Source organism: Bradyrhizobium septentrionale (assembly GCF_011516645.4).
GTDB classification, from domain to species: Bacteria; Pseudomonadota; Alphaproteobacteria; order Rhizobiales; family Xanthobacteraceae; genus Bradyrhizobium; species Bradyrhizobium septentrionale.
The window spans coordinates 7,055,697-7,111,663 of the sequence record NZ_CP088285.1 but is presented as its reverse complement, the minus strand read 5'-3'; the positions used below and the strand labels follow the sequence as shown (position 1 = coordinate 7,111,663).

Sequence of the window (55,967 nt, the reverse complement as noted above, 5' to 3'; positions counted from 1 at the left end):
AACGGCCGGGAGATGGATCGCTACCTTGCCGGGCATTCGCTTGATCTCGTCGTGCTCGATCTGATGCTGCCGGGAGAAGATGGGCTGACGCTGTGCCGCCGCCTGCGCGGCGATTCGACGATCCCGATCATCATGCTCACGGCGAAAGGCGAGGACCTCGACCGGATCCTCGGGCTCGAGATGGGAGCCGACGATTATCTCGCCAAGCCATTCAATCCGCGCGAGCTGCTGGCGCGGATCAACGCCGTGCTGCGCCGTCAGGCCCAGGCCGATCTTGCCGGGCGCTCCGGCCAGAGCTCGACCCGGCTGCGCTTCCAGGACTGGACCATCGAATTGCGCGTGCGCGAGCTGCGCGATCCCGAGGGCGCCCAGGTGCCGCTGACGAGCGCGGAATTCGATCTGCTGCAAGCCTTTTGCGAGCGGCCCGGCCGTATCCTGACGCGGGATGGCCTGCTGACCATGACGCGCAGCCGGCCAGCCAGTCCGTTCGGACGCAGCATCGACGTCCTGGTCAGCCGGCTGCGTCGCAAGCTCGATACGAACGAAGGATCATCCGTGATCCGGACAGTGCGGACCGGCGGATACATCTTCACACCGCATGTGGAAGACGCATGAGCTGGACCCGCAGGATTGCCGCGCTTTTCAGTTTCCGGCGGATCAGCGGCCAGATCGCGGCGCTGATCCTGCTTTCGCTGGTGTTGATCCACGCGCTGATCGGGCTGTATTTCACCAGCCAGAAGCCGCGATCGTTTGCGGACCGGCCGATCCATCAGTTCCAGCTGATTGCCAAGCTTCTGGCTGTGACCCCTGCGGCCAATCGCGCAACGCTGTTGCAGGCGGCCGATCGGGCCTTTCCGCGGCTGCACTTCACATTGCGCGCTGACCCGGGCTCGTCCGACGATGCCTCGTCCAATGCGCCAGCCGTCGACGATGTCGATGAGTTTTCCGCGAAGACCGCACCGGCGGCGGTTCGGTTGCCGGACGGCGCCCTGTTCGAGGCAACGATCGGCCCGTCGAAAATGCCGCCCTTCATTGGCGTATTCTGGCTGAGTACGTTCCTGTTCCTGTTCGTCAGCGTCACGCTGCTCGGCGTGTGGGCCGGGCGCGCGCTCAGCGCTCCGCTGTCCGCGTTCGCCCGTGCCGCCGAGAATTTCAGCATCAGCCAGGCGGCTGCACCGCTTCCCGAGACGGGCCCGGAGGAAATCCGCGCCGCGGCGGTCGCGCTCAATCAGATGCGCGAACGCATCACGAGCCTGATGAACGACCGCACGCGCATGCTCGCCGCGATCAGCCACGATTTGCGCACACCCATCACCCGGCTGCGGCTCAGATCAGAATACATCGAGAACGACGCCCACCGCGCGGAAACCCTTCACGACCTCGACCAGATGCAGGCGATGCTGGAATCCGTGCTGTCGTTCCTGAGCGGCGGCAGCGCGGCGAAGCCAACCCTCGTCAACGTGGCCGCCCTGTTGCAAACGATCAGCGAGCAATTCTCCGATTGCGGCCATGTCGTGCGCTACCAGGGCCCGAACAGAACGTCGCTGATGATCCGCTCAGGCGAGATCAGCCGCGCCGTGACTAACCTGGTCGAGAATGCCCTGCGCTTCGGAAGCGAGGTGGAGATCCGGCTGACCACGTCCAGCGACCGGGCCACCATCGACGTCGCGGACGACGGTCCGGGGATTCCCGAACACCGCCGCGCCGAAATGCTAAAGCCCTTCGTCCGCGGCGACGAGGCGCGCACCATGGATGAGAAAAGCGGGTTCGGACTTGGCCTTTCGATCGCCGACGCCGTGGTCCGTGGGCATGGCGGCGGGCTGTCGCTGCACAACAATGTCCCGCACGGCCTTCTCGTCCGCATTGTGCTGCCAGCCGCCCCGCGCCAGGAACCGGATCGCGGCGGGTCGCATTCGTCGCGCCGGCCGCTTCACGAGGACGCCCTTGGATAGGCCGGGCGTCAGGATTTCTTGCCCCTGCCTGCCGGTCGCTTCTGGTCCGTTCCGGTATTCTTGAGCTCGTCCTGGGTGACGCGGCAGTCGCCGTTCTTGTCGTTCTGCAGAATGAACTCGTTCGGCTTGCCGACGAACTCGGTGCGCGTGATCTTGCCGTCCTGGTTCTCGTCGAAATAGCCGAAATCCGCGTCGGCGAGCGCGCTGCCGGTCCTGCGAACGCCCTCGAACTCCGCAGGCGTGAGATTGCCGTCGTGGTTGCGGTCGGCACGATCGAACAGCCGTCCGAGATAGGCCTTCCACTCGTCGCAGGTATAAACGCCATCACGATTGGCGTCCCATATCTCGGCCGTGCTCGCCGGCGGACGATCTCCGCCCGCCTCGCGACGATGCTCCTGATCTGATGGAGCCGGTTGCGCGGATGCAGCGGAGATGGCCGCGCAGAGCAGGCTCATTGTGGCAATCATCCCGCAGATCGATGACGATCTTCCGCGCAAACTGATTCCTCCTCCGCATCATCACAACGCGGGGCGGAGTTGCCGGTTGGGCCGTGGCGAAAATGCGGAACGACGCGGTGCGGATACAGCGCGTTACAATTTAGCCCGGCAGGATCACCCCTTCTTCGGATCGCCGCGCGTGTTGTGCAGCAGATTGTCGCGCAGTCTGACGACGCTCTTCTGCACGACGGGAAACTCGTCGCCGAGCCCGGTTGCCTCGATCAGCGAGAAGTTGATGTCCTTGTCGAGCAGGCGCCTTCCCGCCGGCGTCAGGCTGACCCGCACCTGCCGCTCGTCGGCGGGATCGCGGACGCGGCTGATATAGCCGCTCTGCTCCAGCTTCTTGAGGATCGGCGTCAGCGTGTTGGATTCCAGAAACAGCTTCTCGCCGAGCGCGCTGACGGTCTGCTCGTCGGCCTCCGCCAGGGCCACCATGGCAATGTATTGGGTGTAGGTCAGGCCGACCGCGTCCAGCAGCGGCTTGTAGGCGCGGCCGAAGGCCAGATTGGCCGAATAGACCGCAAAGCACAGAAAATTCGAGAGTTTTCGGCCTTTGGTGTCGGCCTTGGCGGGGCGGGTCACGGGCGTCTCCGGAGTTCGTGGAGTCCGGACCAATATAAATCGTATCCGATTAAATCGGAAGTGCTTGACACCGCCGGACGCGAGGTCTATTTCAACACGCATCCGATTAGATCGTATACGATCTATCTACATCCAAAAGGAGCTCGCCATGACCGCCAATGCCAAGGTTCTCGTCACCGGAAAGACCCACGTCACTGCCGGGGCGAACGGCGCCGCCCGCTCGCGCGACGGCTTCCTCGACGTCAAGCTGCCGCAGCCGCACCCCGCCGCCGAAAACCTGTTCGCGGCCGCCTGGTCGGCCTGCTACATCGGCGCGCTCCAGCTCGCCGCCGGACAACGCAAGGTCAAGCTCGCGAGCGAGCCCGAGGTCGACGCCGAGATCGATCTGAACCAGGCCGGTAGCGCCTTCTTCCTGAGCGCGCGCCTCAACGTTCACGTTCCCGGTGTCGAGCGCGAGGTTGCGCAACAGCTGATCGAAGCTGCGCACGGCATCTGCCCCTACTCCAAGGCGGTCCACGGCAACATCGACGTCACGACCACGCTCGTCTGAAACGCGCGCATGACGACCTCCGACGCGGGCCGGCCGCTTGCCGGCTCGGCGGTCGGACGACGAAGCACAGGAGTTCAAAATGACCAGCAGACTGATGAAGGCGACGCGCATCTTCGCAAGAGCGGCCCTGATCGCCGGAAGTTTCCTGACGATCCCGACCGCGCAGGCCCAGCAACCGGCCGGCATCGCGCGAACCGACCTGCAGCGCCACGACCTCAGCGCGCCCGGACGTGAAGCCGTCCAGGTGCGTGTCGACATCGCGCCCGGCAAGGCATTCGGCCGGCACACCCATCCCGGAGAAGAAATCATCTATGTGCTCGCCGGCACGTTCGAATACGAGGTCGACGGCAGACCGCCGGCAACGCTGAAGGCCGGCGACGTGCTGTTCATCCCCGCCGGTACGATCCATGCGGCGAAGAACGTCGGCAATGTCACCGCCAGCGAGCTTGCGACCTATATCGTCGAGAAGGACAAGCCGCTGCTCTCTCTCGTGAAATGAATCCTGCCGCCTGCCCGCCGCTATCCCGGGGCGGGCGCGGCGACATCTCCTTCACTTGGTGCATTGAACCTCGGCCTGCCGCACCGGCCGCGCGTTGAAGATCAGCAGACTGGTCGCGGCCATGATCCAGACGCCGACGCCGCCATACAGCATCACCCAGCCGAAGCCGCTGGCGAGCGCCTGATGCACGACCGGGCCGGTCAGCTCGGGCGACGCTGCAACGTCACCAGCCGCGATCCGCTCGGCGATGACGCGCAGTTGCGCGCCATCCAGCGCCGGCAGCACCGCCTTCAGATGCGCCAGCACCCCGCTCGCCAGGATGAAACCCATCAGCGCGATGTTGACCGCGAGCGAGACCATCCGCGCGCTCATGTCGATCCCGGAGGCCATGCCGGCGCGGTCGCTCGACACCGAGCCGGTCGTGGTGTTGGTGACCGGCGTGTTGGTGATGCCGAGGCCAATTCCGGCGATCAGGCAGCCCGGCAGCATCGTCAGCCAGTCGGGCTGCGCAGCGGCGCTGCCGAACTTCATCAGGATGAATCCCGCGCCGATGATGAACAGCCCCGCTGGGATGATCAGGCCCGGCCGATAGCGCAAGGACAGGCGCTCGGCGAAGGGCGGCATCACCAATGTCGGCAGCGTATAGGCGAGCAACGCGAGACCGGCGGACACGCTGTCATAGCCGAGGCCGGCGTGAAACCAGATCGGCAGATAGATCATGAACGGCCAGTAGCTGAGGTTCATCGCGGCCGAGCCGATGATCGAGCCGGAGAACGCCGGGATCCGGAATACCGAGAAGTCGAACATCGGCCGCCGGCTGACTTTTTCGACAACGAGGAACGCGACGAAGCTCGCAACGGAGACGCCGAGGATCGCCAGCCCCTTCGTGCCTAGGAAGCCGAGATCGGGCCCCTGCGTGATGTAGAAGGCGAGGCAGAACACGGCGAGCGACATCGTCACGATGCCGGCGACGTCGAGGCCGCTCGCCTTCGGATCCCTGGATTCACGGACGCCGCCGATCGTGAGCACGAACGCCACGGCCGCGAACAGCACGTGGACAAGGAACACCCACTCCCAGCTCAGCACCGCCGCAACGGCGCCACCGATGATCGGCCCGAAACCGAGACCGATGCCGACGATCACGCCCCACCAGCCCCAGGCGACCGCGCGCACCCGGCCGCCCTGGAATTCATGCGACAGCACCGCGATCTGACAGATCAACAGCGCCCCGCCGCTCAGGCCCTGCAGAAACCTGGCGACGATCAGCATTTCTACGCTCTGCGCGACGCCGCAGATCAGCGAGGTGATGCCGAACGCCGCGATCGCGACCAGGAAGATGCGCTTGCGCCCATAGCGGTCCGCCACCGTCCCGATCGCCATCAGCACTGTGGTGACCGCGATCGTGTAGGCGTTCATGATCCACTGCAGTGCCTTGAAGTCGGCATGCAGCACCTGTTCCAGCGTTGGCAGGATCGCGGGGATGCTGGAGATTTCCAATCCGAACATCAGGCAGGCTAGACATACGGCTGACAGCACGACAGCGCCGCGGCGGCTCAGTTCAGTGGACATGATCAGGCCTTTTGTTGTGGCGAGCCAACGGCATACCGCACGCTGTTGCCAGGGTGCTGGCAGCAGCGTCGGTCGATTGACTCACGATGTATTGAGGCAGCAGCGGCAGGAATCGGGTGGCCGCGGCGCTTCAGAGCGCAAAGCTAGTCACGACTTGAGGATTGGTGAATTGGATGACTAGATATTTCAGAGACAACAATTCCGGATGACTGACATGACCACGCTTGACGTCGACGCCGTGAAGACCTTCGTGACCATCGCCGAGCTTAAGAGCTTTACGCGCGCCGCCGAAGCGCTCGGCACGACGCAGGGTGCGATCAGCGTGAAGCTGAAGCGGCTGGAGCGCCAGGTCGGCCACAGGTTGATCGAGCGGACACCGCGGCTGGTGCGCCTGTCGGCACTGGGCGCGGAATTCCTCGCGCCCGCACGCGAACTGCTCGCCGCGCATGATCGCGCCGTCGCGGGACTGTCGCCCGCGCGCCGCCGCCGCTTCTCGCTCGGCATCGCCACCCATGTCGGAGGCGCTGAGGTCCCGACCTTGCTGGCGCGGCTGCATGCGCACGATCCGGCGCTCACCATCGAGGTCCGGCTCGACGATTCCCGCGACCTGCTCGACGCCTTCGACCGCGGCCAGATCGACGCCGCGATCATCCGCCGCGAGGACGACCGCCGCGACGGCGAGATGCTGGCGACGGATCACTACGGCTGGTTCGCCACGCCGGACTTTGTCCATCGCACCGGCGAGCCGCTGCGGCTGGCCGCCTCCTCGCCAAGCTGCGGCGTGCTCAACATCGCGACGCGGGCGCTGGCGGCGGCGGGCATTCCGTGGACGGAGACCTTTCTGGGCTGCGGATCTTTTGCGGTCGCCGACGCGGTCGCCGCCGGCCTCGCCACATCGGTGTTCTCGTGCCGGCTTGCACCGGCTGGCACAATCGAGGTCAGCCGCCGGTTCGGCCTGCCTGCCCTTCCGCCGTCCGAGATCGTGCTGCTGTCAGCGTTATCGGATGCAAGATCCCGCGTCGTGCTGAAGACGCTCGTCGGTGCCTTTCGCGAGCATCATCGGCTGCCTGCAGATCGCGCAGCCGAGGAAATCCGTGCCATCACGGAAGCTGCCGGGTCCTGAACCATATGCCGACTAGCGTCGCGCGCTGTCGGCGCGCTTGCCCTCGAACAGCGCACGCTCCGACGCGAGCGCCTTGGCCAGAAAATCGAGGGTGGCGCGGATCCGCGCCGTGCGCTTGAGATCGTCATGCGTCAACAGCCACAGCGCCGATCGCGGCTCGGCAAGCGTCTTCGGAGTTACGCGGCGCAGCGCGGGCGCGAGATCGCCGACATAGCAGGGCAGCAAGGCGAGCCCCATTCCGGCGATGGCCGCGTCGCGCAGCGCCGGAAGTGCATCGACCCGGCAGGCGATCCGCGTTGAACGCAAGTTGTGGCGCATCCAGCCGGCGATCACGGTTCCCGCCAGCACGTCGTCGAGCCCGATCCAGTCGTGTGCAGACAGATCCTTGTCGTCGCGCCGGGCGAGATAGGCCCGCGATCCGTAGACCGCATGCGCAATATCGGCCACGCGCCGCCCCACCAGCAGCTCGGATGGCGCGGGCGTCGGCCGGATCGCGATCTCGGCCTCGCGGCGCGTCAGGTTCGCCATCGTGTTCGAGATGGCGATCTCGGGCTGAATCTCCGGATGCACGGCACGCATCGCCGGCAGATGCCGCATCAGCACCGCACCGAGCGTATCCGTCGTCGTGATCCGGACCGGGCCCGACGGCCTGAGGTCCTGTCCCGCCAGCTTGCGCTCGAGCGCGAGCACCTCGTCCTCGAGCCGGGCCGCCGATGCCGCGGCGGTCTCGCCGGCCGGCGTCGGCGCATAGCCGTCGCGGAAGCGTTCGAACAACCGCGTTCCGATCGAATCCTCGATCGTGCCGAGGCGGCGAAACACCGTGGAATGCGTGACCCCGAGCCTGCGCGCCGCGCCCGAGAGACTGCCCTCCCGCGCAATTGCGAGGACGAGACGAAGGTCATTCCAATCGAGCGGACTGTGCATTTTTGCAAACTCAATTCGCGTCTGTGGATAATACCTTACCACAGATGGACAGGTCATCTTCCCGAAAGATCGGCGGCGCGTGCCTTGCGAAGCGCGCCGAGTGAAGGAGCGGCAGGTGACAAGCGAGACCACCGAGACGTTGCAATTGCACGACACGCGGACAGCGACAGCCGACCCGCGGCGATGGCTGGCCCTGCCCGTGCTGCTGACCGGCGCCTTCCTGCCGATCCTCGACTTCAACGTCGTCAATCTCGCGCTGCCAGCTATTCGCGACAATCTCGGCGCCACCGCAAGCGAGGTCCAGTTCGTCATCTCGGCCTATGCGGCGACCTACGCGGTGTTCCTGATCACCGGCGGCCGGCTCGGCGATCTCTTCGGACGTCGGCGCATGTTCCTGACCGGTGTCGCCGGCTTCACGATCGCGTCGGTGCTGTGCGGCATCGCGTGGTCGCCCACGGTGCTTGTCGCCGGACGGATCCTGCAGGGCCTCACCGCGACCGTGATGGCCCCGCAGGTGCTTGCCTCGATCCGCGTGCTGTTTCCGGCAGCCGAACAGGGCCGCGCGCTCGGCCTCTACGGCGCGACCTTCGGCCTTGCCAACATCTGCGGCCAGGTGCTGGGCGGTGTTCTGGTATCGGCCCATCCGTTCGGACTGGCCTGGCAGGCGATCTTCCTCATCAACGTGCCGATCGGCCTCGTCGCGTTCGTCGGCGGTGTGCTGTACCTCGCCGACTCCCGCGCGGAGCACGCACAGCGGCTCGACATCGGCGGCGTCATCCTGCTGTCGCTCACGCTCGGCCTTTTGGTCTATCCGCTGATCGAGGGACGTGAACTTGGCTGGCCGGCGTGGATCATCGCGATGCTGCTGGCCTCACCATTGATGCTCGCCGCCTTCGTCCGCTTCGAGGCGCGGCTCCAAGCCCGTGGCGGCGACCCGCTGGTCGCGCTGCATCTGCTGCGCAACAGCGATTTCGTCATAGGCCTGGTGATGGCGCTCGCGTTCTACATGCTGTCGTCGTTCTACCTGACCTTTGCGGTCTACCTGCAAAGCGGCTTGCATCAGTCGCCGCTGGCGGCCGGTATCGCCACCCTGCCCTTTGCCACCGGCTTCTTCGTGAGCTCGCTCGCGTCGCCGCTGGTGATGCAATGGCTCGGCGCGCGCACGCTGACGCTGGGCTTTGCGTTGCAGGTGACCGGCTTTGGTATCGTCATGCTGTCGGTCGGCGGCGCGCTGCCGCAAAGCCTCGCCTTCGGCCTGATCTGCGGCGGGCTCGGCTTCGGCACCGTGATGCCCGCGGTCATCAAGGCCGTGATCGGCAGCATCGATCCGCGCCATGCCGGGCTGGCATCGGGCATGATGATCTCGACCTTTCAGATCGGCGCCGCGCTCGGCGTCGCTTTGATCGGCGGCGTCTTCTACGGCCTGCTCGGGCCGCAGCCGCAGGCCGAGGACTACGCACACGCCTTCACGATCGCGCTCGGCTGCAATGTCGCGCTGCTGGCGGTCGGCGGCTGGCTCTCGCTGTGGCTGCCGCGCGAGCCGGCGGCGGGTTGAGCTATTGCTTCGCGTCCTCAAGACGCGACGGAAACAGCAACTTCAGCATGACGGCAGCGAGCAATGTCATCACGGCAAGGCTGGCGGAGAGATAAAGCGCGGCCGCATCGCCGAGCCGGTCGATCACGATCGCATAGGCCAGCGGCGCCGCCGCGGGCAGGATGAAGCTCGGAACAATCAGCCGGCCGACCAACGTGCCATAGCTGCGATGATCGAACAGGATCAGCGGCAGCGTTCCCCGGGTGATGGTCAGAATGCCGTTGCAGGCGCCGTACAGCAGCGCGAAGGCGATCCCCATCTCCTTCGACGACCCGCTGAACAGGCCGGCGATGAAGGAGAGCGGCATGATCAGGCAGGCAGCCATGTTGAGCGCGAGCGGATCGATCCGTCCGCCAAACAGCACTTCGCAGAGACGCGCGGCGGATTGCCCAATTCCCCGGAACGTTGCGATCCACACCGCCACGGTGACGGTGAGCCCGAGGCCGGAGAGCACCGCGATCATGTGCGCGGACATGCCGGCATTCAGGAAATTGGCGCCGGTCATGATCACGGCGTAAAGCCCGCCTGCCGCCGCAAGCTGCCGGCGACCGAGGGCGCGCGGTTGCTTGGGCATCACCGAACTGGAGCTCGGGACGCCGACAAACCGCTGGTTCGGAATCAGCAGATGCAGCGGGATCGTCAGCAGCGCAAGGCCGGCATAGGCCAGCACCGCAACGCGCCAGCCGAAATATTCCGACAGCGTATGGCCGAGCGGCCAGAATACCGTCGCCGCCAGGCCACCAAGCAGGGTGATGCCGGACATCGCGCGGCGTGCCTCCGGTCCGCCGATCCGGGCCAACGCCGCGAACGCCGCATCGTACAGCGTCAGCCGCATGCCGAGACCAAGAACGATCCAGGATACGAAATAGGTGCTGATCTGATGCGAGACAGCGAGACCGGCACAGCCGAGCGCGTTGATCGCGGCGCCCGCGACCATGACCTCGCGGCCGCCGCGGCCGTCCACCCACCGGCCCGCGAGCGGCGACGTCACGCCCATCACCAACAGCGCAGCGGCAAATCCGCCGTAGACGATGTCGCGGCTCCAGCCGAGATCTGCGGCGATCTGCTCGCCGAAGCCGCCGATCAGGTAATAGGTCGCCCCCCACGATATCAGTTGTGCAAGCCCGAGGGCAGCCACGACCCGGCGTTCGATCACCGGGCCGTCTCCCGCTCCGATGGAAGCACGGATGCGCCCGGCCCCAGCTGCCGCTGCATCAGCACGGTGTCGACCCATTGGCCGAGCTTGAAGCCCACCGATGTCAGGGTGCCCACCGGCTGAAAGCCCATGCGACGGTGCAGCGCGATCGATCCGGCATTGCCGCTGTTGCCGATCACCGCCAGCATCTGCCGCCACGGCCCTGCTTCGGCGCGCGCGATCAAGCCCTGCAGCAGCGCGATGCCGATGCCGCGTCCGCGTAGTCCGTCGGACACATAGACGGAATCCTCGATCGTGTGGCGATAGGCCGGCCGCGGCCGATACGATGTCGCATAGGAATAGCCGGCCACCCGGCCGTCGACTACAGCCACGAGATACGGCAGCCCCGCCGCCAGCATGGCGTTCCGGCGGCTGCGCATCTCGTCCACCGTCGGCGGCACCTCCTCGAAGGTCGCCAGCCCGTTCAGCACGTGATGGGCGTAGATGCCCTGCACGTCAGCCATGTCACCGTCCGCAGCGTCGCGGACCACGACGCCGTTGCTGCCTACCGCCATTCCGTCTCTCACCCAAGCCGTCAATATTGCTCGAGCATGCGCCCTGGCGTTATATAAGTGAAGCTTTGACAGCTCATGCGAAGCATAAGAGATACTTTGATGAAGAGCCTCAACCTCGACTATCTCGAGAGCTTCGCCGTGGTAATCGATTGCGGCAGCTTCTCCGCGGCGGCCGAACGGCTGCAGCTGACGCAGCCGGCGGTGAGCCTGCAAGTGCGCCAGCTCGAGCGGAGCCTGAATGCGACCCTGATCGAACGGGTCGGACGGCGGGCCAGACCGACGGCGGCCGGCGTCGCCTTGCTTTCGCACGCGTATCAGATCAACGCGGCCGTGACATCGGCGGTCGACGCCGTCGCGCAGCAGACGACGGGAACGGCAGGCCGGGTGCGGCTCGGCACCGGCGCGACCGCCTGCATCTTCCTGCTGCCGCCGATCCTGAAGGAGTTACGAGCCGCACTGCCCTCGCTCGAGATCACGGTCACCACGGGCAACACGGCGGAGATCGCCAGAGCCGTCGAGGACAACACGATCGACATCGCGCTGGTCACGCTGCCGGTGTCGGGACGAAGCTTCGAGATCACCCCGGTCATGAACGACGAGTTCGTGCTGATCGCGCCCCGCGACATGCAACTGCCGACGCGGATCACGCCGGAGGTGCTGGCGACCAGGCCCGTTCTCTTGTTCGAGCCCGGAGGCAACACGCGACGCACCGCGGACGAGTGGCTGGCGCGCGGCGGCGTGTCGTTGAAACCGCTGATGTCGCTCGGCAGCGTCGAGGCGATCAAGGAGATGGTGCGCGCCGGTCTCGGTTGCGCGATGCTGCCCGGCATGGCCGTGCCTGCCAGGACCAGGCAGCGCGATCTCGTCGTGCGGTCGCTGTCGCCAAAGCTGTACCGCCGGCTCGCCGTCGTGATCCGCCGCGACAAGCGCCTCGATCGCGGGCTGCGGCAGACCTTGTCGGCGCTGAAGACGCTCTCGGCCGCGAGGAACAACGGCCGCTAGGAAGGGACGCTGCGCGCCCTCCCTGCTCCCACCCCATCAAGTGGCCTTGCGCTCCTGCTCCGCGATCTCACGGAATGCGGCCTCACCGGCATCGGTCACCGCGGCCCATTTTGCATTCGGCGTCGCCTCGGCATCGTAATTGTCGTGCCAGTTCCACCATTTGTAGGTCGGGCCCTGCGGATAGCCCTTCGGCGAGTCTTCCCAGAGCTCTTGGCGGCCGAACGGCGTGATGTCGAGATAGCTCCAGACCGTGCCCATCGATTCGTCACCACGGCTGTTGACGAGATAGGTGCGGAAGATCCGCGCGCCGTCGCGAATGAAGACGTTGTGGCCGTGCCACTCGGCAACGCCGAAGTCGGCATCGAAACTGTCGGTGATCGTGTACCATGGCATCTCCCATTCCATCCGCGCCTTCAGCCGCGCGATATCGGCCTGCGGCGCGCGCGAGGCGTAGGCGAGCGTGGTGTCGCGCTGGTTCAGATGGGAGAGATGGCTGACCTGATCGGCGCCGAGCGAGCAGCCGCGGCAGCCGTGATCGGGCCAGCCGAACACGCCGGGCTCGAAGAAGGCGCGGTAGACGATCAGCTGCCGGCGGCCCTCGAACAGATCGAGCAGGCTGACCTTGCCGTTCGGTCCCTCGAACACATACGGCTTCTCGACCGCCATCCAGGGCATCCGCCGCCGCTCGGCGGCGAGTGCATCGCGCGCCCGCACCTGCGCCTTCTCCTTCACCAGCATCTGCAGGCGCGCGGCCTCCCACGCCTCCTGCGACACCACCGGCGGCGTCTGCATCGCCGCCAGTCCGCCGCGATCGTTTTCCGCTGATTTGCTCATGATGATCTCCATCTCTGATTGGACGAACTCCGCGACCACTGCGCAGTTCCACGTCCGCGGCCGTTCGTCATTGGCCATGCCCCAATCTGGCGCAGCGGCAGCGACGGGTGGGAGTGACAAGTGTGTCGGGATTTTCGCGCATGTGCCTCGACGCCTGACTTCATCCTTGCGATATACTTGCACTTTGCAATTACTCGTGCGAGCCTCCTGCCCCATGAAACAGACCGCCCCTGCGTCCGATGATGGCCTCAAGCTCAGCGCCTGGCTGCCCTACCGCCTGTTCCTGGTCGCCGCGCAGGTCGCCCGCCCGCTCGAGAGTTTCTACGGCGAGACATTTGGACTGAGCCAGGCCGGCTGGCGCATCCTCGCCGTCATCGCCGAACGGAATGCCGCCAATGCCTCCGAGATCGGCCGCGCCTGCGCGCTCGATCCGTTCGCGGTCAGCCGCGGCATCAGCCAGCTCGTCGAGCTCGGCTTCGCCGTGCGACGCTCCGGCAAGACCGACCGGCGCTTCGCCGCGGTCAGCATCACCCGCAGCGGCCGGGTCGCCTTCAACCGGATCGCCGCGCTGGGCAGCGCGATCGAGGCGCGGTTGCTGGCGCGCCTCTCGGAGAGCGAGCGAACGACGCTGGATTCCGCCCTCACCAGGCTTGAGGGAGAGAGCGCACGGATTGACGCCGGTGGCTGGCACGCGCTGCTCGATGACACCGCTGCGCCATGACCGCCGCACTGTTCGCGCTGACCGCACTGCTGTGGGGCGGCGGCGCGCTGGCAACCGCGATGCAGGCCGGCGTGACGCCCGCGCCGTGGTCGGTCGCATTGCGCATGGTGCTCGCGGGCCTCATCCTGCTCGGCTACGGACGGCTGCGCGGCGTGCCGCTGGCGATCCCGCGAAAAGATCGGCCGGCCGTCGCGTTGCAGGGCCTGCTGTTCTTCGCCATTGCCTTCATCGCCTTCTATGAAGCGACCGCGCGCATGCCGAGCGGGCTTGCGGCGCTGGTGCTGTCGACATCGTCGCTGTTTGCCGCCGTGATCGCGCGCGCCGTGCTCGGCGTCCCGATCTCCTCCGACTTCGTGTGGGGCACGCTGTGCGGCATCCTTGGGCTGGCGATCATCTTCCTGCCCGGCGCCGGCGCGCATGGAGGCGCATCGCTTGCAGGTTTCGCCTGGGCGTTCATCGCGGCGATCGCGACCGGCGCCGGGACCACCGTCGGCGCGCGCAACCAGCGCGCCGGACTGCCCGTCGTCTCCGTGCTCGCATGGGGCGCATTCGTCGGCGCAGCCGCGAGCGCGCTTTGGGCCACAGCGACCGGCACGCCGTTTGCGGCCGACATTTCCCTTTCTTACCTCACAAGCTTCCTCTATCTCGCGATCGCCGCGTCCTGCATTACCTTCATGCTGTATTTCGAGCTGGTACGCCGCCTCGGTCCCGGCCGCGCCGCCTACACACTCGCGCTGGTGCCGCTGGTCGCCCTGGTGCTGTCCGCGCTGTTCGAGCACCTTGCGCTCGGCTGGCCGGTGCTCGCCGGCGCCGCTGCGATCCTGGCCGGCAATTTGCTGGTGCTGTCGCGGAACTAGATCCCAGAAAAATCTCGCCATCATGTCACGTTGGCCGTTCCTCGTTCGTCTTGATGTCACAGACAACACCGAGGAACCCAGCATGACTGTCAGACTTGATCCCCTCGCCGCCGCCCCCAGGATCATGAAGATCTGGTTCGAGGCTTCCGTCGCGATCGCGGCCAGCCTCGAGCCAAAGCTCGCCGAGCTCATCAAGATCCGCGCCTCGGAGATCAACGGCTGCGCCAACTGCATCAATTTGCACACGACCTTCGCCCGCGACGAGGGCGAGACCGAGCAGCGCATCTATCTGCTGTCGGCCTGGCGCGAGGCGCCCTGCTACACCGACCGCGAGCGCGCCGCGCTCGGCTGGACCGAGGCGCTGACGCGGCTCTGCGAGCAGCACACCCATGTCGAAGCCTATGAGACGCTGAAGGCGCATTTCACGGCGGAGGAGCAGGTCAAGGTGACCTTGCTGATCAACATCATCAACGGCTGGAACCGGATCGCGGTCGGCTTCGGCGGCTTCGTCGATCCGCAGACCGTCAAGGCCAGGATGGCCGTCGCGTGACCGCGGACATGGCATGAAGGGACGCCGCGGATCGGCGAGCGATTGACGCGGAAATGATATCTGACTAAAGTCAGACATATGCTTGACCCTGTTTCCCGCGTCCGCCGTTTCAACCGTGCCGTCACATCCGCCGTCGGCGCGCTCGACACCTCGTTCCTCGGGCGCGGCCGGCCGCTCGGCGCGGCGCGTGTGCTCAACGCGATCGGGCATGGACGCACCGACGTGGGCGAGATCAGGGATTATCTCGTCCTCGATTCCGGCCTGATGAGCCGTCTGTTGCGCAGTCTCGAGGACGAGGGGCTGATCGAGACCACGACGCATGGCGACGACGCGCGACGACGCATCGCCAGGCTGACGCCGGCCGGCCGACGCGAGTTCAACGCCTATGAGGCGATCTCCAACCGCCAGGCAAAGGACTTCCTCGCCCACCACACGCAACGCGAGGCGCTGCTGGCGGCGATGGACATGATCGCCTCGGCGCTCGGGCGCGACGGCACCGCTCTGCACGAGATGGATCCGCGCGGCGAGGAAGCACGCTACTGCCTCGGCGAATATTACGCCGAGCTCGGACGACGCTTCAAACAGGGGTTCGACGTCAAGCTGTCGCGCGACCCTGATGCCAAGGACATGGTGCGCCCGCGCGGCAGCTTCATCGTGGCGATGTCGGACGGCCTGCCGCTCGGCTGCGTCGGGCTGAAGGGCAGCAGCGGCGAATTCGCGGAGATCAAGCGGCTTTGGGTCGCGCCGGCCGCGCGCGGCCTCGGCCTCGGCCGCCGCCTGATGGACGCAACCGAGCGCGCCGCACGCGAGCTCGGCATCGCGGTGCTGCGGCTCGACACCAACAGCGCGCTGGCGGAAGCCGGCCAGCTCTATCGCCGGAGCGGCTGGACCGAGATCCCGCGCTTCAACGACGACCCCTACCCCGACCTGTTCTTCGAGAAACGTCTCTGAGCGGCACGCCGCGCGGCGCCCCTGCATGCACATGTTGTCCGGCGCCACGCGCTGGCCTAAGACGCTGGCATGACCATCCGCCCCATCGTCCGCTATCCCGATCCGCGGCTTGCACTCCCGGCCGAGCCGGTGAGCATGTTCGACGACGCGCTGCGCGAGCTGGCGGCCGACCTGCTCGAGACCATGCACGCCGCGCCGGGCATCGGCATCACCGCGCCGCATATCGGCGTGGCGCTGCGGGTCGTGGTGCTCGAGCTCGACAAAAGCGAGGGCCCGCGGACCTATGTCAATCCGGAGATCATCCGGGCCTCGGGCGAGATGATCCTGCACAAGGAAGGCAGCGTCTCGATGCCCGGGGTCAATGACGAGGTCGAGCGGCACGCGCGCCTCCGGATCCGCTATCAGGACACCGACGGCAACATGCACACCGAGGAGTCGGACGGCCTGCGCGCGGTGTGCCACCAGCACGAGATCGATCAGCTCGACGGCGTGTTCTGGATCAGGCGGCTGTCCCGCTTGAAGCGGGAGCGCCTGATCAAGCGGTTCGAGAAGCTGTCGCGCGGTTAGGCCGGAATCGTAGGGCGGGTTGGCCAACGGGTCCGCGCGAAGCGCGGCCCGATGACAGGCTCCGCGTAACCCGCCATATGGACCAAAACCCAACAGCATGGTGAATTACGCTTCGCTCATCCACCCTACGCTTCCTACGCATTCACCGCCGCACGCTCGATCGCGGCGATGTCGATCTTCGTCATCGTCATCATCGCCTCCATCGCGCGCTTCCCGGCGGCACGGTCAGCCCCGTTGACGAGCGCAAGCAACCGTCGCGGCGTGATCTGCCAGGCAAAGCCCCAGCGATCCCGGCACCAGCCGCACGGCAATTCCTTGCCGCCATTGCCGGTGACCGCATTCCAGTAGCGATCGGTCTCGTCCTGGCTGTCGGTCAGCACCATGAAACTCACCGCCTCGTTCGGCTTGTAGTTGGAGCCGCCGTTCAGCCCGACGAAGCGGCGGCCAAGCACCGTAAACTCCACGGTCAGCTCGTCGCCCTGCCCGATACCCGGTATGGGCGATGGGTGGCCCGCATCGACACGGCTGTCGGGGAAAGTCGCGGCGTAAAACTCCGCCGCTTCGCGCGCCTGGCCCTGATCGAACCAAAGGCATGTGACGAGATCGGTCATTTGCAGTCTCCTGGTTTGTGCACAGGACGATCGGCGAAGACGCCAGCCGACATCACGGCAACAGACTGATGAAAATAATTTGCAGGATGGCGTTTGTCGCAGCACCGCCTCTGCTCGCACCACTGTCGTCCTGGCGGAAGCCAGGAGGACGATGAGGATGGTCCTCGATTCAAGTTGTCGCACCACGCGGTGTCATCACCCGCGCATGCGGGTGATCCAGTATTCCAGAGACGCCTGTGCTTGAGCCGAGAGGCCGCGGCGTACTGGATCGCCCGGTCCCGTCTCCGCCAAGGCTTCGACGAGGCCACGAATCCCTGGCACGCCGAAGCTTTAGCGAAGGCGGCGAGCCGGGCGATGACAACTGAGGGTGGGGACGTACTTTGGCATTCTCGCGACATGAATTGCCCGAGCTTTGCTCTGCGTTCCGCCCTCTCTTGAACAGAGGGCGCGGGGAAGACCGGGTGCCGATCGCACCCATGGGCCCCGTGCAAAGGGTAGAAAGCACGGGGGTAGGACCACAGGTGTAACCGGGACATCCCGGCCTTCCCTGCGCGATGGTTGTGCGGCTTACTTCGTGCTCTCCCCGGCGAGACTGGGCTTGCTTGTCACCGCCCTCGCAAGGCGCGTTCGCATCCCGCGAGAAGACACCTGCCGCTAGGGCGTCAGGACCACACGACTTCACCGTCCGCTTCGCGTGCTCTCGTCAGTCACACGCTCCGCGTCCACCGCATCCCACACCGCGCTCGTGACGATCGCGAAACGCCCCTCGATCGGGTGGGACGCGCAGATTGAACATCTGAGTTGGGTGAAACGCCAAGCGGAATATTTTCTCATCGGCGGATTGACAGGTTTTGCTGAGTTGCCCGTCGGGGTGATTTGTCGCAGGTGGTACGAAGCGAATTGATTTGCGTCGAGGCAACTAAGGCCCGCGAAACGCGGTCAAAAGATTCCCAAATCGGCTGTCGTGAAACGCGCCGCCTGCTCGTCCTCGGGATACCAGGCAAGGACATGGAGAGAAACGATGACCCCCACCATCACCGCCTTCGAACGATCACCCGATGGCGGCAAGGGACTGGCGCGCGATACGCGCGTTCGCTGGGCGTTGGAAGAAGTGGGCCAGCCTTACGAGGTTCGCCTGATTTCGTTCCAGGCGATGAAGGAGCCAGCACATCTGGCGCTGCATCCCTTCGGCCAGATTCCGACCTATGAGGAAGGCGATCTCGTGCTGTTCGAGACAGGATCGATCGTGCTCCATATCGCCGAGCGTCATGCGGGCCTGCTGCCCGGCGATGCCAATGCCCGCGCCCGCGCAATCATGTGGATGTTTGCCGCGGTCAACACGGTGGAACCTCCGATCCTCGAGCTCGTCACCGCCAGGATTCTGGAGAGCGACAAGCCATGGACCAGGGACCGCCTGCCTCTGGTCATGGACCGCGTCCGCGACCGGCTGAAGCAGCTCTCCGCCCGCCTCGGCGATGCCGACTGGCTCGACGGCGCGTTCAGCGCGGGCGACCTGATGATGGTGTCGGTGCTGCTCAGGTTGAGAGCATCGGGCATCCTGAACGAATTTCCGAACCTGGTCGCCTACGTCGCCCGCGGCGAAGCGCGGCCTGCGTACAAGCGGGCTTTCCAGGCTCAACTGGCGGTAAACAGCGAAAGCCAGTGACCCGGCTGAATAAGATTCGCGCGGATATCGCTGCGCACATCCGGGCTACGCTTGCTGGCGGCCCGCGAGATCGAGCGGCCGCAAGTCTCACATGCGGCCGTCCATTTTCGGTGACTCAGGAAACGCGCCCAGGGCGTCATTCGCCGTGCCCCAGGCAGAATTGATGACAACATTATACTTGATCGCGTTGTTCTGACACAGTAATCACACCTTTAGATTGAGGATGCGGCGCGAGGTTGATCGTGGCGATTTGGACTGCTTTTTTCGGAACAACGGATTCATCCTGGGGAGCCGACGCTCTCGGTACAATCGACCCGGTCAACTCCACCTCGACCCGGCTGATTTTCACGAATGCCGACGGCACGCTTACGTATCTCAACGGAACCGGCCTGACGATTTCGGGCGACCCGACCTGGACGACGCTGACGTCAGTCGATCATGTGGACGTCGACGGCACCACGGTGCTCGAAAGCATCACGGACATCACCCTTGGATACCAGCCCGGACACTTCTTCGCCGGCATTCTCGCAGGCGCCGACAGCGTCACCGGGTCGTCCGGATCCGATCATTTCTGGGGCGGCGCGGGCGACGATACCATCGCCGGCGGAGCCGGATTCGATAGCATCGACGGCGGCGCCGGAGATGACACCGTCGTGTTCTCCGGCAACCGAAACGACTATATCGTCCAGGACTTCGGCAACGAAATCTGGGTGTATGGCAGCTCTTTCGATGATCTGACCAACGTCGAACATCTGCAATTTGCGGATATGATTCTGAACGCCGGCGACCTGCCAATCATTGGTCGCGGGACTCCGGGCAACGACCTGATTTATGGCGGCCCCGCCGACGATTCACTCACCGGCCTTGCCGGCAATGACGTTCTCGTCGGCTTCGCCGGCAATGATGCCGCCGATGGCGGTGACGGCGACGATTATATCTACGCGGGCAGCGGCAATGATCTGTTGTCCGGCGGCGACGGCGCGGACGTGCTGCTCGGCGAAGACGGTAACGACACCATCTCCGGCGACGATGGCAACGATTACGTCTATGCGGGGAGCGGCAATGATGTGCTGTTCGGCGACCGTGGCGCGGACGTCCTGCTAGGTGAAGCCGGCAACGACACCATCAGGGGCGACTCCGGTTTCAACTATCTGTTCGGCGGAGACGGCGCTGACGTTCTCTTAGGAGACGGGTTGGAAGTGACAAGCTCCGACGTCAACGTCATGTATGGCGGCAACGGTGGCGATGACCTCTACGGTGGCCAGGGGACGATTTACTTCTACGGCGGCGCCGGCACTGACATCATGGAAGGCGGCGAAGATCTCAACATCTTCATTTCCTCCGGCGAGACCGATGGCGACGTCATCTACGGCGGCCGGGGCCAGAACTACGTCTATGGCTCCAATGGGGGCGACACCGTCACCGGCGGCCGCAACGTCGATGTGTTCCTGATGGGGAGCGGCGCCGACCTCATCAGCGGCGGCGGCGGAGTCGATTACGCGTGGGGTGGCGGCGGCTCCGACACTTTCAGGATCAGCGACAGCACCCCCACCCCGGAGGTCATGGTCGTCCAGGACTTCAACGCCGTCGGCGTCAACGACCTCGTGAACTTCGCCGGCACATCGCTGCATTCGTTCGCCGATGTGCAGGCGGCCGAGTTCTATGCGGCCGGCATCAACACCACGATCATCACCGATGCCGCCGGCAGCGCTGTCTGGCTGATCGGCGTTGCGCCAGGACAGTTGGACGCGAGCATGTTCAGGTTCAGCTAGCTCACGGCGGCGGGTGAGCCATCGCGTAGCCCGCCTTCACGCGCTTCACTCGAAGACGTGATGGATTACGTTACGTTCATCCAAGATGTGGACGATGGCCGGCAAACGAATGATGGCTGTCGCTTGAGCCGCGCACGGAACTCCATCTCTCAAATGCAGCGGCGACCCATCGCGTTACTCACGCAGCGTTGAGCCGGCGTGAGCAAGGATTGCGTTCAAACGCGCCCTCTCCGTGCACATCTATCTGACGAGGCCAGACTCCTTGGCCCAATAAACCAAAACGGAGAAACTCAATGACCAACGTCAAACTGTTGTCGGCTGCTTTCATCGCGGTTGCCATGGTCGCGTCACCGGCGATGGCGCGTGAGACCCACGCCGCTTCCCGGCACATCGCGGAGGCCGGTGTCGCCGCGCCCAACGAGCCGGTCTATGTTGAGGGTCGCGCCTGCATTCCGGCGCCGCGCGTCGGTGCATTCGCCACTGCGCCCTGGACCGGCGACAACGTCCCCTGCGAGCCGGGTCCGTATTGATCGCGCCACGCGCATCGATCGGTCGAGCTGGCCTCAGCTGTTCAACCGGCGCGATGCGCCACCGCGACGTGTAACGAAATGCCAAGACAGCCGGGCTGATGGCACTGCCACAGCTCGATTGTCTCGGGAGAAGGCAGCAGCAGCAGAGGAAGCGGCACGGCCGTTGTTCAACCGCCGACGCGCCTCACTCCCACTCAATCGTCCCCGGCGGCTTTGACGTCACGTCGTACACCACCCGGTTGACGCCCTTCACCTCGTTGATGATGCGGGTCGCGGTCTCGGCCAAGAACTTCATGTCGAACTGGTAGAAGTCCGCGGTCATGCCGTCGGTCGAGGTGACGGCGCGCAGGCCGACGACGTATTCGTAAGTTCTGCCGTCGCCCATCACGCCGACGGTCTTGACCGGCAACAGCACCGCGAAGGCCTGCCAGATCGCGTCGTAGAGGCCGTGCTTGCGGATCTGGTCGATGTAAACAGCATCTGCGTTGCGCAGGATGTCGAGCTTCTCCCTGGTGATGTCGCCGGGGCAGCGGATGGCGAGGCCCGGGCCCGGGAACGGGTGGCGGCCGACGAACACTTCGGGCAGGCCGAGCTCGCGGCCGAGCACGCGCACCTCGTCCTTGAACAGCTCGCGCAAGGGTTCGACCAGCTTCATGTTCATGCGATCAGGCAGGCCGCCGACATTGTGGTGCGACTTGATGGTGACGGACGGCCCGCCGGTGAAGGAGACGCTCTCGATCACGTCGGGGTAAAGCGTGCCCTGCGCCAGGAATGCGGCGCCGCCGATTTTCTTGGCTTCCGCCTCGAAGACGTCGATGAACAGCCGACCGATGGTCTTGCGCTTCACTTCCGGATCGGTGACGCCAACGAGCTCGCCCAAGAACTCTTTCGACGCGTCCACATGGACCAGCGGGATGTTGTAGTGGTTGCGGAACAGGTCGACGACCGTCTTCGCCTCGTCGAGCCGCAGCAGGCCGTGATCGACGAACACGCAGGTCAGCTGGTCGCCGATCGCCTCGTGGATCAGCACCGCGGCGACGGCGGAATCCACGCCGCCGGACAGGCCGCAGATCACCTTGCCTTGGCCGACCTGGGCGCGGATCTTCTCGATCGCCTCCTCGCGGAACGCGCGCATGGTCCAGTCGCCGGTGAGGCCGGCGACCTTGCGGACGAAGTTGCGCAACAGCTTTGCGCCATCGGGCGTGTGCACCACCTCGGGATGGAACATCAGCCCATAATATTTCCGCTTCTCGTCCTGGATGATCGCGAACGGCGCGTTCGGCGAGACGCCGGCCACGGAGAAGCCCGGCGGCATCTTGGTGATGCGATCGCCATGGCTCATCCACACCTGATGCTTTTCACCGTGGGCCCAGACGCCGTCGAACAGGCAGCTGTCGGTCTTGACCTCGACATCGGCGCGGCCGAACTCGCGGTGGTGCCCGCCCTCGACCTCGCCGCCGAGCTGGGCGGCCAGGGTCATCTGGCCGTAGCAGATGCCGAGCACGGGAACGCCTGATTCGAAGATCAGCTGCGGGGCGCGCGGCGAGCCGGTCTCGTGCACGGACTCAGGGCCGCCGGAGAGGATCACCGCCTTCGGCTTCATCTCCTTGAAGGCGGCCTCCGCCTTCTGGAACGGCACGATCTCGGAATAGACCCCCATCTCGCGGACGCGGCGGGCGATCAGTTGCGTCACCTGACTGCCGAAATCGACAATCAGAATCTTGTCATGCGCCGAGGCCACTGACGGCGTCGACGATTGCTGAGTTTTCGGTGCGGCTGTCATGGCAAGCAGATACGCGACACCGCCCGCCCCCGCAACCGCGCTGCGAGGGGCGCCCACATTCTTCTTTGGGCATGGACACGATACATATAGGTCAGTATTATTGACCTAATTTAGCCAGAACGAATGTTGGAGGAAACCCATGCCAGATTTCCATGAGCCGTCCCGCCTCAAAACCCTCGGCCACGCCTGGATCGCCGCCTGGAACGCGCGCGATCTCGAGCGCGTGCTTTCGATGTATGCCGAGGATACCGAGATGACCTCGGACCGGATTCCGGCGCTCGGCTTTGGCGCGTCCGGTACGGTGCGCGGCAAGGCGAGCTTGCGCGCCTATTGGAGCGCCGCGCTCGCAAAATTGCCCGGGGCTGCATTTCGAGCTGATCGACCTCTATGTCTCGCCCGACAGCGTCGTCGTGTTCTACCAGAACGAACGCGGCAACAAGATCTGCGAATATCTGCGGTGTGATGCCGACGGCAAGATCAGGCAGGGCTCCGCGAACCATCTGGTGCATTGATACGAACGTGGCACCACCTGGCCTGACCGTCACCCTGAGGTGCTCGCGAGGCGAGCCTCGAAGGGCGACGGCCCGGTTCCATCCCCATCCTTCGAGGCTCGCTCCGCTCGCACCTCAGGATGACGCCGGAATTTGGGGTGACGGGGATGAACTCGCCAAAGCAAACTCATCACCGCCTCCGCGCCGCAACCTTCCTCACCTTGGTGTCCGACCAGCTCAGCGCCTTGCCACTCTTCGACGGCAGCACGAGTCGCCCGACCGCCTGCCCGGCCTGATCCAGCAGCACCGAATGCGGCTCGCCGCGCGCGTAGAGATGCGCCTCGCCCCATTGCCGCAAGGAGACCACGATCGGAAACAGATCGTGCCCCCGCTTGGTCAGCACATATTCCAGGTAGGCGCTGCCGTCGGAGGCCGCGACCTGCTCGAGCACGCCTGCTTCGACCAGCTTGCGCAGCCGCGCCGTCAGCATGCCCTTGGCGATGCCGAGATTCGTCTGGAAGTCGCCGAACCGGCGCAACCCGTCGAACGCGTCGCGCACGATCAACAGCGACCACCAGTCGCCGATCGCATCCAGCGCACGGGCCACCGGGCAGTCCGCTTCGGCAAATCCGGTCCGCTTCATCGCCTTCAGCCTCTCCTCGATCACTTTCCCGAAACCGGTCTTAAAATAGGACTAGACAGCGCCCGACGCAACTGGTCTCATTATAAGACCAGATTGCGAACTGCAGCGGAGGCATGATGACGAACAGGACCATGGCAGAGGCCCGACCGGCCCAGGAAGCCGCGAAGGACGCCAACAAGGCCGGCAACGCGACAACAGGCCCGCTGTCGCCTGCGATCGTCGTGCTGTTTGCTGTGGCCTGCGGGCTGAGCGTCGCCAACATCTATTTCGCGCAACCGCTGCTCGACACCATGGCGCAAGACCTTTCCATCACGCCCGCCGTGATCGGCGGCGTCGTGACGCTGACCCAGGTGGGTTACGCCTTCGGCTTGATACTGATCGTACCGCTCGGCGATCTCTGGGACCGCCGCAAGCTGATCGTCGGCCAGACCGTGCTGTCGGCGGCCGCGCTTGCCGTCGTCGGCACCGCGCCGAACGCCGCCGTGCTGCTCTTCGGCATGGTGCTGGTCGGGCTGCTCGCGGTCGTGATCCAGGTGCTGGTCGCCTACGCCGCGACGCTGGCGGCGCCGGCCGCGCGCGGCCGCACCATCGGCACCGTCACCAGCGGCGTGGTGTCCGGCATCCTGCTGGCACGCTTTGCCGCCGGCGCGCTGGCCGATCTCGGCGGCTGGCGCGTGGTCTACCTGACCTCGGCCGCGCTCACGCTGGTGCTGGCGGCGCTACTGGCGCGCGCGCTGCCGCGACATCAGCCGCAGGCGATGACCGGATCGTCCTATGCAAGGCTGCTGCGCTCCACCGTCGCGCTGTTGGTCGAGGAGCCGGTGCTGCGCGAACGCGCGGTGTTCGCGCTGTTGATCTTCGCAAGCTTCAGCGCGTTCTGGAGCTCGGTTGTGCTGCCGCTCGCTTCTCCCCCGCTGTCGCTGTCGCACACCACGATCGGCATGCTCGGCATTGCCGGGCTCGCCGGCGCGCTGGCGGCACGCAATTCGGGTCGCCTCGCCGATCGCGGCTGGGCGCAGCGCACCACCGGATTGTCGCTGATGCTGATGCTCGCCGGCTGGATCCCGATCGCCTGCCTTGACAGCTCGCTATGGCTGGTGCTCGCCGGCGTGGTCATGATCGATTTCGCGGTGCAGGCCGTGCATGTCACCAATCAGAGCCTGATCGTGGCGACGCGCCCCGACGCCCCGAGCCGCCTGATCGGCGCCTACATGGTGTTCTATTCGATCGGCTCTGGCCTCGGCGCGATCGGCTCGACGATGGCCTATGCAGCCACCGGCTGGATCGGGGTCTGCGTGCTCGGCGCCGCGATCAGCGCCTGCGCGCTGCTGTACTGGGTCGTCGTGGTGAGCAGGACGCCGGTGCCGGCGGGCGAGGCTGTTCAACCCGTCATTGCGAGCGCAGCGAAGCAATCCATCCCGCCGCATATGCGGAACGATGGATTGCTTCGTCGCTTACGCTCCTCGCAATGACGGCGGAGGAAGCGTCACGCCTTCGTCAGCACCGAGACGAAAAATCCGTCCGTGCCGGTGCGGCGTGGCGTCATCAGCCAGCCCTCGGCCGATTGCAGCGCGGCTTCTGCGAAAGCCTCGGCCTTGTCCCACAGCACCGAGGCGGTCTGCTCCGGCGGCTGCACCGAGAACTCCGGATGCCGCGCGATGAAGGCCCTGACCTGCTCGCCGTTCTCCTCTGATAACACCGAGCAGGTGATGTAGGCGATGCGGCCGCCCGGCTTCACCAGCGGCGCGGCGCGCTCCAGCACCTCGGCCTGGTCCTTCAGCCGCACCTCGAGCGCGCCCGGGCGCATGCGCCATTTGGCGTCGGGATTGCGGCGCCAGGTGCCGGTGCCCGTGCACGGCGCGTCGATCAGCACGAGGTCGGCGGACGCCTTGATATCGGACAGCACCTCCTCCTCCCCGCGCGGCGTGCGGACGTCGCAATTGTGCACGCCGGCGCGCGACAGCCGTTCATGGATCGGCACGAGCTGGCGCTTGTCACTGTCGGTCGCGATCAGCCGGCCCTTGCCTTGCATCATCGCGGCGAGTGCCAGCGTCTTGCCGCCGGCGCCGGCGCAGAGATCGATCACCTGCTCGCCGGGCTTGGCGGCCGAGAGCAGCGCCGCGAGCTGCGAGCCCTCGTCCTGCACCTCGATCGCGCCCTTGATGAAATCCTCCTCGGCATGGATGCCGGGATTGCGCGCATCGGCGCCGAGCTCGATGCGCAGGCCGAGCGGCGACCACGGCGTTTCCTTCGCGCCCAAATGATGCAATCGCGGCAGGATCTTCTCGCGCTTGCCCTTCAGCGTGTTGACCCGCAGATCGAGCGGCGCGCGGCTCGCCATCGCGGTCGCTTCCGCGGCGCGGTCGTCGCCGAACACCTTCGCCAGATAGGGATCGAGCCATTCCGGATAATCGCCCGCGACCGGCGCCGGCGCATCCTTCAGCGAGCGCGAGGTCAGCGCGGCCTCCTCGGTCGCGGTCAGGGTGTCAGGCGCAAAGCGTCCGCCGTCGCACAGCGCAGCGATCGTGGCGACATCCATGCCGCGTTCGAGCTTGAGCATGCCGATCACCCGCGCGCGGGCGCTGTCATCCTCCATCAGCCAGGCCGCGGAGGATTGCCGGCGCAGCACGTCCCAGATCAGGCCGGAGATCGCGGCGCGATCGCCGGAGCCGGCATAGCGGTGCGCGGTGCCCCATTCCTTCAGCGCTTTCGCCGCGGGAATGCGCTGTGCGTCGATGGTGGCGATCAGCTCGATCGCGGCGGAAAGCCGGGCAGCGGGAGTCATTGGTCTCTTTCGGTTGGGCGCGTCAGATCAGCAGCAGCAGTTTGAGCGCGAAATACAGCCACATCGCCGCCAGCACCAGCACGCCGGCGAACCAGGCGAGCGAGCGCGGCCGCACGTCGTTGGAGGTGACGAACACCCCGGCATGGGCAAAGCGGGTGACCACGAATACCCAGGACATCAGCACGATGAACAGATCGGCACGCCGCAGCGGCAGCGCAATGGCGATCAGGACATAGAACAGCACCGGGAGCTCGAACTGGTTGGCAAAGCAATTGCCGAACTTGGTAGCGCCGGCCGGCCAGTTCGGCTCGCGCAACGCGATGTCCTTGATCCTGGTCTCGCCGCTCATCAGCGCCTTGGTGCGCGTCGTCGCCATCGCGAACAGGAGCGCGAAGGTGAGCCCAATCTGGATGAAGACTGGTAACAGAACCATTTGAACCGACATCAGAATCTCCCTCAGCGCCCGGCCGTCCTCTTAGCTGCCAACCCCGCCCGGCGCAATCAAGCAGCTGTGGAGCCCGTTGAACCATCATCCGAGCCCGGATGACCAACTCTCAGGAGTTACGACGGTTTCAGCCCCTCATGGATGACGCGATGAGCATCATCTCCCGGATTTTCGACAGCGCGGCCCAGGCGGCCCAGGCGACCGAAACTCTCGGCGATATCACCACGCCCCTGCTGCAGGCGATCGATCCCCCCACCGGCTGGTTCGATGACGCTGCCGATGGCGGGCTCGGCATGGTGATGTCGGGGCTCGCCGGCGTCGCCGCGGCGCTCTTGGTCGCAATCCTGCTCTCGATCTATTTCCGCAGCGGCTATCGCTCGACGCGCGACATGGTCAGGCATGGGCTCGCCGCGGCGCTGGTGCTGACCCTGATTGGCGTTGCGGTCTACGATGTCAGGCGCGATGCGCTCGCTTATTTCGGCCTCACCGCGACACCATCAGTCACGGGGACCAATCTGCCCGACACTGGATTGCTCGGACGCGGCGTCAGTCCACCTGCCCCACCACCGCCCTCGATCAAGCAGCTGGCGATCTAGGGTGCGTATTCATACAGTCGGTTGCTGCGAGTCGGTCAGGCTAGCGAGGGAAGTCGCCGCGCCGGGGCCTACGACGGTGGCTCAGTTCGCAGCGCGCTTACCGCGGCTCTGATCATCGCGATGTTTTCGACCGCGGCGTCGCTGTCGCGAGGCTGACGCCACGCGCTCTGAAGTGCAATGACCACCTGCTCGGTCGGATTGACGAAGATGAACTGGCCGAAGGCGCCATTCGCCGCAAACGCACCGTTGTTGACGCCTCCCGGCAAGGGCGGCACCGCCCACCAGTGATAGCCGTATCCCGCCGGTGAACCGGGCATGAGCCGACCGAAGCCAGTGGGCGCGCTGTCGGGCTGTCCGGCGAGATCGCGCCAGCCGGGCGGCAGCACCGGTCGGCCACTGAACGCTTCGCCATCCTCCAGCACCAGCTGGCCGAAGCGGCCGAAGTCGCGCAGGCGCGCACTGACGCCAAACCCGGCGAGTTCCATGCCTCCTTCGGACTCAAGTTGCCAATACCCGTCGGCCTCCATGCCGGCAGGTCCCCAGATCTTCTCAGCGCAGTAGTCGGCCAGGGGCCGGCCCGTAGCGGCCACGACCAGCGCGCCGATCAGGCAGCTCTCGCCGGTCGAATAGTTGAAGACGACGCCCTGCGGCTGAGCGCGCGGCAGTTTGCATAGCAGGTCCAGGACGGACCCTGGCCGCCGGCTCACCATGGCCTTGCCGAGGCGATAGTCCTCTGAGCGTCCGTCTGCATCGTTTTCCTCGCGCCAGGCCACACCGGAGCACATCCGCAGGAGATTACGAATCGTGACGCCCTCGTAGGCCGAGCCGCGCATCCGCGGCAGGTATTGCTCGCAGCGATCGTCAAGGCTGCCGATCGCGCCATCGTGGAGCGCAGCCCCGACGAGCGTCGCGGTGATCGACTTCGCGGTCGACATGCTGGCCCACCGGCTCTCCGGGCCGTTGCCCATGCCGTAGCGCTCCAGCGCAATCTCGCCGCGCTTGAGGATCAGGAGTCCGGCCGTGCGGCGGCGGGCCATATTCTCGCTGAGGCCGACGCGCACCCCGCCCACCTCGAACGTCAGGTCCGCGAGCGAACGGGCGTGCGGTGGCAGTGGCCGCACTGCGTCGCCGCGCCGGATGACGCGGTGCGGCCAGACCTGGTCCTGATTGCGGAAGGTCGGCGCCTGGTTTTCCGGTGTTGTGTTCGTGATATCCGGAGCCACCCGCGCCGGATCGGTGTCATCAGCGGCATTCGTCGGTGCAGGATTAGCCATGAATACCCCCTCGTTCGTTGAGACGACGCCAAATCGCCCGGGAACGGCGCGTTTGCAAAGCAAATCAAGTTGGTTTGACGTGGTCTGGTCCCGCTGGCATGCTGACGGCCGACTGTAGCGGAGACATAGCCCCGTCAGGGGATGTGCGAATGTCCGCTCAGGGCACGAACGACAAAACTCAAAGTGAGCATAACGCGTCCGCTTTCGGGCGCATCGCGACCAAAGCGGGTTGCGACGCGCTATGACAAGCCCGCCGCCAACTACCTTGCCTTCGTTCAACTCGCATCGATCAGGCCATGGCTGCGCGCTAATGAGCCCGCGTCCTAGCTCCCGCGGCCGGCCCGCGCCAAATTATCGAACAAGTCTTCAAACAAGACATCAAACAGAGCATCGAATAAGTCATTGAAATCGTCATCGTTCCGACTTCGCGCCGGCCTATGATCGGTACGAAAGGATCGATGCATGCCCCAGTTTCGCCTGACACAAATCTCCGACACCCATCTCGCGCGCCGCCACAAACTGCTCATCGACAACTTTCATCGGGTCAGTGAGCACATCGACGCGACGCGTCCCGACCTCGTGCTCAACTCCGGCGACGTCTCGTTCGACGGGCCGAACAGCCGCGACGATCTGGTGTTCGCCAAACAGCTGCACACCGCGCTGCCGGTCGACTGCCTCTATCTGCCCGGCAATCACGACATCGGCGACAACCCGACCGCGGTCGGCGCGGTGCCGGCGCAACTGCCGACCGGAGCGACCTGCGACGCCTTCACCTCGGTGGTCGGCGAGGACCGCTGGCATTTCGACGCCGCCGGCTGGTGCTTCATCGGCCTCAACTCGCTGATCATGAACACCGGCCTCGACAGCGAGGCCGAGCAGTTCGACTGGCTCGCCACAGCACTCGACAAGGCCGTCGGCAGGCCGGTCGCGCTGTTCCTGCACAAGCCGCTCTATCTCGACGTGCCCTACGATGCCGAACGCGTCGAGACCGCGATCCGCTTCGTGCCGCAACCGGCGCGGCGGCGCCTGATCGAGATGTTCGGCAAGGTCGATTGGCGCCTGGTCGGCAGCGGCCATGTGCACCAGCGCCGCGACTACACTTTCGAGCATGTCAGGCACATCTGGGCGCCCTCGGCCGGCTTCATCGTCCCCGACGCAAGACAGGAAGTGATCGGCATCAAGGAGGTTGGTCTCGTCGAATACCGCTTCCAGCCCGACAGTTTCGAGGTCCGCCACGTCAGGGCGAAAGGCCAGGTCGATGTCGACCTGGACATGCTGCTCGGCAAACAGCCGGTGGCCTAGCTGGAGTGTGATGAGATTGGGTCGAATAGCGACCGCGACGGCGCTGCCGTTCCCTCTCCCCGTTCTTACGGGGAGAGGGTTGGGGTGAGGGGCCGTCTCCGCATATCCCGGCGACAGCTGCGTTTGCGGAGACTCCCCCTCACCCGGAACGCATCTAGCGATGCGTTCCGACCTCTCCCCGCACGCGGGGCGAGGTGAAGCGGAGTCCGACGACTCGAATAAAGTTACCCCACTCAGCTCCGTGCCGCGTCGTGCAGGTCCTGCTTGATGACGGTGAGCAGCGCCTGCAGCGAGTCCTTGCTCGGCTGCGGTGCGGCCTGCACCACGCGCCGGGCGCGCGGCAGCGGTGGCATCTGGCGCCGCGGCGGCTCGGCGTCCTCCTCCTGCTCCACGAATTTTCCATGCAAGACGTCGTCGCGCCGGCCCATGACGAACATCGTCGCCCAATAGCCGACGGCGAGGAGAATGACCCCGGAAACAATAAGCTCAAAAACCATGGCTACACTCTGAAATATAGCCATATTGATTCAACTGCTCCGGTTCCCCCGTCAAGCAAATGGGGGCCAAAATGCCCCCAAAAGCCCGCCATTGTGGCGTTTTTGATACTTTGTTGCGCGGATTGCGAGGTGAAAGCCCCCGGCTCACGCCTTGTCCGGCCCGACCCGGACCAGCTGCTTGCCGAAATTGGCGCCCTTGAGCAGGCCCATGAAGGCCTCCGGCGCGCTGTCGAGCCCCTCGGTCACGAACTCCTTGTACTTGACCTTGCCCTCGCGCACCCACTGCGACATGTCGCGGAGGAAATCGCCGTGCATGGCGGCGAAGTCGCTGACGATGAAGCCGCGGAAGGTCAGCCGCTTGGTCAGGATGTTGCGCATCATCGCGCCGGCCCATTTCGGTGCGTGGGCTTCGGTGTCGTTGTAGTGCGCGATCAGGCCGCAGACCGGGATCCGCGCGAACGCATTGAGCAGCGGAAACACCGCGTCGAACACCGCGCCGCCGACATTCTCGAAATAGACGTCGATGCCCTTCGGGCAGGCCTCTTTGAGCTTGGCCGCGAGATTGGGGTCGCGATGATCAAGGCACTCGTCGAAGCCGAGTTCGTTCTTGACGTAGGCGCATTTGTCCTTGCCGCCCGCGATGCCGATCGCACGCGCGCCCTTGATCCTGGCGATCTGCCCGACCGCGGAGCCGACGGCGCCGGACGCGGCCGCAACCACCACGGTCTCGCCCGCCTGCGGCTTGCCGATCTCGAGCAGGCCGGTATAGGCGGTCATGCCGGGCATGCCGAGCACACCGACCGCGGTCGAGATCGGCGCGATCTTCGGATCGATCTTGGCGAGGCCCTTGCCGTCGGACAGCACATGCGTCTGCCAGCCCGCGCGCGAAAGCACGATGTCGCCCGTGGCAAAGCCGGGATTGTTCGAGGCGACGACTTCGCTGACGGTGCCGCCTTCCATCACGCCGCCGACCGGCACCGGTGCGGCATAGGACGGACCGTCGGCCATGCGGCCGCGCATATAGGGATCGAGCGACAGCCAGATGGTGCGCAGCAGCACCTCACCTGCGCCCGGCACCGGCGGCGTATAGTCCTCGAGCCTGAAATTGGCCGGCGTGGGCTCGCCATGCGGGCGCGAGGCAAGAACGATGCGCTTTCCTTGGGACATGCTGATTTCCTCTTGAGGTGATTGGTTCGTGGCGGACACGTAGTCACGCAATCCAGCTCCCCGCAAGGGAGACGGATCTGCTCTTTCGCGCGCACTTGTTTGAAATTCTGTTTGAAATGACGGCCGTCATTTCGAGACGATGCGCCCGCCCGGCATCGTCATTCGTGGTGGAGGAGATTTGGGGGCATTGGAACCTTACGGCTGCCTGACACTTAGACTCTCCGTTCCGGGCAGGAACCGAAAAGGGGAAATGCATGGGACAACTCCGACACCGCGTAAAGCACGACCTTTCACTCGAAGAGAGACTGACGATCGAAGCCGAAGAGTTGCGAGCGCGGGCCGGAAACATGCCGCACGGTGTCGAGCGCGAAGCCCTGATCCGAAGGGCGCGGCAGCGTGAAGCCGCAGCACACATGACAGACTGGTTGACCTCACCTGGATTGCAGTCACCGACCTGATGCCGGATGCCAAACTCGAAAGCGGAAGAATATCGACTCCAAGCCGAAGAAGCCGAGGCAAAGGCAGCGAGCGTGCGCGACTCTGCCGCCCGAGAGATTTACCTCGAGCTGGCTCGCCATCTGCGGGAGATGGCAAAGCAAGCCGAACAAGATGGATGGTGAGGCCGCCTCAGTTGACGGCATCCCCTTTTTGGCGTTTGCGCAATCATGCTGCGCAATTGCGTATCTGCGGTCTGGTCCTTCGGACCATCCCGGAATGACGTACGAGGCGTTTACACCCCGCCCGGATAGTTCGGGGCTTCGCGCGTGATGGTCACGTCGTGGACGTGGCTCTCGCGCAGGCCCGCGCCGGTGATGCGGACGAACTCGGCCTTGTCGTGGAAGTCAGCGATGTTGCGGGCGCCGACATAGCCCATCGCGGCGCGAAGGCCGCCGGCGAGCTGATGCATCACGTTGCCGACCGGGCCCTTGTAAGGCACCTGGCCCTCGATGCCTTCGGGCACGAGCTTCAGCGTGTCCTTGATGTCCTGCTGGAAGTAGCGGTCGGCCGAGCCGCGCGCCATCGCGCCGACCGAGCCCATGCCGCGATAGGCCTTGTAGGAGCGGCCCTGCCACAGGAAGACTTCGCCGGGCGTCTCGTCGGTGCCGGCGAGCAGCGAGCCGACCATCGCGATGTCGGCGCCGGCGGCGAGCGCCTTGGCGAGGTCGCCGGAATATTTGATGCCGCCGTCGGCGATGACCGGGATGTCGGCCTTCTTCGCCGCCGCAACCGCATCCATGATTGCGGTGAGCTGCGGCACGCCGACGCCGGCGACGATGCGCGTGGTGCAGATCGAGCCCGGGCCGATGCCGACCTTGATGCAGTCGGCACCCGCGTCGATCAGGGCCTGCGCGCCGCCTTCGGTGGCGACGTTGCCGGCGACGACCTGCACCGCATTGGACAGCCGCTTGATGCGGTTGACGGCGTTGAGCACATGCCGGGAGTGACCGTGCGCGGTATCGACCACGACGACGTCGACGCCGGCATCGATCAGCCGCTCGGTGCGCTCATATCCGGTCTCGCCGACCGTGGTGGCGGCGGCGACACGGAGCCGGCCCTGCGCGTCCTTGCAGGCGAGCGGATGGGCGACCGCCTTTTCCATGTCCTTGACGGTGATCAGGCCGACGCAGCGATATTGATCGTCGACGACAACGAGCTTCTCGATGCGGTGCTGATGCAGCATCCGCTTCGCCTCGTCCTGGCTGACGCCCTCGCGCACCGTGACGAGGTTCTCGTGCGTCATCAGCTCAGAAACCTTCTGCCGCGGATCGGTTGCGAAGCGCACGTCGCGGTTGGTCAGGATGCCGACCAGCTTGCCCGGTAAATTCTTGGCCGCACCTGTCACGACCGGGATGCCGGAGATGCCGTGGTCCTTCATCAGCGACAGCGCATCCGACAGCGTGGCGTCGGGACCGATGGTGAGCGGATTGACCACCATGCCGGATTCGAATTTCTTCACCTGCCGCACCTGGGCGGCCTGGCCTTCGGGATCGAAATTGCGATGGATGACGCCGAGGCCGCCGGCCTGCGCCATTGCGATCGCCATGCGCGCCTCGGTGACGGTGTCCATTGCGGACGCCATGATCGGGATGTTGAGCTGGATCGCGCGGGTGACGCGCGAGCGAATGTCTGCCTCCGAGGGAAGAATGTCCGACAGGCCGGGCTTCAGAAGCACATCGTCGAACGTGTAGGCTTCGCGGATAGCCTGAAATCCCGTGGCCATTGCCAACTCCTTATCTGCGGCGTCCGCCGCGATGGTCTTACGGATGAACGCCGTCTGCGGCGACGCTTGCTGCGTCACCGTCGAATCGGAGCCCATCGATGGGGTTGACGCGGGTCGATAGCATGGCGGGATGACGAATCAAAGTGTTTGCCAGCCATGCACAGGCCTTTTTAAGGGCCCGGTGGCTTACGGGGCCCGGTAACCCGGCGGCGGCCCGTGCCGGCGGATCGCCTCGACCATCTCGCGGTGGCGCCGATCCTCCCGCTTCATATGGACCGCGATCACCGCATGGGCCGACGGCACCAGCAGCAACACGTGGAAAAACAGCCCGAAAATCGCGCAAAACACGATCAGGACCAGATTGAAGATGGCCGAAAACGGCTGTCCGTTCAGGAGCAGCCCGATCGGCGGCAGCACAGCGGCAAGGACGTAGATCACGGCAGACCTCAAACGCTGGCGGATGCATATCAGCGTCACCCAGGATTTAGGGCGTTCGGCCGGTTCCGCAATAGCGCCGCCGGAGGCAGGATGAATGGCCCCCTCGCCCCGTCTTTTTCACCTGAACCGCTAGGATTATTATCAGACCTTGATCGGATCGACGTGATCGCGCGCTTCATGCGCGATCAGTTCGCGTATCAGCCACCGTCGCATTTCACTTCGAACTGGACGGTCCGGTGATCGTACTTTGAGAAGCGGGCGGACTGGGCAACGGTGCTACGGGATCGGGCGAAACATATTCTGGTGGCTTCGGGTCGCTGGACATTCGTTGCGGCACGGGATGTTGCGCGAGGCATTCGCGCGACAGGGGCAGGCAGGAGTTGGTCTTGATCTCTCGCGCGCGCATTAGGCCGCAACGAGCGGCGGCAGCACCGCATAGATACGCCCGCGCGCACTCCATGTAGGATTCGCTCTGCGCCACATCGGTTAACGGCAGCTCGCAGTTTGGAGCAAACGAATCGCCCGCGTGCTTCCAGCGCGGATCGAGTGGATCGATGTATGCAAACAGTTCCGGAGCGGATGCCCGCGTGAGATAAACGTCGGCCACGGTACTTTTGTTTGTACCTTCCATGTCATTGAGCGAGCGGATGAGCCGCGAGTCCTTCAGGCAGATGGCCGCATTCCGCTTGAAGTTTTCGAGCATATTTTCGAAGTAGGCTGCGCAAGACGGCGCACCTGCGCCGGGACTGGTCGCTCGCTGCCCCGCGGAGATTGGATTACCAGACGTGAGATTTCCGGAAGTGGCTGCCGCAACAGGCGGCGGCGTCGGGGCGGACCGATTATCCGGATCATCGGATTGCCCCGATCTGATACGTCCTAATTCATCGACGATGGTACCGGCCAGAGACGCCGGATCTTCGGACGAATGCGATTCCGTCACCGGGGCTGCGGCTGGATGCTTGGCGGGTTCTTGAGCAGGAGCCACAGCAAACCTTCGGCGGTCCGTCTGACACTTGACTTGTGACTTCGGAGCGCCGGGCAGTCCGGTGATATCACTGCAGGATTGAGAATTCCCGCCTTGAACCGCCGCGACCGTCGGCTTGCCATGAGATGAAGCGGATTGTGTATTTGTTGTCGTCGCCTGCGGTGTCCGTGCCGCGGTCTTGTCCGAAGGCTGACGCCCGGATTTGGCTTCCCTTGCCGCAACCTCGGACGAAGGCTGCTGTGGGCTGGAAGGCTTTTTCTCCACCACGAGGGAAGGCGCGGCACCGACTCGCGTCGTCGTGCAGCATCCGCCGGACATGGTTCTGCCGTCTTCACTCAGCGTAGCCTGTCCCGACATTCCGTTGTCTACGGTGAAAGTCAGTGTGTTGCCAGAACACGTCCAGCTTCCACCCGGCGTACATAGCGGACATGTCGCGTGTGACCTTCCGTTTGCAAAAAACTGAGCCGGGTAAGTTTGACCTGTCGCATTGACCCTAACGACCCAACTGCCGACGAATCTACTTGCGCAACTGGCAGGCGGAGCTGCGCTTGCGGGAACTGCTGCGGTAAGAACAACTGCCAGAACGAGCAGAAGATCGTACGCATCCGGTCAGCACCCCGGGCAGGCGCGCCGGTCAGCCGTGGCGCTCAGGCGGCAGCCGCTGTGGACTGTTGGGTCGCCTTCCAATTCCACGGGAGCAGGTCGGCGACTTTGTTGACGGGGTGATCTGGAAGCCTGGCCAACACATCCGCGAGCCAGGCTTGCGGATCAACGTCGTTCATCTTGCAGGTTTCGATCAGGGTATAGACGGCGGCGGCGCGATGGCCGCCGGCATCTGAACCGGCGAAGGTCCAATTTCGTCTTCCGACAGCCACACCGCGTAACGCTCGTTCGGCAGCGTTGTTCGAGAGGCAGACGCGACCATCGTCCAGGAAGCGGGTGAACGCCGCCCAACGGTTGAGCAGGTAGTTGATCGCCTTTGCAGTATCGTTGCCTGATGAGAGCAAGGTTCGCTGCTGACGCATCCAGATTTCGAGATCGGCGACGATCGGCCTCGACTTATCACGACGTACCGCAAGCCGCTGTTCCGGCGTTTTGCCGTTGATGGTGCGCTCGATCTCGAAAAGGATATCGATGCGTCGCACGGCCTCGCTGGCAATCGGCGCCTCTCCAGATTTCGCCAAGTCGAAGAACTTTCTGCGGCCGTGGCTCCAACAGGCCGCTTCAAGGATCGGAGCTGGCTTCCTTTGGGCCTTGTAGAGCTGGTTATACCCATCGAAGGCATCGGCCTGCATGAGGCCGACATAGCCGGCAAGATGGCTTTGCGGGTGTTCTCCAGCCCGGTTGCGTGAGTAGTAGAACAGGGCCGCCGGCGGATCCGTGCCGCCAAACGGCCGGTCATCGCGAACATAGGTCCAGATCCGGCCGGTAACCGTCTTGAGCTTGGCCAGCACCGGCACCGTCGTATCGTCGCCGTGGATGCGTTCCGCGCTCATGACGTGGATCCGGATCGCCTCAATGATGGGATCGAGTGCCACCACGCAGGCGCCGATCCGATCCGCCAGGGTCGAGACGTCGATCTCGATCCCTTCGCGGGCATAGGTCTTGCTCTGTCGGTTCAACGGCTGGTGCAGCAGGAACTTGTTGACCAGCACCATCGCCAGCAGGCTCGGCCCGGCAAAGCCTCGCGGGATCGGATGGGAGGGCGCCGGCGCCTCGGTGATTGCCTCACAATCCCGGCAGGAGAACTTTTCGCGGACATGCTCGATAATCTTCCAGCGCCGTGGCTCACATTCCAGGGTCTTCGATACCACCTCGCCGAGCTTGTGCAGTCGCTCGCTGCCGCACTTGCCACATACGCAAGGAGCGGGTTCGACGATGCGTTCGATCGGTAGATTGTCCGGCAACGGACGTCGCGGCGGCCGTGGATTTTGCACGCGCTGCTGTTTGGCGGCTTCCGGCGCTGCGAGCTCGGCCTTGGTTTCCTGCTCAGCCTGGGTCTCTTCAAGATCCTCGATGGCGAGTTCGAGCTGCTCGACCAGCAGCTTGCCGCGCTCAGAAGATTGCCCGAACTGTTCTCGCCGTGCCTTGGCCAGCATCAGCTTCAGCCGCTCGATCTCCAGCCGGCCGACGGTCACCTCGCTCTTCGCCAGCGTCAGCTGCTCGCGCTGCGCAATGATCATCGCGTGTGCTGCGGCAAGGTCGGTGGGAAGCGGATCGGCGGGCGTCGTCACGAGGACGAATCAACCATATTCGTCGCAAAAAATCCCGCTCGATTTAACCGGAAGCCCGTGGACGCCAGGTTGCCTGCGGCATCCGCCAATCAATTCCGGAGAGGAGATAGGATAGCTGCGCAACGCTGATCGTCACAACGCCATCCGCCATTGATGGCCACAAAAAGCGGCCTCGCTCCAGCCGCTTCGTGAACAGACACGCGCCTTGGCCATCATGCCAGATGATCTTGATCAGGTCGCCGCGGCGGCCTCTAAAAACATAGAGATCACCGGCATGCGGATCACGCTTCAAACTCTCCTGGACCAGACGCGCGAGGCTCGGGAAGCCGCGGCGCATATCGGTGTGGCCGGTCGCAAGCCACACCCGCACATTACCCGGTATCGCAATCATCGGCGCTCAAGTACCTCGAGGACCCGCGCCAGCGCTTCTGGATCGACGTGCGAATCCACTCGGATCCGTCGCCGGTTACCGAGGTCGATCTCGATCAATCCAGTACGCGCGGCCACTACAGACCGCCCTCGGCTATCACCCGCAGGTAAGAGCTTCGGAGTTTCCTCCGCCTCCGTGGCGGCGATCTGCACCGGCGCAAAAGACGGTGCGACCTGCTCGGATGTCCGCGCTTGACGACGCCAGGTGAACACCAGGCTGGCCGCTACTCCGTTGCGACGTGCAACCGCTGTCACCTTTGCGCCCGGCGCCAACGTCTCCTCGACAATCCGTGCCTTGTCATCCTGCGACCAACGCCGCCGACGCTCCAGCCCGCCCAAAACCTCGACCCGCATCGCCCGATGACCTTAAAGCTAGACTTAAGGTCACACGCTTGGCGAATTACAGCGTGTCAGACAAGACGGCGCCCGCCGGATGCGTACAGAAGATCTCTCAATTTCATGGTACGTCCCCGCCTCGCCGTGGTGCGCCTTCTCCCCGCGTGCATCATCTGAGCGTGCATTCATTCGCATGTCGAACGACGGCCTGCCGGAACGCCCGCCAGGATTCATGTTGTTCGACACGATCCTAACGTTCGGTCGGCGAGTCAGCTAAACTTGAACATGCTCGCATCGAGTTGTCCTGGTGCTACGCCGATCAACCACGCGGCGTTGCCGGAAGCGTCGGTGACAATTGTTGTATTGATACCAGGCGAATAGAACTCCGCCGCCTGCACGTCCGCAAACGAATGCAGGGACGTACCGGCAAAGCTCACGAAATCATCCGTTCCACCGCTGTTGAAATCCTGAATCACCATCACTTCCGGCCCAACGTCGGAAATGGCGAACGTGTCAGCTCCGCCGCCGCCCCAGGCATAGTCAACCCCGCCCCCACCGCTGATGACGTCGTTGCCGGAGCCCATCAAGAATACGTCGACGCCGCTGCCGCCCGTGACGGTGTCGCCGCCATTGGAGCCGTAGACGTAATTCTGGCCGGAGCCGCCATAGATCAGGTTGCCGTCGGTCTCTCCGGAGGAAATGAAAATGTTGAGACCGGCGCCGCCATACATGGTGTCGACGCCGGCGCCGCCGTAGAAGTAGTTGGTGCCGAGACCGCCGTAGAGATAATCGGCGCCGTCGTCGCCGAACATGACGTTGACGTCGCCGGCAACGCCGCCCGAACCAAGCAGCGTATCGGAGCCCGTGCCGCCGAACAGATAGTTGAAGCCGGTGCCGCCATAAAGGGCGTCGTTGCCGTCCTCGCCCAACAGCACGTCGAGGCCGGCATCGCCGATCAGCGTGTCGTTTCCTGCGCCGGCATAGAAGTAGTCGTTGCCGTCACTGCCGTAGCCGAGGTCGTCGCCAGCAAGACCGACGAGCACATCGTTGCCCGCGCCGCCGTAGAACGTGTCGTTGCCGGCGGTGCCGTAGAGCTGATCATTGCCTGCCGTTCCGCTGATCGGGCCGGGTGTACCGATCGAGACGGTCTGATCGGAAAACTTCAGTGCCTCGACATTTGACAGCGTGTCGTCGTGCCCGTTGCCCACGACATGATAGTGCCCGCTGCCGAGATCGGTAATGGTAAAGCTCGACCGTGCGAAACCGGTATAGTTCGCGGTGTCGGTGCCGGCGCCGCCGTCAATCGTGTTGGTGCCCGTCCCTGCATCGATCGTATCGTTGCCACCACCGCCATAGAGACTGTCATTGCCGATGCCGCCACTGAGGTAGTCGTTGCCGCCACCGCCGTTCAGGGTGTCGTTGCCGCCGTTACCATTGAGCGTATCGCCGCCGTTGCCTGCGTTAAGCACGTCCGCGCCGGCCCCGCCACTAAGGACATTTCCACCGAGATTGTCGCCGGCGGATAAAGTCCACCTGGATCCGACTGAGGACTGCGACACATCGATGGTGTCTGCCCCCGATGAGCCGATGATCGTCGAAGCAAAATCGTCGAGATAGTCAAAATTGGATCCGATCGAACCGGGCGTCGTCAGTGTCAGCGTCCAGGCGTTATAGTCCCCACCGCCAACGGTGGTGAACGAGTTGATCTGTGCCGCCGTCGCGCTGAAAGAAATGAGGTAGAGTTGGAGAGTTTCGACGCCGGTAATGGTATCGTGACTAAGGTCCGTATTCGGACTGTCGGGGTAAAGAGTATCGTTGCCGGCGCCGCCGTCGATCGTATCAAAGCCGAGGCTGCCAGGATATATGAGGTCATCGCCGGCTCCGCCGTAATAGAACCCATGACTGCCTTGGCCTTCCATATCATCGTTTCCGTCGCCACCATCGAGCGTGTCGCTGCCCGATCCGCTCCTCAGCGAGTCGTTGCCACTACCACCATAGAGCCCATCGTTGCCGCTGCCGCTGGTTAGCCAGTCGTTGCCGCCATTCCCCACGAGCGTGTCGCCGCCATTACCCCCGTAGATCTGGTCGTTGGCGGAACCGCCGATGAGGACGTTTCCACCGAGGTTGTCACCGGAATACAGGTAAAGTTGGTCATGGTCCGACGCTCCCGACATGTCGATCGTATCCGCGCCAGATGACCCCGTGATCGAGGTGAAGCCACCGCCGGTGGTGTATAGCGGGTCGAAGTTCGAACCGATGCTTCCCGGCGAAGTCAACGTCAGGTGGAAACCAGTATAGCTGCCGACCGAGCTAAAGGAGTTGAGCTGCGCCGCCGTAGCGCTGACATAAGGATCGAGATTATCTATGTATAGATGTTCTACGCTGGTGAACGTGCTGTTGCTGAGATCGGCGTTCACGACGCTCAACGTATCATTGCCAGCGCCTCCATCAAACGTATCGAAGCCGGCGCCGGTGAATGACATATTGTCATCGCCGTTGCCGCCGTAAAGCGCGTCGTTGCCGGTGCCGCCGTCGAGCCGGTCGTTGCCATCGCCGCCATAAAGCGTGTCCGAGCCAGCGTCGCCGCTGAGAGTGTCGTTACGATTCCCGCCGTACAGCACATCGTTTCCGTCGCTGCCATCCAGGTTCGAACCAAAATCGAGCACCTGGCCATTGACCGTGATCGGCATCGAAAGGGCCGTCAGGACGTCGTCGCCTCCGGCGCCGTAAATAACGGTTACAACATCGTAGGTGTCGGCGACCGGATCGTAACTAACGTTCGCAGTCAGGGTTTCGGAAGCGGAAGTGCCTGTCAAAGCGACGTTCGTAATGGTGGACACAATCTTCTCCAGTATGAATTGAGAAATGAGTGAAATGAAAAAGGAGCGTCTCGCGTGTCAAACTCAGCACCGAATATCCGGCTATGCCCGTCGCAAAGCAGGACAACGGCAGCGGCGCCGTCACCAGGACGACCGCAAGCTTCTTGAGAAACCGAGACATGATTGGGAAACCAAAGGGCTTCAGTCCGCTGCACGCGATCGCAGGGGGATATTCCGCTGCCCCACCGCAGGGACATGACCCAAATGGGTCTAAGCGCTCATTTTTTGCGATACAATCTGTGCGATTCATTGGACCGGCGACGCAAAAGGATGCGCCGCGATGATCCGAGATCATCGCAAGACCAGCCGGCCGAGCAGCGCCGTGAGTTCGCTTTGCCGCGAGACGTTCAGCTTCTCAAACACCCGCTTCAGCACGTTGCGGGCCGTATCCTCGGCAATTCCGAGACGTTCCGCAGCCATTCGCGGCGGAAGACCCGAACCGACCAGCGAGGCGACCCTGGCTTCGCCAAGCGTCAATCCGAGGATGTCACGCACGACCGCGGGGTCGGGCGGCTCGGCGGACTTTTGCTCGATCGCGAGGACGATCGCCCGGGTATGGGTCAGGACATGATTGGCTGAGAGTGCGCCGGCCGTGATCGGGAGCAGGTAGATGACGAAACGTCGGTCTGTCGAGGTCGGCCCGACGAGAATGGGTCTTGGCTCGGCCAGGAGGTCGCTCGCCCCGCCGCGAAGCATTTGCGTCATCGCGGCCTCGAACGGAGCCCGGTTCGCCGCCATGCGAACGCGTAGATGATCGTTCACGAGGTCGAACACCTCGCCGAGAAGGCTCTTTCCGACCGGGTTGGCGAATAGCACGCGCGCCGACCAGTCCAGCGCAAACACGCCGATGCCGATCCGGGCGAGCGCGTCGCCGAGGCCGAGATTGGCAAGTTCGGTATCAAGCAGCCTGATCGACAGCCGCAAGGATTTCTCGACGTGGCGTCCCAGCGTGGCGACGAGATCGAGTTCAGCATCGGAGAATTGCGGCTTGGCGAAATCCCGCTGCACGCTGAGCCCCACAGCAATCCGTGGATCCGGCGACACTCCCACCGCGCCAAACCAGCCTAAGCCGTGTTTGACGAGGAATTCCTTTTGGAAGGGATGATTGAGGTAGGCATCGTCGATCGGACCAATGTGCCGATCCGTGACGGGCTCGCCGCTGAAGTAGAGGCCGGACTGTATCGCTCGTTCGCCCTTGAAATTGTGCTGCGCCCACTGCGCCTCGAACTCGCGGGCCGCCGCTGTGAGGCTTTCGGAGACGATCACGCCGAACGTCGCATCTTCCTTTCGCCATTCGAGGATCGCGCCGGCGTCATCGAAGCAGTCGCCGATCTTGCCAAGAGCGGATGGCCAGAGTGATGGATTGGGCGCGGTGTCATAGATCGCTTCGACGGCGGCGAGGAGACGGTCGGTGGCAGCGGGCATGGGGTCCGATCGATCGGAGGGACTCATTCGGATTGGAAGAGGGTTTCGGACGCAGCCGTGCCCGTTAGGGACGTGCAGGAGATCGTCGACATGAAAACTTCATTTCAGGATTTGAAAATTGAGCAATGGATTCAGATTGACTGAAAGTTGTGAGGCCTTCAATGCCTGCCTCGATGTTCCATTGGAAATGTTTAGAAACAAATCGAGCAGGCGCTTTTCAGCGCGCGCCGACGCTCATCGGCAATCGGAAGTTCCAGTTCGAGAAGGTGCGGCATGACGAGGAAATCGATCATGCATCGGAAGCTGCGCGAACCTTCTTGGTGGCGGTCGCGCGCAGCCGAACCAGTCCGGGACGGTCACGGAGGAGCGATGACTTCTCTGCTGCACGTATTTAGCAGTGGCTCTGCGGATTGCTGCCGAAAGGCACGGCGGCCGGATCAAGCGAGAGCGATTACGCGACGGGATCATTGGTGGATTGCGCTCTAAAACGCTCCTCGGATATTCCCGGGATCAGGGTGCAAATCGCTGCCATTCTGTGCCAAGTCTAACGGCCCCGGAAGTTCCACGAATCGACCAAGCCATTGAAAAATCAGCGTATCATTCCACTGATCGTCGCTAGCGCCCTGTTCATGGAGAACATGGATTCGACTGTGATCGCGACCTCGCTGCCGGCGATCGCCGCCGATATCGGCACCAGCCCGCTGACGCTGAAGCTCGCGATCACGTCCTATCTGCTTTCGCTCGCGGTGTTCATCCCGGCGAGCGGTTGGACCGCGGACCGCTTCGGCGCCCGCATCGTGTTTGCCGGCGCGGTCGCCGTGTTCATGCTGGGCTCGATCGGCTGCGCGCTGTCCTCCTCGGTGACCGATTTCGTGTTCGCCCGCATCCTGCAGGGCCTCGGCGGGGCGATGATGACCCCGGTCGGACGCCTGGTGCTATTGCGCTCGGTCGACAAGAGCGCGCTGGTCAACGCGATGGCCTGGGTCACCGTGCCCGCGCTGATAGGTCCGGTGATCGGGCCACCGCTCGGCGGCTTCATCACCACCTACTTCTCCTGGCACTGGATCTTCCTGATCAACATTCCGATCGGGCTGCTCGGCATCTTCCTGGCGCTGAAATATATCGACCCGATCAAGAGCGAAGACCCCGAGCGCTTCGATCTCGTGGGGCTGGTGCTGGCCGGCATCGGGCTTGCCGGCATCGCCTTCGGGCTTTCGGTCGCGGGCCTCAATCTGCTGCCGTGGCCGATCGTCGCCGCTTTGGTCGGGGTCGGCACGGTGTCGATGACGCTCTATGTCATCCACGCCCGGCGCACCGGTTCGCCGGTGCTCGATTTCGGCCTGCTGCGGCTGCCGACGATGCGCGCGTCGATCATCGGCGGCTTCATGTTCCGGCTCGGCATCGGCGCGCTGCCGTTCCTGCTGCCGCTTCTGATGCAGGTCGGCTTCGGCCTGTCGCCGTTCCAGTCCGGTCTCGTGACCTTTGCCTCCGCGGTCGGCGCCATGGGCATGAAGACGCTGGCCGCGCGCATCATCCGCGCCTTCGGCTTCCGCAACATGATGACCGTCAACGCAGTGGTCAGCTCGGCCTTCCTGGCCGCTTGCGCCCTGTTCACGATCTCGACGCCGCTGATGCTGATCTTCACCATTTTGGTGGTCGGCGGCTTCTTCCGCTCGCTGCAGTTCACCGCGATCAACACAGTCGCTTATGCAGAAGTCGAGGCGCCGCAGATGAGCCGCGCCACCACCCTCGTCAGCGTCAACCAGCAGCTCGCGGTGTCAGCGGGCGTCGCGGTCGGCGCGTTCTCGGTTGAAACCACGCTGGCGCTGCACCATGCGACCGAGCTCTCCGCCGACGTGTTCGCGCCGGCCTTCATCGTGGTGTCGCTGATCTCGGCGGCCTCGGCCTGGTTCTTCTGGCAGATGCCGGTTGACGCCGGCAACGAAATCGCCGGCCGCAAGGCGATCGACATTTCCAGCCGCAAGGGCGCCGAGAAGCGCGCCGCCACTGAGGCCGTCAAGGTCGCGACCGAGGATACGCAGAACGCGCGGGATCAGCGGCTGGGGTGACCAGCCCACATCCGTCATGCCCGGGCTTGTCCCGGGCATCCACGTCTTCTGTGCCTGCAACTCAAGACGTGGATGGCCGTGACAAGCCCGGCCATGACATCGGGAGATATCTGCGAATTACGAAGCCTTTGGCGAGCCGGGCTGCCCGCGAAATCCCGTCGCCAGTACGTAGCGCTCGGACGAATCCTGCCGGCTGGCGGACGGCTTGACGTGGCGCACGCTGGCGAAATCGCGCTTCAGCTGCGCCACCAGCTCGGCGTCGGCGCCGCTCTGAAACACCTTTGCCAGGAAGGTGCCGCCGGGATTGAGCACCTCGCCGGCAAAATGCGCGGCGGTCTCGACCAGGCCGATGATGCGCAGCTGATCGGTCTTGCGGTGGCCCGTGGTGTTGGCGGCCATGTCGGACATCACGAAATCGGCGCGGCCGCCCATCATCGCGATCAGCTTCGCCGGCGCGTCATGGTCGAGGAAGTCGAGCTGCGCGAAGTTGACGCCGGGGATTTCGCCCATCTCCAGCAGATCGATCGCAATCACCTTGCCCTTGCCGTCGGCCGCGCCGGTGCGCTTGGCCGCGATCTGGCTCCAGCCGCCGGGCGCAGCGCCGAGGTCGACCACCGTCATGCCCGGCTTGAGCAGGCGATATTTGTCGTCGATCTCGAGCAGCTTGAAGGCCGCGCGCGAGCGGTAGCCCATCGCCTTGGCCTTGGCGACATAGGGATCGTTGAGCTGGCGCTCGAGCCAGAGTTTTGACGACAGTTTTCGCTTGCCGCCGCTCTTGACCGTGACGTGCAGCCGCCCGGTGGTGTCTTTCGCCATGATCTTTCTTGGATTGGTGTGATTGGGCGTGTTCTAGCACGCCCGCAGCGCGCCGTCCTCGCGCATCATCTCGACCAGCATGCCCTCGCGCAGGCCGCGATCGGCGACGCGGAGCCGCGGCATCGGGAATGCGTTGCGGATCGCGTCGAGGATCGCGCAGCCGGCGAGCACCAGATCGGCCCGCTCGACGCTGATGCAGCTGTTGCTGACGCGCGCCTCATAGCTCATGCCGAGCAGCTTCTGGATCGTAGCCGTGACGTCGCCATCGTTCATCCAGATGCCGTCGATGCGGCGGCGGTCGTAGCGCGACAAATTGAGGAACACGCCGGCGAGCGTGGTCCCGGTGCCCGAGGTGCCGAGCATGTGCATGTCGCGCAGGTCCTCGCCGTGCTCGGCCGCGAACGGCGCGACGTGTCGCGCGACCTCGTCGATCATCTGGGCATACAGATCCCGCGTGACGTTCTTGCCGCCGAAATGCTCGGCCAGCGTGACGACGCCGAGCGGGATCGACATCCACGCCTTGATGCGTGGCGGAGCATTGGGCGCGTCGGGATCGCGCTCGATCCGCACCAGTTCGGTCGAGCCGCCGCCGATGTCGAACAGGATGGCGCCGCGCCCCCTGGGGTCGAGCAGCGGTGAGCAGCCGATCACGGCGAGCGTCGCCTCGGTCTCGCGGTCGATCACCTCGAGCTTGATGCCGGTCTCGGCCGCGACGCGCGCGCGAAAACTCTCGGCGTTGCCGGCGGCGCGGCAGGCCTCGGTGGCGATCAGCCGCAGCCGGCGGGCGTTGCGATAGCGGATCTTGTCGCTGCAAATGGCGAGCGCGGCAATCGCACGCTCGATCGCCGCCTCGCTGATCGAGCCGGTCGCAGCGATGCCCTCGCCGAGCCGGATGATCCGCGAAAACGAATCGACCACGCGGAACCCGTCGCCGGTCGGACAGGCGATCAGGAGCCGGCAATTGTTGGTGCCAAGATCGAGCGCGGCGTAGACGCCGGTCTCCGGTCCTGCCGCAACCAAGCCTGACGGGGCTTCGCCGGCCGGAGGACCGTCACAAAGCCGCACATGGTCATTCATCAAAATACTGTCTTTCCGCAGGGCCCAAGGGGAATCCATAGGGCCCGCCGAAGAATTGTCGTTCACGGAAACTTTAGCAGCGCCAAGGGCCTGCGCAAACTCCGTTCACATTGGGTCCATGCCTAATCGGGCGTTGTCGTTAAGGGGGGTGTGCGTTATCTCCTCAGCGCCCCCAAACTCCAGCAAATCCGGGCATTTCAGGTCATTTTCCGATGCAAGATCATACGCCGCCCGCCTCCCTCGAGAACGCTATCGCACTGCAAAAATACGGTGTCGGACAGCCGGTTCGACGAAAGGAGGACGACACCCTGGTGCGCGGCAAGGGCAAATACACCGACGATTTCACCCTGCCCGGCCAAGTCACTTGCTGGATGGTTCGTTCCTCCCATGCCCACGGAATCATCAAGGGCATCGATACGGCGGCCGCCAAGGCGATGCCGGGCGTGCTCGGGGTCTGGACCGGCGCCGATCTCGCCGCCAAGGGCTACAACCCCTTCACCTGCGGCCTGCCGCTGAAGAACCGTGACGGGTCGCCGCTGCTCCAGACCAACCGCCCCGCGCTGGTCACCGACAAGGTGCGCTTCGTCGGCGATCCCGTGGCCTTCGTGGTCGCGGAGACCGCGGCGCAGGCGCGCGATGCGGCCGAGGCCGTCGAGATCGACATCGAGCCGCTGCCGGCCGTGACCGACGCGGCCGAAGCCGCCAAGCCCGGCGCGCCGCAGCTCTACGACAACATCCCGAACAATGTCGCGCTGGATTATCACTATGGCGACACCGCGAAGATCGAGGCCGCGTTCGCCGGCGCCGCGCATGTGACAAAACTCGACATCGTCAACACCCGCGTCGCCGTGGTCTCGATGGAGCCGCGCGTCGCGCTCGCGCATTATGACAAGAAGACCGAACGCTTCACGCTGCAGGTGCCGACCCAGGGCGTCTCCGGCAACAGGGCCGGGTTTGCAAAGATCCTCAACGTGCCAGCCGACAAGGTTCGTATTCTCACCGCCAATGTCGGCGGCTCGTTCGGGATGAAGAACATGAACTATCCCGAATACACCTGCATCGCGCATGCGGCGCGCGAGCTCGGCCGCCCGGTGAAGTGGCTGGACGAGCGCTCGACCAGTTTCCTCTCCGACAGCCAGGGCCGCGCGCAGCTGATCCATGCCGAGCTCGCGCTCGATGCCGACGGCAAGTTCCTCGCGGTGCGGCTGTCAGGCTACGGCAATCTCGGCGCCTATATCACCGGCGTCGCGCCGGGCCCGCTGTCGCTCAACACCGGCAAGAACCTCGCCAGCGTCTATCGCACGCCGCTGCTCGGCGTCGACATCAAGACGGTTTTGACCAACACCACGCTGATGGGCGCCTATCGCGGCGCCGGCCGGCCCGAGGCCAATTACTACAAGGAGCGGCTGATCGACGCCGCCGCCGACGAGATGGGCATCAACCGCTTCACCTTGCGCAAGCGCAATTTCATCAAGCCGTCGCAGCTGCCGTTCCCGGCCGCCTCCGGCGTCACCTATGACAGCGGCGATTTCGCCGGCGTGTTCCAGAAGGCGCTGGAGATCTCCGATTACGACAATTTTGCCAGGCGCAAGAAGGAGAGCAAAAAGAGCGGCAGGCTGCGCGGCGTCGCCATCGGCTCCTATCTCGAGGTCACCGCGCCGCCGAGCGGCGAGCTCGGCAAGATCACCTTCGAGCCCGACGGCTCGGTGAAGCTCACCACCGGCACGCTCGATTACGGCCAGGGCCACGCCACGCCGTTCGCACAGGTGCTGTCCGAGCAACTCGGTGTTCCCTTCGAGAACATCACGCTCGAACAGGGCGACAGCGATCTCGTCCGCTTCGGCAACGGCACCGGCGGCTCGCGCTCGATCACCGCGACAGGACAGGCGATCGTCGAGGCTTCGGCGCTCGTCGTCGAGAAGGGCAAGAAGGCCGCCGCGCACATGCTGGAGGCATCTGAAGCCGACATAGAGTTCGGCCAGGGCCGCTTCACCATCGCCGGCACCGACCGCTCGATCGGCATCATGGAGCTCGCCGAGCGGATGCGCACGGCCAAGATGCCGGAGGGCACGCCGGAGACGCTCGACGTCGATCACGCCACCAAGGAGACGGCATCGACCTTCCCGAACGGCTGCCACGTCGCCGAGGTCGAGATCGACCCTGACACCGGCGTGGTCAGGATCGTGCGCTACTCCGCGGTCAACGATTTCGGCACCGTGGTCAATCCGATGATCGTCGCGGGACAGCTGCATGGCGGCGTCGCGCAGGGCATCGGCCAGGCGCTGATGGAGGAAGTCAGCTACGACGGCTCGGGCCAGCCGATCACCGGCTCGTTCATGGACTACGCGCTGCCGCGCGCCGGCGACGTGCCGTCGATGCAGGTCGGCGATCACCCCTCGCCGGCCAAATCCAACCCGCTCGGCACCAAGGGCTGCGGCGAAGCCGGCTGCGCCGGCAGCCTCGTCTGCATCGTCAACGCCGTGATCGACGCGCTGTCGGAGTACGGCATCAAGCACATCAACATGCCGCTGACGCCCGAGCGCGTCTGGCGCGCAATCCAGGATGCCAAGGCGAAGGCGGCGTAAGGCCGCGCTGTCGCTGCTAGCACCGCTGCCACCACCAGCACGGCTGTCATCACCCGCGAAGGCGGGTGATCCAGTATTCCAGAGACAGCAGTTGTTGAGCCGAGAGGCCGCGGCGTACTGGATACCCCGCATGCGCGGGGTATGACAGCTATGGGCGATGCGGGACCTCGCCCCGATACCCACTCGTCATGCGCGGGCTTGACCCGCGCATCCATCAACGTGATGAAGAGTCCTTGCGAAGGCGATGGATTGCCGGGTCAAGCCCGGCAATGACGGACCGTGCTACGCCGCGGCCTGCTCGCGCGGCTGGGTGATCGCGATGTGCCAGCAATGCGCGAGCGGCGTGCCGTTGCCGAGCACCAGCGCATCGAGCTCGACGAAACGATGCCCCTTCTTGTCGTAATTGCCGGTGACCTTGGCGCGCGCCGTCAGCTCGTCGCCGATCTTGCCCGCCGACAACAACTGCATGCGGGTGCCGACATGGATCCAGGGCCCGAGGATCGCATTGTCGACCAGGACCTTGTTCATCACCCGGGGCAGCAGGCCGGGATGGCCGAGCCCTTCGCGCAGATAGATCGGATCGGTCTCCCTGATGTCGGCGAGATACTCCTTCGCGGCGTCGCCGGACCAGTCGCGCGGGATGGTGCCGAGCCACTTGCCCTCCTCATAGGACGACGCGCTCACCGGCTTGCGCTCGGCAACCGCGGCGACCTGCTGGTATTCGTCGAGCACAAATTTCGGCGCCGATGCCGGCAGGGATGCGGTGCCGGTGGCGCAGAGCTCGCCGCGGCTGAAGAGCTCGATCGACAGTCCATTGCCGGTCTCTCGCCCGGTCAATTCGGCGATCTCGCCGTCATAGACCGGTTTCACAAAGCGCGCCTCGATCAGACCGCGTTCGAGGAAATCGCGGCCCCATTTCTCGACCGGCAGGTGCATCATGTAGGCCATCACATCGACGCCGGGCACGAGACCGCCGGAAAAGCCGAACTTCCGCGCCACCGTGTCGTCGTGGATCTTGTTCTCCGACAGTTTCGAGGTGTTGTAGGCCGAGACGCGGTAGGTCTGCGAGTCCATGGGGTTTTCCCTTATTTCCGTTGTTTTTCTGGTGACAATGGTAGTCGAACAAAGAGGCGTGGCAAGCGTCTCGTTTTGCTCGCAATTTTCCGCACCATGGAGTACACGCAGGCCGCGCCTGCCAACCATTGAATCGATGACTGAAACCCCTGCTCCCACCCGCATCTATGTCGACGCCGACGCCTGCCCGGTGAAGGACGAGATCTATCGCGTCGCGATCCGGCTCGGCGTGCCCGTCAGCGTGGTCGCGGGCAATTTCATCCGCGTGCCGCAGGATCCCTTGATCGAGCGCGTCGCCGCCGGTTCCGGCATGGACGCCGCCGACGACTGGATCGCGGAACGCGCGCATGAGGGCGACGTCGTCATCACCGCGGACATTCCGCTGGCAAGCCGCTGCGTCAAGGCCGGCGCCGACGTGATCGCGCCGAACGGAAAGCCGTTCACCGAACAGTCGATCGGCATGACGCTCGCGGTGCGCAACCTGATGACCGATCTGCGCTCGTCGGGCGAGATCACCGGCGGGCCGAAATCCTACTCGCCGCGCGACCGCTCGACGTTCCTCGCGACGCTCGACCAGACCATTCGCCGCATTCAACGCCGCCGCGCCGAGCAGGCTGCGGCGAACGGGGGTTAGCGCGATGGCCCCGCCCCTGATCCAGCTCAAGGACATCAGCCTGACCTTCGGCGGCACGCCGCTGTTGAGCGGGGTCGAGCTCTCGGTCTCCGCCGGCGAGCGCGTTGGCCTGATCGGGCGCAACGGCTCCGGCAAGTCGACCTTGCTGCGCATCGCGGCCGGCCTGGTCGAGCCTGACTCCGGCAGCCGCTTCGTGCAGCCCGGCGCCACCATCCGCTATCTGCCACAGGAGCCGGATTTCGGCGACCACAAGACAACGCTGTCCTATGTCGAGTCAGGCCTTGGCCCCGGCGACGATCACTACCAGGCGCGCTATCTGCTCGAGCAGCTCGGCCTCAGCGGCGAGGAAGACCCGGCGCTTGTCTCCGGCGGCGAGGCGCGCCGCGCGGCGCTGGCGCGGGTGCTGGCGCCCTCGCCCGACATCCTGCTGCTGGACGAGCCGACCAACCATCTCGATCTGCCGACCATCGAATGGCTCGAGGGCGAGCTCGAAAGCCGGCGCTGCGCGCTGGTCCTGATCAGCCACGATCGCCGCTTCCTCACCAACCTGTCGCGCTCAACGGCCTGGCTCGACCGCGGCCAGATCCGGCAGATCGACCGCGGCTTCGGCGCGTTCGAGGCGTGGCGCGACGAGGTGCTGGAGGAAGAAGAGCGCGATCAGCACAAGCTCGACCGCAAGATCGTCAACGAGGAGCACTGGCTGCGCCACGGCGTTTCCGGCCGCCGCAAGCGCAACGTCAAGCGGCTCGGCAATCTCTTTGCGCTGCGCGACCAGCGCCGCAACTATCGCGGTGCCACCGGCAATGCCACGCTCGCCGCCGCCGAGGCCGACAAATCCGGCCGTCTGGTGATCGAGGCGAAGAACATCGTGAAGGCCTTTGGCGAGCGCATCATCGTCGACGGTTTCTCGACCCGGATCCAGCGCGGCGACCGGCTCGGCATCGTCGGCCCGAACGGCGCCGGCAAGACTACGCTGGTGCATCTTCTGATCGGCAACGATCCGCCCGATTCCGGCTCGGTGCGGCTGGGCGCCAATATCGAGATGGCGACGCTCGACCAGCATCGCGAAAGCCTCGATCCGAAGCTGACGCTGGCCGAAGCCCTGACCGGCGGCCGCGGCGACCATGTCATGGTCGGCGACAAGTCGAAGCACGTCATCGGCTACATGAAGGACTTTCTGTTCGCGCACGAGCAGCGCGGCACGCCGCTCGAAGCCCTCTCCGGCGGCGAGCGCGGCCGGCTGATGCTGGCGCGCGCGCTGGCCAAGCCGTCGAACCTGCTCATTCTGGACGAGCCGACCAACGACCTCGATCTCGAAACCCTCGACGTGCTCGAGGAGATGCTCGGCGACTACGACGGCACCGTGATCCTGATCAGCCATGACCGCGACTTCCTCGATCGCGTGGTGACGTCGGTGATCGTGCCCGAAGGCCAGGGCCGCTGGATCGAATATGCCGGCGGCTATTCGGACATGCTGGCGCAGCGCGGCGCTGACGTGAAGCGCGAGACCGTGAAGGCGGACGCCGCGGCCGAGGAGAAGAAGGAAGCCAAGGTTGCGGCGACCGCCGCCGCGCCCGAAGCGGCACCCAGGCGCCGGCTGAGCTTCAACGAGAAGCACGCGCTGGAAACATTGCCGAAGACGATCGACAGACTGCACGCCGAGATCACCAGACAGCAGAAGCTGCTCGACGATCCCGATCTCTACAGCAAGGATCGCAAGAAGTTCGACGCCGCATCGGCCGCGATCGCCAAGGCGCAAGACGAGCTCGCCACAGCCGAGGACCGCTGGCTCGAGTTAGAGGTGCTGCGCGAAGAGATCGAACAGGCGTGAACATGATTCTTCGTCATTGCGAGGAGCGAAGCGACGAAGCAATCCATGAATCGGCAGACGCGGAGAGATGGATTGCTTCGTGGAGCCTGTCATCCGGCGGCGCTTCGCGCCGACCGGGTGGCTCGCAATGACGGAAACAACTGGAGTTGACCCGATGACCACGCCCCTCGCCGCCAAGATTGCCAAGGAGTACGGCACGCCCTGCGCCGTGATCGACATGGACCGGGTCGAGCGCAACATCGCGCGCATCCAGGCGGCCTGTGATCAGGCCGGCGTCGCCAACCGGCCGCACATCAAGACCCACAAGAACCCGACGCTGGCGCAGCTGCAGGTCAAGGCCGGCGCCAAGGGCATCACCTGCCAGAAGCTCGGCGAGGCCGAGATCATGGCGGATGCCGGCATCGACGACATCCTCATCAGCTACAATCTGCTCGGCGACGAGAAGATGGCGCGGCTCGGCGCCCTGCAAGGCAAGGCCAACGTCACCGTCGCCGCCGATAATTCCGTCGTGGTCGGCGACCTGCCGAAGGCGGCAGCCGCCTCCGGCCGGCCGCTCTCCGTCGTGGTCGAGTGCGACACCGGGCGCAAGCGCGCCGGCGTCGAGACCCCGGCCGAAGCGATAGCGCTGGCGCGCGAGATCGCGGCCTCCAAAGGCCTGAGCTTTGCGGGCTTCATGCTGTACCCGACCGAGACCGGCTGGGCCGATGCGCAGAAATTCTACGACGAGGCACTGGCCGGCGTCCGCGCCCACGGCCTCGACGCGACAATCGTCTCCACCGGCGGCACGCCGAACCTGGTCAATCTCGGCAAGCTGAAGGGTGGCACCGAGCACCGCTTCGGCACCTACATCTACAACGACCGCATGCAGGTCGCGGCCGGCGTCGCCAGCTGGGACGACTGCGCGCTGCACATCTATTCCACCGTCGTCAGCCGCGCCGGCCCCGAGCGCGGCATCCTCGATGCCGGCTCCAAGACGCTGACCTCAGACACCGGCGGTCTGGAAGGTCACGGCCTGATCCTCGAACATCCCGAGGCCAAGATCGCGCGCTTTGCCGAGGAGCACGGCTTCCTCGATCTCTCCCGCAGCAACACCCGCCCGAACGTCGGCGACGTCGTGCGGATCGTGCCGAACCATGTCTGCGTCGTCGTCAACATGATGGACGAGGTCGTGATGGTGCGCGGCGACGAAATCATCGGCACGCTGCCGGTCGCGGCGCGGGGGAAACTGAGATAGGCGAATAGAGAGTGGCGAATAGCGAATAGAACCTTCCATCACTCGCTACTCTCTATTCGCCCTCCGAGCCACCTCAACGCCCCCTCCCCAGCGGCAACGCCGGTCGCGAATGACGCCTGCAACAGATAGCCGCCGGTCGGCGCTTCCCAATCGAGCATCTCTCCGGCGGCGAAAACACCGGGCAGCCGCCGCAGCATGAAATGCGCGTCGAGCTCGTCGAACCTGATCCCGCCGGCGCTCGAAATCGCCCGCGCGATCGGCGCCACGCCGGTGATCCTGATCGGCACCGCGTTGATCAGCTCCGCCAAGTTGGCCGGCGGCAACGCGGCCAGCGATCGGCCGGAGGCGACCGCCGCCTCCTGCAACAATCCGATGCCGACGGGCGACAATTGCACCGCCTTGCGCAGGAAATTGGAAAAGGATTGCTTGCCCTTCGGCGCCGACAGTCGCGCGATCAGCTCGTCGCGCGCAGCGTCGGGCCGCAGCGCCACGCTGAGCGTCGCCGTCCCTTCGGCAAGCACGGCCTCGCGCAACTCCGCCGACAATGCGTAGATGGCGCCGCCTTCGATGCCGGTGCGGGTGACGATGGCCTCGCCGCGCACGGTGTGCGGCCCGATCGTCAGCGCGACGCCCTTGAGCGGCTGGCCCTCGAAGCGATCGCGGAAGATGTCGGACCAGGTGACCGTGAAGCCGGAATTGGCTGGCTTGATCGGCGCCACGGCAATGCCCTTCGCGGCGAGGATCTCCGCCCAGGCGCCATCCGAGCCGAGCCGCGGCCAGCTTGCACCACCGAGCGCCAGCACGGCTGCATCGGCATTGATCGCGCGCCGGCCATCCGGCGTCTCGAACAGCAGTCCGCCGCCCGCGTCCCATCCGGTCCAGCGATGCCGAAACGCGAATTGCACGCCATCAGCATCGAGCCGCCGCCGCCAGGCGCGCAGCAATGGCGATGCCTTGAACGCCTTGGGGAAGACACGGCCGCTGGTGCCGACGAAGGTCGGCTGCCCCAGCGCCTCGCTCCAGGCGCGCAACGCGTCGGGCGGAAATGCCTCGACCGCAGCCTTCAGGCGCGGCATCGCCTCGCGATAGCGCGCAAGGAAATCCGGCTGCGGTTCGGAATGGGTGAGATTGAGCCCGCCGCGGCCGGCCATCAGGAACTTGCGGCCGGCCGACGGCATCGCGTCGTAGACGGTGACTTCAGCGCCACCTTGCGCGAGCACCTCCGCCGCCATCAGGCCGGCAGGTCCGGCTCCGATAATGGCGATGTGTTTGGTGGGCGATGACATACTGCGAGTTTAAAGCGAAACCGCCCGATGCAAAATCTGTCGTCATGCCCGGGCTTGACCCGGGCATCCACGTCTAACTTTCGGGTGGTGACGAAGTCGTGGATGGCCGGGTCAAGCCCGGCCATGACGAAGGAGAGAGTTCAGGCGCCAGCGCCTGTTACAGCTTGATCCCCGCCCGCGCGACGGCCTGGGCGACGTATTTCTGCGTCTGCTCGAAGGCGCCCTGCAGCGCCTTCGCCGTCGACATGTCAGCGATGTCCTTGAAATGCGCGGCGACGCCATCGGGCGTCCATTCGGACTGCGGCAGGTTGACGCCTTCGGTCTCCAGCACCTGGATCACCGCGAACGAGCCGGCGCCGGCGCCCATGAT

51 protein-coding genes and 2 pseudogenes (2 of these 53 cut by a window edge) are annotated in these 55,967 nt (G+C 64.9%); 25 read left to right on the top strand and 28 right to left on the bottom strand.

The window, feature by feature from the left end; translation table 11 throughout:
• Nucleotides 1-615 carry the 3' portion of a response regulator gene (locus HAP48_RS35525; protein WP_224496746.1) on the top strand. The gene continues 132 nt to the left of window position 1, outside the view, so 615 of the gene's 747 nt are visible here — the last part of the coding sequence; its start codon lies off the left edge, out of view; its stop codon occupies nt 613-615.
• Nucleotides 612-1,952 (top strand): ATP-binding protein, encoded by a 1,341-nt coding sequence (locus tag HAP48_RS35520; RefSeq protein ID WP_166204453.1) that lies wholly within the window; start codon nt 612-614, stop codon nt 1,950-1,952. Before HAP48_RS35525 ends, HAP48_RS35520 begins: the two co-directional genes overlap by 4 nt.
• An 8-nt stretch (nt 1,953-1,960) precedes the next feature.
• On the opposite strand, the gene HAP48_RS35515 is transcribed toward HAP48_RS35520, so the two are convergent.
• Together HAP48_RS35515 and HAP48_RS35510 are read right to left on the bottom strand one after the other, a co-directional pair.
• Nucleotides 1,961-2,419, bottom strand: coding sequence for an EF-hand domain-containing protein (locus HAP48_RS35515; protein WP_166204452.1), 459 nt, complete (start codon nt 2,417-2,419; stop codon nt 1,961-1,963).
• A 144-nt stretch (nt 2,420-2,563) separates the two neighbouring features.
• Nucleotides 2,564-3,031 (bottom strand): MarR family winged helix-turn-helix transcriptional regulator, encoded by a 468-nt coding sequence (locus tag HAP48_RS35510; RefSeq protein ID WP_166204451.1) that lies wholly within the window; start codon nt 3,029-3,031, stop codon nt 2,564-2,566.
• Between the two features lie 148 nt (nt 3,032-3,179).
• Between HAP48_RS35510 and HAP48_RS35505 the strand changes: the two genes are divergently transcribed.
• Both HAP48_RS35505 and HAP48_RS35500 read left to right on the top strand, forming a co-directional pair.
• On the top strand, nt 3,180-3,581 hold the full coding sequence (locus HAP48_RS35505) for an Ohr family peroxiredoxin (RefSeq protein ID WP_166204450.1): 402 nt from the start codon (nt 3,180-3,182) through the stop codon (nt 3,579-3,581).
• A gap of 94 nt (nt 3,582-3,675) precedes the next feature.
• The gene (locus tag HAP48_RS35500) at nt 3,676-4,080 is read left to right on the top strand and encodes a cupin domain-containing protein (protein WP_166215459.1); all 405 of its coding nucleotides are present in this window, start codon (nt 3,676-3,678) and stop codon (nt 4,078-4,080) included.
• A gap of 51 nt (nt 4,081-4,131) precedes the next feature.
• On the opposite strand, the gene HAP48_RS35495 is transcribed toward HAP48_RS35500, so the two are convergent.
• Entirely contained in the window at nt 4,132-5,649 is a 1,518-nt protein-coding gene (locus HAP48_RS35495) for an MFS transporter (protein ID WP_166204449.1), read from the bottom strand.
• 214 nt (nt 5,650-5,863) lie between these two features.
• On the opposite strand from HAP48_RS35495, the gene HAP48_RS35490 reads away from it, so the two are divergent.
• Nucleotides 5,864-6,772, top strand: coding sequence for a LysR family transcriptional regulator (locus HAP48_RS35490; RefSeq protein WP_166204448.1), 909 nt, complete (start codon nt 5,864-5,866; stop codon nt 6,770-6,772).
• A 12-nt stretch (nt 6,773-6,784) separates the two neighbouring features.
• Here the strand turns inward: HAP48_RS35490 and HAP48_RS35485 are convergent, their stop codons facing one another.
• Entirely contained in the window at nt 6,785-7,696 is a 912-nt protein-coding gene (locus HAP48_RS35485; RefSeq protein WP_166204447.1) for a LysR family transcriptional regulator, read from the bottom strand.
• Between the two features lie 115 nt (nt 7,697-7,811).
• On the opposite strand from HAP48_RS35485, the gene HAP48_RS35480 reads away from it, so the two are divergent.
• Nucleotides 7,812-9,251, top strand: a complete 1,440-nt coding sequence (locus HAP48_RS35480; RefSeq protein WP_166204446.1) for an MFS transporter — start codon at nt 7,812-7,814, stop codon at nt 9,249-9,251.
• Between the two features lies 1 nt (nt 9,252).
• Here HAP48_RS35480 and HAP48_RS35475 read toward each other — a convergent pair whose 3' ends face one another.
• Entirely contained in the window at nt 9,253-10,446 is a 1,194-nt protein-coding gene (locus HAP48_RS35475) for an MFS transporter (protein ID WP_224496745.1), read from the bottom strand.
• Nucleotides 10,443-11,000, bottom strand: coding sequence for a GNAT family N-acetyltransferase (locus tag HAP48_RS35470; protein ID WP_166204444.1), 558 nt, complete (start codon nt 10,998-11,000; stop codon nt 10,443-10,445). Before HAP48_RS35470 ends, HAP48_RS35475 begins: the two co-directional genes overlap by 4 nt.
• A 99-nt stretch (nt 11,001-11,099) precedes the next feature.
• On the opposite strand from HAP48_RS35470, the gene HAP48_RS35465 reads away from it, so the two are divergent.
• Nucleotides 11,100-12,002: a LysR family transcriptional regulator gene (locus tag HAP48_RS35465; RefSeq protein WP_166204443.1), complete on the top strand. Its 903-nt coding sequence runs from the start codon at nt 11,100-11,102 to the stop codon at nt 12,000-12,002.
• A 36-nt stretch (nt 12,003-12,038) separates the two neighbouring features.
• Here the strand turns inward: HAP48_RS35465 and HAP48_RS35460 are convergent, their stop codons facing one another.
• A complete protein-coding gene (locus HAP48_RS35460) occupies nt 12,039-12,836 on the bottom strand; it encodes a DUF899 domain-containing protein (protein WP_166204442.1) in 798 nt (265 codons plus the stop codon).
• 214 nt (nt 12,837-13,050) lie between these two features.
• Here HAP48_RS35460 and HAP48_RS35455 point away from each other — a divergent pair, with 214 nt between their 5' ends.
• From HAP48_RS35455 to HAP48_RS35435, 5 genes are all read left to right on the top strand, one after another.
• Nucleotides 13,051-13,557 carry a MarR family winged helix-turn-helix transcriptional regulator gene (locus HAP48_RS35455; protein WP_166204441.1) on the top strand — a complete coding sequence of 169 codons (507 nt, stop codon included), beginning with the start codon at nt 13,051-13,053 and terminating at the stop codon, nt 13,555-13,557.
• On the top strand, nt 13,554-14,414 hold the full coding sequence (locus HAP48_RS35450; protein ID WP_166204440.1) for a DMT family transporter: 861 nt from the start codon (nt 13,554-13,556) through the stop codon (nt 14,412-14,414). Before HAP48_RS35455 ends, HAP48_RS35450 begins: the two co-directional genes overlap by 4 nt.
• Nucleotides 14,415-14,496: 82 nt before the next feature.
• Nucleotides 14,497-14,964 carry a carboxymuconolactone decarboxylase family protein gene (locus tag HAP48_RS35445; protein WP_166204439.1) on the top strand — a complete coding sequence of 156 codons (468 nt, stop codon included), beginning with the start codon at nt 14,497-14,499 and terminating at the stop codon, nt 14,962-14,964.
• 78 nt (nt 14,965-15,042) lie between these two features.
• Nucleotides 15,043-15,915: a bifunctional helix-turn-helix transcriptional regulator/GNAT family N-acetyltransferase gene (locus tag HAP48_RS35440; protein WP_166204438.1), complete on the top strand. Its 873-nt coding sequence runs from the start codon at nt 15,043-15,045 to the stop codon at nt 15,913-15,915.
• Between the two features lie 69 nt (nt 15,916-15,984).
• Nucleotides 15,985-16,482 carry a peptide deformylase gene (locus HAP48_RS35435; RefSeq protein WP_166204437.1) on the top strand — a complete coding sequence of 166 codons (498 nt, stop codon included), beginning with the start codon at nt 15,985-15,987 and terminating at the stop codon, nt 16,480-16,482.
• A 134-nt stretch (nt 16,483-16,616) separates the two neighbouring features.
• Here the strand turns inward: HAP48_RS35435 and HAP48_RS35430 are convergent, their stop codons facing one another.
• Nucleotides 16,617-17,093: a VOC family protein gene (locus tag HAP48_RS35430; protein ID WP_166204436.1), complete on the bottom strand. Its 477-nt coding sequence runs from the start codon at nt 17,091-17,093 to the stop codon at nt 16,617-16,619.
• 1,021 nt (nt 17,094-18,114) lie between these two features.
• Between HAP48_RS35430 and HAP48_RS35425 the strand changes: the two genes are divergently transcribed.
• From HAP48_RS35425 to HAP48_RS35415, 3 genes are all read left to right on the top strand, one after another.
• Nucleotides 18,115-18,759, top strand: a complete 645-nt coding sequence (locus tag HAP48_RS35425) for a glutathione S-transferase family protein (RefSeq protein WP_166204435.1) — start codon at nt 18,115-18,117, stop codon at nt 18,757-18,759.
• A 242-nt stretch (nt 18,760-19,001) separates the two neighbouring features.
• Nucleotides 19,002-20,531 carry a calcium-binding protein gene (locus tag HAP48_RS35420; RefSeq protein ID WP_224497104.1) on the top strand — a complete coding sequence of 510 codons (1,530 nt, stop codon included), beginning with the start codon at nt 19,002-19,004 and terminating at the stop codon, nt 20,529-20,531.
• A 293-nt stretch (nt 20,532-20,824) separates the two neighbouring features.
• The gene (locus HAP48_RS35415) at nt 20,825-21,061 is read left to right on the top strand and encodes a hypothetical protein (protein WP_166204433.1); all 237 of its coding nucleotides are present in this window, start codon (nt 20,825-20,827) and stop codon (nt 21,059-21,061) included.
• A gap of 184 nt (nt 21,062-21,245) precedes the next feature.
• Here HAP48_RS35415 and guaA read toward each other — a convergent pair whose 3' ends face one another.
• Nucleotides 21,246-22,844 carry a glutamine-hydrolyzing GMP synthase gene (guaA, locus tag HAP48_RS35410; RefSeq protein ID WP_166204432.1) on the bottom strand — a complete coding sequence of 533 codons (1,599 nt, stop codon included), beginning with the start codon at nt 22,842-22,844 and terminating at the stop codon, nt 21,246-21,248.
• 139 nt (nt 22,845-22,983) lie between these two features.
• Here guaA and HAP48_RS35405 point away from each other — a divergent pair.
• A pseudogene (locus tag HAP48_RS35405) lies at nt 22,984-23,356 on the top strand (nuclear transport factor 2 family protein).
• A 169-nt stretch (nt 23,357-23,525) separates the two neighbouring features.
• Here HAP48_RS35405 and HAP48_RS35400 read toward each other — a convergent pair.
• Nucleotides 23,526-23,978, bottom strand: a complete 453-nt coding sequence (locus tag HAP48_RS35400) for a winged helix-turn-helix transcriptional regulator (RefSeq protein ID WP_166204431.1) — start codon at nt 23,976-23,978, stop codon at nt 23,526-23,528.
• Nucleotides 23,979-24,109: 131 nt separating this feature from the next.
• On the opposite strand from HAP48_RS35400, the gene HAP48_RS35395 reads away from it, so the two are divergent.
• Nucleotides 24,110-25,450: an MFS transporter gene (locus HAP48_RS35395; protein ID WP_224496744.1), complete on the top strand. Its 1,341-nt coding sequence runs from the start codon at nt 24,110-24,112 to the stop codon at nt 25,448-25,450.
• A 14-nt stretch (nt 25,451-25,464) separates the two neighbouring features.
• Here the strand turns inward: HAP48_RS35395 and HAP48_RS35390 are convergent, their stop codons facing one another.
• Nucleotides 25,465-26,763, bottom strand: a complete 1,299-nt coding sequence (locus HAP48_RS35390; RefSeq protein WP_166204429.1) for an RsmB/NOP family class I SAM-dependent RNA methyltransferase — start codon at nt 26,761-26,763, stop codon at nt 25,465-25,467.
• Nucleotides 26,764-26,785: 22 nt separating this feature from the next.
• Nucleotides 26,786-27,208: an MAPEG family protein gene (locus tag HAP48_RS35385; protein ID WP_166204428.1), complete on the bottom strand. Its 423-nt coding sequence runs from the start codon at nt 27,206-27,208 to the stop codon at nt 26,786-26,788.
• Nucleotides 27,209-27,357: 149 nt separating this feature from the next.
• Here HAP48_RS35385 and HAP48_RS35380 point away from each other — a divergent pair, with 149 nt between their 5' ends.
• Nucleotides 27,358-27,804, top strand: a complete 447-nt coding sequence (locus tag HAP48_RS35380) for a hypothetical protein (protein ID WP_166204427.1) — start codon at nt 27,358-27,360, stop codon at nt 27,802-27,804.
• Nucleotides 27,805-27,872: 68 nt separating this feature from the next.
• Here HAP48_RS35380 and HAP48_RS35375 read toward each other — a convergent pair whose 3' ends face one another.
• Nucleotides 27,873-29,078, bottom strand: coding sequence for a serine hydrolase domain-containing protein (locus tag HAP48_RS35375; RefSeq protein WP_166204426.1), 1,206 nt, complete (start codon nt 29,076-29,078; stop codon nt 27,873-27,875).
• A 225-nt stretch (nt 29,079-29,303) separates the two neighbouring features.
• On the opposite strand from HAP48_RS35375, the pseudogene HAP48_RS35370 reads away from it, so the two are divergent.
• Together HAP48_RS35370 and HAP48_RS35365 are read left to right on the top strand one after the other, a co-directional pair.
• Nucleotides 29,304-29,405: pseudogene (locus tag HAP48_RS35370) on the top strand (IS5/IS1182 family transposase); the annotation flags it as partial.
• Nucleotides 29,406-29,540: 135 nt separating this feature from the next.
• Nucleotides 29,541-30,380 (top strand): metallophosphoesterase family protein, encoded by an 840-nt coding sequence (locus tag HAP48_RS35365; protein WP_166204425.1) that lies wholly within the window; start codon nt 29,541-29,543, stop codon nt 30,378-30,380.
• 233 nt (nt 30,381-30,613) lie between these two features.
• On the opposite strand, the gene HAP48_RS35360 is transcribed toward HAP48_RS35365, so the two are convergent.
• From HAP48_RS35360 to HAP48_RS35310, 10 genes are all read right to left on the bottom strand, one after another.
• A complete protein-coding gene (locus HAP48_RS35360) occupies nt 30,614-30,877 on the bottom strand; it encodes a hypothetical protein (RefSeq protein ID WP_166204424.1) in 264 nt (87 codons plus the stop codon).
• A gap of 144 nt (nt 30,878-31,021) precedes the next feature.
• The gene (locus tag HAP48_RS35355; protein WP_165123252.1) at nt 31,022-32,044 is read right to left on the bottom strand and encodes an NADP-dependent oxidoreductase; all 1,023 of its coding nucleotides are present in this window, start codon (nt 32,042-32,044) and stop codon (nt 31,022-31,024) included.
• 730 nt (nt 32,045-32,774) lie between these two features.
• Nucleotides 32,775-34,265, bottom strand: coding sequence for an IMP dehydrogenase (guaB, locus tag HAP48_RS35345; protein WP_166204423.1), 1,491 nt, complete (start codon nt 34,263-34,265; stop codon nt 32,775-32,777).
• A 186-nt stretch (nt 34,266-34,451) separates the two neighbouring features.
• Nucleotides 34,452-34,703 (bottom strand): hypothetical protein, encoded by a 252-nt coding sequence (locus HAP48_RS35340; RefSeq protein ID WP_166204422.1) that lies wholly within the window; start codon nt 34,701-34,703, stop codon nt 34,452-34,454.
• A 214-nt stretch (nt 34,704-34,917) separates the two neighbouring features.
• The gene (locus HAP48_RS35335) at nt 34,918-36,045 is read right to left on the bottom strand and encodes a hypothetical protein (protein WP_166204421.1); all 1,128 of its coding nucleotides are present in this window, start codon (nt 36,043-36,045) and stop codon (nt 34,918-34,920) included.
• Nucleotides 36,046-36,335: 290 nt separating this feature from the next.
• A complete protein-coding gene (gene tnpC / locus HAP48_RS35330) occupies nt 36,336-37,871 on the bottom strand; it encodes an IS66 family transposase (protein WP_175612385.1) in 1,536 nt (511 codons plus the stop codon).
• Nucleotides 37,872-37,965: 94 nt separating this feature from the next.
• Nucleotides 37,966-38,313, bottom strand: coding sequence for an IS66 family insertion sequence element accessory protein TnpB (tnpB, locus tag HAP48_RS35325; RefSeq protein ID WP_166204419.1), 348 nt, complete (start codon nt 38,311-38,313; stop codon nt 37,966-37,968).
• A complete protein-coding gene (tnpA, locus tag HAP48_RS35320; RefSeq protein ID WP_166204418.1) occupies nt 38,310-38,705 on the bottom strand; it encodes an IS66-like element accessory protein TnpA in 396 nt (131 codons plus the stop codon). Before tnpA ends, tnpB begins: the two co-directional genes overlap by 4 nt.
• A 251-nt stretch (nt 38,706-38,956) precedes the next feature.
• On the bottom strand, nt 38,957-41,527 hold the full coding sequence (locus HAP48_RS35315) for a calcium-binding protein (RefSeq protein WP_166204417.1): 2,571 nt from the start codon (nt 41,525-41,527) through the stop codon (nt 38,957-38,959).
• Between the two features lie 330 nt (nt 41,528-41,857).
• A complete protein-coding gene (locus HAP48_RS35310) occupies nt 41,858-42,991 on the bottom strand; it encodes a helix-turn-helix transcriptional regulator (protein WP_166204416.1) in 1,134 nt (377 codons plus the stop codon).
• A 581-nt stretch (nt 42,992-43,572) separates the two neighbouring features.
• Between HAP48_RS35310 and HAP48_RS35305 the strand changes: the two genes are divergently transcribed.
• Nucleotides 43,573-45,060 (top strand): DHA2 family efflux MFS transporter permease subunit, encoded by a 1,488-nt coding sequence (locus HAP48_RS35305; protein WP_166204415.1) that lies wholly within the window; start codon nt 43,573-43,575, stop codon nt 45,058-45,060.
• Between the two features lie 117 nt (nt 45,061-45,177).
• Here HAP48_RS35305 and HAP48_RS35300 read toward each other — a convergent pair whose 3' ends face one another.
• Both HAP48_RS35300 and HAP48_RS35295 read right to left on the bottom strand, forming a co-directional pair.
• Nucleotides 45,178-45,876 (bottom strand): RlmE family RNA methyltransferase, encoded by a 699-nt coding sequence (locus HAP48_RS35300; protein WP_166204414.1) that lies wholly within the window; start codon nt 45,874-45,876, stop codon nt 45,178-45,180.
• A 33-nt stretch (nt 45,877-45,909) separates the two neighbouring features.
• Complete coding sequence (locus HAP48_RS35295; protein ID WP_175612253.1) at nt 45,910-46,953, bottom strand: Ppx/GppA phosphatase family protein; 1,044 nt, start codon at nt 46,951-46,953, stop codon at nt 45,910-45,912.
• Between the two features lie 212 nt (nt 46,954-47,165).
• On the opposite strand from HAP48_RS35295, the gene HAP48_RS35290 reads away from it, so the two are divergent.
• Entirely contained in the window at nt 47,166-49,538 is a 2,373-nt protein-coding gene (locus HAP48_RS35290) for a xanthine dehydrogenase family protein molybdopterin-binding subunit (protein ID WP_166204412.1), read from the top strand.
• Nucleotides 49,539-49,820: 282 nt separating this feature from the next.
• On the opposite strand, the gene HAP48_RS35285 is transcribed toward HAP48_RS35290, so the two are convergent.
• Nucleotides 49,821-50,612, bottom strand: a complete 792-nt coding sequence (locus HAP48_RS35285; RefSeq protein ID WP_166204411.1) for a hotdog family protein — start codon at nt 50,610-50,612, stop codon at nt 49,821-49,823.
• Nucleotides 50,613-50,748: 136 nt separating this feature from the next.
• On the opposite strand from HAP48_RS35285, the gene HAP48_RS35280 reads away from it, so the two are divergent.
• The 3 genes from HAP48_RS35280 (at nt 50,749) to HAP48_RS35270 (ending at nt 54,311) form a co-directional block, all read left to right on the top strand.
• Nucleotides 50,749-51,246 (top strand): YaiI/YqxD family protein, encoded by a 498-nt coding sequence (locus HAP48_RS35280; RefSeq protein WP_166204410.1) that lies wholly within the window; start codon nt 50,749-50,751, stop codon nt 51,244-51,246.
• Nucleotides 51,247-51,250: 4 nt separating this feature from the next.
• A complete protein-coding gene (locus HAP48_RS35275; protein ID WP_166204409.1) occupies nt 51,251-53,077 on the top strand; it encodes an ABC-F family ATP-binding cassette domain-containing protein in 1,827 nt (608 codons plus the stop codon).
• Between the two features lie 154 nt (nt 53,078-53,231).
• Nucleotides 53,232-54,311: a D-TA family PLP-dependent enzyme gene (locus tag HAP48_RS35270; protein ID WP_166204408.1), complete on the top strand. Its 1,080-nt coding sequence runs from the start codon at nt 53,232-53,234 to the stop codon at nt 54,309-54,311.
• Between the two features lie 38 nt (nt 54,312-54,349).
• On the opposite strand, the gene HAP48_RS35265 is transcribed toward HAP48_RS35270, so the two are convergent.
• Both HAP48_RS35265 and HAP48_RS35260 read right to left on the bottom strand, forming a co-directional pair.
• Nucleotides 54,350-55,597: a BaiN/RdsA family NAD(P)/FAD-dependent oxidoreductase gene (locus tag HAP48_RS35265; RefSeq protein WP_166204407.1), complete on the bottom strand. Its 1,248-nt coding sequence runs from the start codon at nt 55,595-55,597 to the stop codon at nt 54,350-54,352.
• 157 nt (nt 55,598-55,754) lie between these two features.
• Nucleotides 55,755-55,967, bottom strand: the final stretch of a protein-coding gene (locus HAP48_RS35260) for an SDR family NAD(P)-dependent oxidoreductase (protein WP_166204406.1). It continues 705 nt past the right edge of the window; 213 of the gene's 918 nt are visible here — the last part of the coding sequence; its start codon lies beyond the right edge, outside the window; its stop codon occupies nt 55,755-55,757.

What these genes read in the sequence shown, in the direction of transcription:
- HAP48_RS35455 (WP_166204441.1), top strand. Translation starts at nt 13,051, where the DNA reads ATGAAACAGACCGCCCCTGCGTCCGATGATGGCCTCAAGCTCAGCGCC.
- HAP48_RS35400 (WP_166204431.1), bottom strand. Translation starts at nt 23,978, where the DNA reads ATGAAGCGGACCGGATTTGCCGAAGCGGACTGCCCGGTGGCCCGTGCG.
- guaB (WP_166204423.1), bottom strand. Translation starts at nt 34,265, where the DNA reads ATGGCCACGGGATTTCAGGCTATCCGCGAAGCCTACACGTTCGACGAT.
- HAP48_RS35380 (WP_166204427.1), top strand. Translation starts at nt 27,358, where the DNA reads ATGAGCATCATCTCCCGGATTTTCGACAGCGCGGCCCAGGCGGCCCAG.
- HAP48_RS35295 (WP_175612253.1), bottom strand. Translation starts at nt 46,953, where the DNA reads ATGAATGACCATGTGCGGCTTTGTGACGGTCCTCCGGCCGGCGAAGCC.
- HAP48_RS35285 (WP_166204411.1), bottom strand. Translation starts at nt 50,612, where the DNA reads ATGGACTCGCAGACCTACCGCGTCTCGGCCTACAACACCTCGAAACTG.
- HAP48_RS35395 (WP_224496744.1), top strand. Translation starts at nt 24,110, where the DNA reads ATGGCAGAGGCCCGACCGGCCCAGGAAGCCGCGAAGGACGCCAACAAG.
- guaA (WP_166204432.1), bottom strand. Translation starts at nt 22,844, where the DNA reads ATGACAGCCGCACCGAAAACTCAGCAATCGTCGACGCCGTCAGTGGCC.
- tnpB (WP_166204419.1), bottom strand. Translation starts at nt 38,313, where the DNA reads ATGATTGCGATACCGGGTAATGTGCGGGTGTGGCTTGCGACCGGCCAC.
- HAP48_RS35495 (WP_166204449.1), bottom strand. Translation starts at nt 5,649, where the DNA reads ATGTCCACTGAACTGAGCCGCCGCGGCGCTGTCGTGCTGTCAGCCGTA.
- HAP48_RS35280 (WP_166204410.1), top strand. Translation starts at nt 50,749, where the DNA reads ATGACTGAAACCCCTGCTCCCACCCGCATCTATGTCGACGCCGACGCC.
- HAP48_RS35435 (WP_166204437.1), top strand. Translation starts at nt 15,985, where the DNA reads ATGACCATCCGCCCCATCGTCCGCTATCCCGATCCGCGGCTTGCACTC.
- HAP48_RS35290 (WP_166204412.1), top strand. Translation starts at nt 47,166, where the DNA reads ATGCAAGATCATACGCCGCCCGCCTCCCTCGAGAACGCTATCGCACTG.
- HAP48_RS35365 (WP_166204425.1), top strand. Translation starts at nt 29,541, where the DNA reads ATGCCCCAGTTTCGCCTGACACAAATCTCCGACACCCATCTCGCGCGC.
- HAP48_RS35490 (WP_166204448.1), top strand. Translation starts at nt 5,864, where the DNA reads ATGACCACGCTTGACGTCGACGCCGTGAAGACCTTCGTGACCATCGCC.
- HAP48_RS35460 (WP_166204442.1), bottom strand. Translation starts at nt 12,836, where the DNA reads ATGAGCAAATCAGCGGAAAACGATCGCGGCGGACTGGCGGCGATGCAG.
- HAP48_RS35515 (WP_166204452.1), bottom strand. Translation starts at nt 2,419, where the DNA reads ATGATTGCCACAATGAGCCTGCTCTGCGCGGCCATCTCCGCTGCATCC.
- HAP48_RS35390 (WP_166204429.1), bottom strand. Translation starts at nt 26,763, where the DNA reads ATGACTCCCGCTGCCCGGCTTTCCGCCGCGATCGAGCTGATCGCCACC.
- HAP48_RS35500 (WP_166215459.1), top strand. Translation starts at nt 3,676, where the DNA reads ATGAAGGCGACGCGCATCTTCGCAAGAGCGGCCCTGATCGCCGGAAGT.
- tnpC (WP_175612385.1), bottom strand. Translation starts at nt 37,871, where the DNA reads ATGATCATTGCGCAGCGCGAGCAGCTGACGCTGGCGAAGAGCGAGGTG.
- HAP48_RS35425 (WP_166204435.1), top strand. Translation starts at nt 18,115, where the DNA reads ATGACCCCCACCATCACCGCCTTCGAACGATCACCCGATGGCGGCAAG.
- HAP48_RS35275 (WP_166204409.1), top strand. Translation starts at nt 51,251, where the DNA reads ATGGCCCCGCCCCTGATCCAGCTCAAGGACATCAGCCTGACCTTCGGC.
- HAP48_RS35520 (WP_166204453.1), top strand. Translation starts at nt 612, where the DNA reads ATGAGCTGGACCCGCAGGATTGCCGCGCTTTTCAGTTTCCGGCGGATC.
- HAP48_RS35445 (WP_166204439.1), top strand. Translation starts at nt 14,497, where the DNA reads ATGACTGTCAGACTTGATCCCCTCGCCGCCGCCCCCAGGATCATGAAG.
- HAP48_RS35505 (WP_166204450.1), top strand. Translation starts at nt 3,180, where the DNA reads ATGACCGCCAATGCCAAGGTTCTCGTCACCGGAAAGACCCACGTCACT.
- HAP48_RS35440 (WP_166204438.1), top strand. Translation starts at nt 15,043, where the DNA reads ATGCTTGACCCTGTTTCCCGCGTCCGCCGTTTCAACCGTGCCGTCACA.
- HAP48_RS35335 (WP_166204421.1), bottom strand. Translation starts at nt 36,045, where the DNA reads ATGTCGGGACAGGCTACGCTGAGTGAAGACGGCAGAACCATGTCCGGC.
- HAP48_RS35360 (WP_166204424.1), bottom strand. Translation starts at nt 30,877, where the DNA reads ATGGTTTTTGAGCTTATTGTTTCCGGGGTCATTCTCCTCGCCGTCGGC.
- HAP48_RS35300 (WP_166204414.1), bottom strand. Translation starts at nt 45,876, where the DNA reads ATGGCGAAAGACACCACCGGGCGGCTGCACGTCACGGTCAAGAGCGGC.
- HAP48_RS35310 (WP_166204416.1), bottom strand. Translation starts at nt 42,991, where the DNA reads ATGCCCGCTGCCACCGACCGTCTCCTCGCCGCCGTCGAAGCGATCTAT.
- HAP48_RS35465 (WP_166204443.1), top strand. Translation starts at nt 11,100, where the DNA reads ATGAAGAGCCTCAACCTCGACTATCTCGAGAGCTTCGCCGTGGTAATC.
- HAP48_RS35415 (WP_166204433.1), top strand. Translation starts at nt 20,825, where the DNA reads ATGACCAACGTCAAACTGTTGTCGGCTGCTTTCATCGCGGTTGCCATG.
- tnpA (WP_166204418.1), bottom strand. Translation starts at nt 38,705, where the DNA reads ATGCGGGTCGAGGTTTTGGGCGGGCTGGAGCGTCGGCGGCGTTGGTCG.
- HAP48_RS35270 (WP_166204408.1), top strand. Translation starts at nt 53,232, where the DNA reads ATGACCACGCCCCTCGCCGCCAAGATTGCCAAGGAGTACGGCACGCCC.
- HAP48_RS35470 (WP_166204444.1), bottom strand. Translation starts at nt 11,000, where the DNA reads ATGGCGGTAGGCAGCAACGGCGTCGTGGTCCGCGACGCTGCGGACGGT.
- HAP48_RS35485 (WP_166204447.1), bottom strand. Translation starts at nt 7,696, where the DNA reads ATGCACAGTCCGCTCGATTGGAATGACCTTCGTCTCGTCCTCGCAATT.
- HAP48_RS35355 (WP_165123252.1), bottom strand. Translation starts at nt 32,044, where the DNA reads ATGTCCCAAGGAAAGCGCATCGTTCTTGCCTCGCGCCCGCATGGCGAG.
- HAP48_RS35265 (WP_166204407.1), bottom strand. Translation starts at nt 55,597, where the DNA reads ATGTCATCGCCCACCAAACACATCGCCATTATCGGAGCCGGACCTGCC.
- HAP48_RS35430 (WP_166204436.1), bottom strand. Translation starts at nt 17,093, where the DNA reads ATGACCGATCTCGTCACATGCCTTTGGTTCGATCAGGGCCAGGCGCGC.
- HAP48_RS35385 (WP_166204428.1), bottom strand. Translation starts at nt 27,208, where the DNA reads ATGTCGGTTCAAATGGTTCTGTTACCAGTCTTCATCCAGATTGGGCTC.
- HAP48_RS35375 (WP_166204426.1), bottom strand. Translation starts at nt 29,078, where the DNA reads ATGGCTAATCCTGCACCGACGAATGCCGCTGATGACACCGATCCGGCG.
- HAP48_RS35450 (WP_166204440.1), top strand. Translation starts at nt 13,554, where the DNA reads ATGACCGCCGCACTGTTCGCGCTGACCGCACTGCTGTGGGGCGGCGGC.